Genomic DNA, 57,671 nt, shown 5'->3' with positions numbered 1-57,671 from the left:
TAGTCCTTTTATGCTTGTATTCTACTTAATTGGTGTTATTTCAACCGTGTTCCATTTTGCTAATGGTTTATGGTCATTTGGAGTTAGTTGGGGAATCACAGTTACTCCTCGCTCACAAGTAATCTCTACTTATGTCACGCTCGGTATCTTCTTAGCGTTATCATACGTGGGTGTTCGAGCAATCTTTGCATTCGTCTAATCCAGCAATAGCTATTAAAGGGAGTGGGCTTAATGAGTAAAAGTAAAATTATCGTTGTCGGAGGCGGTTTAGCTGGTTTAATGGCTACTATAAAAGCTGCTGAAGCCGGCGTTCAAGTAGATTTATTTTCATTAGTACCTGTTAAAAGATCGCACTCAGTGTGTGCACAGGGTGGGATTAACGGGGCTGTAAATACAAAAGGTGAAGGTGATTCACCTTGGGAGCATTTTGATGACACTGTTTATGGTGGGGATTTCTTAGCAAATCAACCACCTGTTAAAGCAATGGCTGAAGCAGCACCTGGAATTATACACTTATTAGACCGAATGGGTGTAATGTTCAACCGTACTCCAGAAGGATTACTAGATTTCAGACGTTTTGGTGGTACACAACACCACCGTACAGCTTTTGCTGGAGCAACGACTGGTCAACAGTTACTATATGCTTTAGATGAGCAAGTAAGACGTCATGAGGTAGCGGGTCTTGTAACGAAATATGAAGGATGGGAATTCTTGGGTGCGGTTATTGATGATGATCGAGTTTGTCGTGGGGTTACTGCACAAAACTTAACATCTATGCAAATTGAATCGTTCCGGGCAGATGCTGTGATTATGGCAACTGGTGGCCCAGGAATTATTTTCGGGAAATCAACTAACTCGGTTATCAACACTGGATCTGCAGCATCGATTGTTTATCAGCAAGGTGTTCATTATGCAAATGGAGAATTTATTCAAATTCACCCGACCGCAATTCCAGGAGATGATAAACTTCGCCTAATGAGTGAATCTGCTCGTGGGGAAGGTGGACGAGTTTGGACATATAAAGATGGGAAACCTTGGTACTTCCTTGAAGAAAAGTATCCAGCTTATGGAAACCTTGTACCTCGTGATATTGCAACACGTGAAATCTTTGATGTTTGCGTAGAGCAAAAGCTTGGAATCAATGGTGAAAACATGGTTTACCTTGATTTATCACACAAAGATCCAAAAGAACTTGATATTAAACTAGGTGGTATTATTGAAATCTATGAAAAATTCATGGGTGATGATCCACGTAAAGTTCCAATGAAAATCTTCCCTGCAGTTCATTATTCAATGGGTGGATTATGGGTTGATTATGACCAAATGACGAATATCCCAGGTTTATTTGCAGCAGGTGAGTGTGATTACTCTATGCACGGTGCAAACCGTCTTGGTGCAAACTCATTACTTTCTGCAATCTATGGTGGTATGGTAGCGGGTCCTAATGCTGTTAAGTACATTAATGGACTTGAGAAGAGTGCTGAAGATCTTTCTTCTAGTGTGTTTGAGAGTCATGTAAAACAGGAAGAAGATAAATGGAATAATATCATGAGCTTAGATGGTACTGAAAATGCTTATGTTCTTCATAAGGAATTAGGAGAATGGATGACAGATAACGTTACCGTTGTAAGACATAATGATAAGCTTCTAAAAACAGATGAGAAGATTCAGGAACTTATTGAACGTTTTGATAACATCAATATTAATGATACTGCTAAATGGAGTAACCAAGGTGCTGCGTTTACACGTCAGTTAAAGAATATGCTTCAGTTATCACGTGTTGTAACATTAGGTGCTTACAACCGTAATGAAAGTCGTGGAGCACATTATAAACCTGAATTCCCAGATCGAAATGACGAGGAATTCTTAAAAACAACGATGGCAACATATGCAGGTGACCGTACTGCCCCTAAATTCCACTATGAAGATGTGGATGTATCATTAATTAAACCACGTAAACGTGATTATTCTAAAAGTAAAAAGGGGGATAACTAATGAGTGAAAATAGAGTAGTTCAGTTTATTATTACCCGACAAGAATCACCAGAAGCAGCCCCTTATCAGGAAAAGTTCGAAATACCTTATCGCCCGAATATGAATGTTATATCGGCGTTAATGGAAATTCGACGTAATCCAGTAAATGTTGAGGGGAAACAAACAACGCCAATTAACTGGGATATGAACTGTTTAGAAGAAGTATGTGGTGCGTGTTCAATGGTGATCAATGGAAAGCCTCGACAATCTTGTACAGCTCTAGTTGATCAGCTTGAACAACCGATTAGACTTGAACCAATGCGTACGTTCCCGGTTGTTCGCGATTTACAGGTTGATCGTAAACGTATGTTTGACTCACTTAAAAAAGTTAAGGCTTGGATTCCGATTGATGGAACTTACGATTTAGGTCCTGGACCACGTATGCCAGAGAAAAAGCGTCAATGGGCTTATGAGCTATCAAAATGTATGACTTGTGGAGTATGCTTAGAAGCTTGCCCTAACGTGAATAGTAAATCAAACTTCATTGGTCCTGCTCCACTATCACAAGTTCGTTTATTCAATGCTCATCCTACTGGTGAAATGAATAAGTCTGAGCGTCTTGAAGCGATTATGGGAGACGGTGGATTAGCAAACTGTGGTAACTCACAAAACTGTGTGCAATCTTGTCCAAAGGGTATTCCTTTAACAACATCGATTGCGGCATTAAATCGTGATACAGCATTTCAATCATTCCGTAATTTCTTTGGTAGTGACCAAGGATAACAGTAAAAAGGGACTGACTTTCATGTCAGTTCCTTTTTTATTTATAGACAAATGAAAGGAAGAGAATGATGAAGAAAATACCGTATATAGAAAGCTTTGATTCAGCTTATAAAGAGAGCTTTAGCTTTTCACATCCAATAAAAATTCGATTTTCTGAAACAGATATGTTTGGACATATGAACAATACGGCTCCTTTTACATACTTTGAAGAAGGAAGGATAGAATTCTTCAAAAAAACTGGGATGATGCAGAAATGGTTACAAGCAAATGGCGAAAGTATTCCTGTTGTTGCAGATTTGCAATGTGATTTTTTACATCAAGCTTACTTTGATGACAAGATAAATCTTTTTGTCAAGATAAACCGTATAGGCACATCTTCGGTTGATTTGCATTACTTAGGAGTAAACGATCATAGGGAGAGTATTTTTGTAGGCCGAGGAACAATTGTACAGATCTCACAACGAACAGGAAAGAGTGTTCCATGGTCTGAAGAAGATAAAAAATGTTTAACAGCATATGAAACAATAAAGAATTAATAAAATGGACGCAGTTAAACATCTTTTCCGTTCTGAATCTGTCACAGTCCCCCTCGGTTACACATAGTATATGTTGACTAAATATATACCCATCCGTTAGATCAGCTCTCACCTTAGCAAGGAGGGTTACAATACTTGAAAGAGAAAGAGTTTCAATCAAAGCCACTACTCACGAAAAGAGAGAGAGAAGTATTCGAATTGTTAGTTCAAGATAAAACGACGAAAGAGATTGCTAGTGAGCTCTTTATAAGTGAAAAAACGGTTCGAAATCATATCTCAAATGCGATGCAAAAGCTTGGTGTTAAGGGACGCTCTCAAGCGGTTGTTGAGCTCCTTCGAATGGGTGAACTCGAGCTCTAACCAATACCGGCTATCCTTTTCATAAAGGGAGCCGGTTATTACTTTATACAGAATGATTTAAAATTTATATATAGAATTTGTTGAAAAATATGTAACTTGCAATTTATTAAAAAAACAGGGAAAATAACATTGATATAAAAAGATAACATTATAATGGTTTAGAGAGGGTTAAAGTTGAGCATAAATCAAGGAATTGATAAAACACAAACTGTATCTGATCTTGAAAAGGCACTTCGTCATATATCAGGAATTATTAAACAAAAAGGTCGGGAAATTTTAAATGACTATCATATAACACCACCTCAGTTTGTTGCCTTACAATGGTTATGGGAAAATGGTGACTTAACAATTGGAGAGCTTTCTAATAAAATGTTTTTAGCATGTAGTACGACAACCGATTTAGTGGATCGTATGGAAAAGAACCAATTGGTTATCAGAGTAAAAGATACTCATGACAGAAGAATTGTAAGAATACACTTATTAGCAGAGGGCGAGCGGATTATTGAGGAAGTTATTCAAAAAAGACAAAATTATTTAAGAGATATGCTGGTTAACTTTGAAGAAGAAGAATTAGTAATACTTGAAAAATCGTTAATAAAACTACAACAAGAAATGAGTTAAGAATGAGGCGATGATTTGAAAAGACCAATCGGTGTCATTGATTCTGGCGTAGGTGGGTTAACTGTCGCAAAAGAAATCATGAGACAATTACCAAAAGAAGAAATCATCTATTTAGGTGATACAGCACGTTGTCCATACGGACCAAGACCGGCTGAAGAAGTACGCAGGTTTACCTGGGAAATGACAAATTATCTGTTAGAAAACCACCATATAAAAATGCTGGTTATTGCTTGTAATACAGCAACAGCCATTGCTCTAGAGGAAATTCAAGAAAACGTGGATATTCCCGTAATAGGTGTTATTTTTCCAGGGGCAAGAACAGCTGTAAAAGTAACAAAAAATGATCATATCGGGGTTATCGGTACAATTAATACCATTCAAAGTGCTGCATATGAAACAGCATTAAAAACATTAAATAATCAGCTAATTGTTGAGAGTCTTGCTTGCCCTAAATTTGTTCCGTTAGTAGAAAGTGGAGAATTTGAAGGGGAAGAGGCTCAAAAAATTGTTAATGATTCTCTTTCAGCTTTTAAGGGTAGTGAAATCGATACGTTAATTTTAGGGTGTACACATTATCCCATTTTGCAATCGCAAATTGAAGAGTATATGGGACAAGCCGTGAAAATAATCTGTTCTGGAGATGAAACCGCCCGAGAGGTTAGTACAATATTATCATTCAATAAAACTCTCAATTTATTTTCAGGTAAAAAGAATCACCGTTTTTTAACAACAGGTCCAAAGCAGTTGTTCGAAAAAATTGCATCAAAATGGTTCGAGCAACCTGTTAAACATGTAGAATCAATTACATTAAATCAGATGAATCAGAAACATCGTACATTATAAAAACACAGTGATGCACTGTGTTTTTATTATATCTATTTATCTCTCAAAATCCTCATTCTGAAAAGTTTGTACAAAAAATGGTCTAAAATGAGAAATAGCTCGTATACATATTAGTACAAACTGCCTTTGGAGGGATTTTAATGTCTAAATACAACAAACAGATTGCAGTCACGGTTATTGCATCATCATTGCTACTTTCTGGTTGTGGTTTGTTCAATGCAGAAGAAGCTACTAAAGAAATTGATCCACCACAAGATGTGAATATTATGGAAGATGGTGCACAGGTAGAAACCGAAAATGGTGTGGAAGATGTAAAGAGTGATCAAGCAGAGGAATCAGTAACAAGTCAGCTCTACTTAATAGACAAAAGTGGATTTGTTGTTCCGTATGCTATGAATCTACCTAAAACTGACAGTGTTGCAAAACAATCATTAGAGTATTTAGTTGAAGGTGGTCCTGTCTCAAATATGCTACCGAATGGATTTAGAGCTGTACTTCCACAGGATACACAAGTATTGGGAGTAAATATAACAGAAGATGGTACTGCCATTGCCGATTTTTCAAAGGAATTTAATAATTATAAAAAAGAAGATGAAGCTAAAATTCTTCAATCCATTACGTGGACATTAACGCAATTTGATTCAGTTAAGAATGTGAAGATTTGGGTAAACGGTCATGAACAGAAAGAGATGCCTGTAAACGGTACTCCAATACAGGATGGTGTTAGCAGAGAAGATGGTATTAACCATGATTCAAGTGATGTAGTTGATATTACAGACAGCCACCCATTAACTGTTTATTATTTAGCAGAGTCAGATGGTAGTCAATATTATGTTCCTGTTACAAAGCGAATTAGCAATGAAGAAAAAGATCCAATTGTTGCAGCAGTAAATGAGCTTGCAGAAGGACCGTCTGCATCCACAGGTTTAATGAGTGATTTCCAAGAAGGTGTTGAACTTCTAAGTGCTCCTAAGTACGAAAATGGTAAAGTAACACTTGATTTCAATGAATCCATTTATGGAAGCCTTGATGAAGAACAAAAAATTATTTCTTCTCAAGTACTTGAAGCATTGGTTTTAACATTAACAGAGCAAGATGGTATTGAAAGTGTGGCTGTTACAGTTAATGGAAAATCAGAGCTAATCAATGAAAATGGAGAAAAGTTAACAGAGCCTGTAACAAGACCAACTAAAGTGAATACAGGTAGTTTTTAATATCAGGTTTTTGATATACTATATAATGGGTAAAGAGAGGTATGCTTATTTAAGCTACCTCTTATTTCTTGTTTACATAGCCTGTTTTTTTGGATACATCGTTGCTTTTGAATATAATTTTTTAAACTAAAGTGAAATGGAGCGGAAGACACTTGACTCCTGCGGGAGGTAGAGGAAAGGCCAAGACCCCGCAGGCAAAGCCGAGGAGGCTTGGCTTCCTCCCCGCGGAAAGCAAGTGTCTGGAATGCAATGGAACGTCGGTGTTGGCACGCTCGACTGAATTAAGACAACAAAGTATTAGAAAACAGACTTACAATTTTAATAAGCAGCTTTTCATTGGAGGGAAAAAATTGAGACATGACGGCCGAGAAAGAAATCAGATAAGAAAAGTAGAAATAGTTAAGGATTTTATCATTCACCCGGAAGGTTCTGTCTTAATAACTGTTGGTGACACAAAGGTAATTTGTAATGCAAGTATAGAAGATCGAGTACCACCCTTTATGAGGGGAGAAGGTAAAGGATGGATTACTGCAGAGTATTCAATGCTCCCTAGAGCAACAGAGCAGCGAACAATCAGAGAATCTTCTAAAGGAAAAATTACTGGACGAACAATGGAAATTCAACGCCTAATAGGAAGGGCGTTACGTGCTGTTGTTAATCTAAATGAGCTTGGAGAAAGAACAATCTGGGTTGACTGTGATGTTATTCAAGCAGATGGTGGTACACGAACTGCTTCCATTACTGGGGCATTTGTAGCAATGGTTATTGCTTTAGAAAAATTAATGAATAATGGCAAACTAAAAACATTACCGATTACAGATTTTCTAGCAGCTATATCTGTTGGAATAGATTCAGAGTATGGAGAAATTTTAGACTTGGACTACAAAGAGGATTCAAGTGCGTTAGTTGACATGAACGTTATTATGACATCAAGTGGTCATTTGGTTGAGGTACAAGGTACTGGAGAAGAAGCAACATTTACCAGACATGAATTAAATAGTATGCTTGATTTAGCTGAGATAGGAATTAAAGCGCTTATTGAAGAGCAAAAAGCAGTACTCGGAGATGTTTCACTCATAGTTGAAGAAAATGTAAAGAAACAGGGTGCAGAAAATTGAAACAAATCATTATTGCCACAAAAAATAAAGGAAAAGTTAGAGAATTTGAAGCAATATTAGCCCCGCTAGGTTATCAAGTTCAGTCTCTTTTAGATTTTCCAAATTCAGTTGATGTTGAAGAAACCGGTAAAACCTTTGAAGAAAATGCAATTCTTAAGGCTGAGGCTGTATCAGAACACTATAATATATTAACAATTGCAGATGATTCAGGATTAGCGGTCGATTATTTGAACGGAGAGCCAGGTGTTTATTCTGCGAGATATGCAGGTCCTGAAAAAGATGATAAAGCGAATATGATCAAGGTGCTTGAAAAATTAAAAAGTGTTCAAAGCGAGGAAGAACGCACAGCTAGGTTTATTTGTGCTTTAGCAGTGTCTATACCTGGACAGAAAACACAAACTGTTGTTGGGGAATGTGAAGGCTACATTGCGAAAGAGCCAAGTGGTGATGGCGGATTTGGCTATGACCCGATTTTTACGGTGAAAAATACTACAAAAACAATGGCGGAGTTGTCAAAAGAAGAAAAAAACCAAATCAGTCATCGTGCAGAAGCTTTACAAAAGATTCAAGGACTTATGAAATGAACAATAATCGAGGCGAATGAAAAAATGAAGGTACTTATTTTAAGTGATAGTCACGGATTGACTACGGAACTTTTAGAAATACAGAATAGACATAAAGATGAAGTAGATATGATGCTTCATTGTGGTGATTCTGAACTATCATCTAATAGCAAGGAATTAATTTCTTTTAAAGGTGTAAAAGGGAATTGTGATTTTGGGTCAGATCTTCCGAATGAAATCATTGAGGATCTTAGTGGCATTACTCTGTATATGACACACGGTCACCTGTATAATGTTAAAATGACACTTATGAGCTTAAAGTATAGGGCAATGGAGACTAGCGCAAAAATCGCATGCTATGGACATTCTCATATAGCAAACGCAGAAATGATTGATGATGTATTATTAATTAATCCTGGCAGCATAAGACTTCCTGTGATGCGAAAACAAAAAACGTATGCTATACTAGAGCTTGAAAATAGCATAGCAAATGTAACGTTTTATGAAGTAAATGGCCAGGAATTTCCGGAACTCTCTAAGAGCTTTACACTTAAATAAATGTTTGAGGGAGGTTAACTCCCTCTATCTAAAAAAAGTTATTTTTTATGTTGACATTTGTTGTGTCGGGAAATATAATAATATATGTCGCTGATGATTAATCGGCCCAGTAGCTCAGCAGGATAGAGCACGATTGATTATCCTCCAATGAATATGCTACAGCGTACCGATTGACCGCTCCTTGAATAAACTTTCTGAAATCGGGACGACATTACGACTTTAGAACAAGTAAACTTTACACTATTTTATATCTATGTCCCAGTAGCTCAGCAGGATAGAGCAACGGCCTTCTAAGCCGTCGGTCGGGAGTTCGAATCTCTCCTGGGACGCCATAACTAATACATACAACCTTTCATTAATTAGATAATGGAAGGTTTTTTAATGTTTTGTGATCCTATTTCTACTCATTAAAAAAAGTTTGTAAGATTAGCTAACGTGTTTGTTTTCTTCAATTAGGATCCATTGTAATATTTGATTAGAAGTAAAACAGAGATACTCATTCAAAACACCCCCAAAAAAGCATGCAATTATTTCCTTTATTCCAACTCCACATTTGCGGATTTTAAAAAAAGTTTTAAATTTTTTTAAAATAGCCTTTCCACTTATACCAACAATGTAAGCGTATACAAATTATTTAAGTAATCTAAATTATCAAATAATTCAAGAAACACTGTTGACACTTGGATTTATTGAGCGTAATATAAGTTCAAATAAAAGTTACACGAACATTTGAAAAAGTATAGAAAATTCGAATTTATTTATCATTTTTCCTTTACAAACATAATGTTCAGTGATCTAATTTTTGGACTTTTTAAAAGAAAGGCGTGCTCTTATGGGTGACCAGTGGATCTTTCTTAATGATGATTTTGTAAAGAAAGAAGATGCAAAAATATCAGTTTATGATCACGGATTTTTATATGGTGATGGAGTTTTTGAAGGAATACGAGTTTACAGTGGAAATATCTTTCGAATGAAAGAACATATGGATCGATTATACCAATCAGCAAAGTCTATTATGCTCACAATTCCTTATTCTCAAGAGGAACTAACTGAATTAGTCGTTGAGACTGTTAGTAAGAACGGTTTGAGCGATGCGTACATTCGATTAGTAGTCTCAAGAGGAACTGGTGACTTAGGACTTGATCCTTATAACTGTAAACGGGCTAATACGGTCATTATTGTTGAGCCGCTATCTATCTTTCCTAAACACTTATATGAAACAGGAATTGATATTGTAACGGTTGCCACAAGAAGAAACAGACCTGATGTATTAAGTCCAAAAGTCAAATCTCTTAATTATTTAAACAATGTTTTGGTAAAGATTGAAGCACATCTGGCCAATGTTAGTGAGGCGTTGATGTTAAATGATCAGGGCTATGTAGCAGAAGGTTCAGCTGATAATGTCTTTATCTTAAAAAATGGGAAATTATTAACTCCCCCTGGATATATTGGAGCTCTTGAGGGCATAACAAGAAATGCCATCATTGATATAGCTAATGAATTAGGCTATGAAGTTCGAGAGGAACCATTTACACGACATGATGTTTATACAGCTGATGAAGTTTTCTTAACTGGCACGGCTGCAGAAGTCATTGCCGTCGTAAAGGTTGATGGACGTACGATTGGTGAAGGCGTCCCTGGTGAAGAAACAAAAAAACTTTTGGAAGCTTTTAGAAGGAAAGTAGTTGAAGAAGGCGTAAAAGTGGAAAATATCCCACAAAGTCTTCATGTTAGCTAAACAAATGCATATAGTAAAAACGGTGAAGAGGAAAAGTAGTTTTTGGTAAGGTATCTACAGAGAACCGGGGTAGCTGGAAGCCGGTGATATTTCCAAAAATGAACTCGCCTCTGAGTGTTAATCTGAAATTTAGTAGGGTTAACCGAGTCCCATTCTTCGGTACTCGTTATCAAAGTGAACAGAATGCTGTTCGTAAGGTGGTTGATTTTTGACCATGAAGAAGGGTGGTACCGCGAAAAGTTTATTAACCTTTTTGCCCCTTTGGCACACAAAAGAATTGTGGAGTCTTATGAGGGGTGGGAAGGTTTTTTATATGCTGAATTTAGGGAATTTTCTTAAAAAAAACATGGCTGAAGGCCAGATAAGGGAGGAAAGAACATGAGTACAAATGTACAGTTGAACAACTCAACTGCCAAATGTACAAACACAATGTCGGGGTCTCAAATGCTTATTGAAGCTTTAAAGCAGGAGAAAGTTGAAGTTATTTTTGGTTATCCTGGCGGGGCAGTTTTACCGATATATGATAGTCTATATGATTCGGGTTTATTCCATGTTTTAACTCGTCATGAACAAGGTGGAATACATGCAGCAGAAGGGTATGCGCGTGTTTCTGGTAAGCCTGGAGTTGTCATTGCGACATCTGGTCCTGGTGCTACGAACTTAGTAACTGGTTTAGCTGACGCTATGATTGACTCATTACCATTAGTTGTTTTTACAGGTCAAGTTGCATCATCAGTTATTGGATCAGATGCCTTCCAAGAAGCGGATATACTAGGAATCACAACACCGATTACAAAGCATAATTACCAAGTTCGTGAAGTAAGCGAACTTCCAAGAATTATTAAAGAAGCATTTCATATTGCAACAACAGGTAGACCAGGCCCGGTATTAATTGATATTCCTAAGGATATTGCAATTGTAGAAGGTGAATTTAGCTATGATATGCCTGTAGATCTACCAGGATACCAGCCTACAAGTGAACCTAATTATTTACAGATTCGCAAATTAGTAGAAGCAGTTAGTAGAGCAAAAAAACCGGTTATTTTAGCTGGTGCAGGTGTTCTGCATGCTAAAGGATCTGAAGAGTTAAAAAAATATGCTGAACAACAACAAATCCCAGTTGCTAATACGTTACTAGGATTAGGAGGTTTCCCTGCTGATCATCCATTGTTTTTAGGGATGGCAGGAATGCATGGCACTTACACTGCAAATATGGCGATTTATGACTGTGACTTATTAATCAGTGTAGGAGCAAGATTTGATGACCGTGTAACAGGAAATTTAGAGCATTTTGCAAAACATGCAACGGTAGCTCATATTGATATTGATCCTGCTGAAATTGGGAAAAATGTGCCTACTCAAATTCCAATTGTAGGAGATGCAAAGCTAGTTCTAGAACAATTAATTAAGCAGGATGGTAAACAAGGTGATAACAATGAGTGGAATGAACAACTATCTTCTAATAAAGAAGAATATCCACTTATGTATAAAGATAGTGACTCTGACCTTAAGCCACAGAAAATTTTAGAACTTATTCACAAGTGGACGAACGGAGAGGCTATTGTCACAACAGATGTTGGTCAGCATCAAATGTGGGCTGCGCAGTATTATAATTTTCAAAATCCTAACAAATGGGTAACATCTGGTGGTCTTGGAACAATGGGCTTTGGTTTACCTTCAGCGATTGGTGCACAACTTGCTGATCGAGAATCAACAGTTGTTGCTGTACTTGGTGACGGTGGATTCCAAATGACTCTTCAAGAATTATCAGTTATCCATGAGTTAAACTTACCAATTAAAGTTGTAATCTTAAATAATGGTGCTTTAGGAATGGTAAGACAGTGGCAAGAAATTTTCTATGAAGAAAGATATTCTCATTCGAAATTCGTTTCTCAGCCTGATTTTGTAAAGCTTTCAGAGGCATATGGAATGAACGGTGTACGAATTGTTCAGGAAGATGGATGGGAAGAAAAATTAAAAGAGGCCATCTTGTCTGATGAACCAGTATTACTTGATATTCATGTTGCAAAAGATGAGAATGTGTACCCAATGGTTGCGCCTGGGAAAGGCTTGCATGAAATGGTAGGTGTTAAGCTATGAAAAGAATCCTCTCATTAACAGTATTAAACCAAACAGGGGTTTTAAATAGAATTACTGGATTATTTACAAAAAGGCATTACAACATTGAAAGTATCACGGTTGGTCATGCTGAAACCGAAGGGGTTTCCCGTATGACAGTTGTTGTAAATGCTCAAGAAGAAAAAGAAGTAGAACAAATTACAAAGCAACTAAATAAACAGATCGATGTTTTGAAAGTTGTTGATATCACATCTCAATCAATTGTATCTAGGGAGCTTGCCTTAATAAAAGTCATGTCAACTCCAGCGACTAGAATGGAGCTTCAAGGGTTAATTCAGCCATTCAGAGCAACTGTTATTGATGTTAGCCGTGAAAGTGTGGTTGTTCAAGTAACGGGTGAGCCTGAGAAAATTGAAGTGTTGATTGATTTGTTAAAACCATATGGAATTAAAGAAATTGCTAGAACTGGAACTACAGCTTTTACTCGTGGTACACAACGTACGACAAAAGAAGTTCCAATCTCAATTGTTTAAATCGTTTGTAATCTTGCCTGCAAGGTGCAGGTTAAAAAGATTCATATATAGCAATAGATCAAATTTATTCAAAAAATCATTTGAAGGAGAGATTATACATGACAACAGTATATTATAACGGAGACATTAACGAGGCAGTATTACAAGGGAAAAAGGTAGCTATCATCGGATATGGTTCACAAGGTCATGCACATGCATTGAACTTAAAAGAAAGCGGAGTTGACGTAGTAGTAGGTGTTCGTCAAGGTGGTTCTTTCAATAAAGCAGTTGAAGATGGACATCACGTAGTATCAGTTGCTGAAGCAGCACAATTAGGTGACTTAGTAATGGTATTACTTCCAGATGAGCAACAAGCGAAAGTATATGAAGAAGAAATTAAGCCAGGTTTAGAAGCAGGAAATTCTTTAGTATTTGCACACGGTTTTAACGTACACTTCAGCCAAATCGTACCACCTGCTGATGTTGATGTATTCTTAGTTGCACCAAAAGGTCCTGGTCACTTAGTAAGAAGAACTTATGAAGAAGGTGCTGGTGTTCCTGCATTATTCGCAATCTATCAAGATGTTTCTGGTTCAGCTAAAGAAAAAGCATTAGCTTATGCTAAAGGTGTTGGATCTGCTCGTGCGGGTGTATTAGAAACTACATTCAAAGAAGAAACAGAAACTGACTTATTCGGTGAGCAAGCTGTTTTATGTGGAGGTTTAACTTCTCTAGTAAAAGCTGGTTTTGAAACATTAGTAGAAGCGGGATATCAACCAGAAGTTGCATACTTTGAGTGCTTACACGAGCTTAAATTAATCGTAGACTTAATGTATGAAGATGGAATGGCTGGTATGAGATATTCAATTTCTGATACTGCTCAATGGGGTGACTTCGTTTCAGGACCACGTGTAGTTGATGGTCGTTCGAAAGAAGCAATGAAAGAAGTTCTTAAAGACATCCAAACTGGTAAATTTGCAAAAGAATGGATCTTAGAAAACCAAGCAAATCGCCCACAATTCAATGCTATTAATAATAATGAAAATGAACATCAAATCGAAGTTGTTGGTAAAAAGCTACGTGCAATGATGCCGTTTGTAAAATCTAAACAAAAACAGAAAGAAGCGGTGAGTGTGAGTGCGAAAAATTAACCTATTTGATACAACGCTCCGTGATGGTGAACAATCTCCTGGTGTAAATCTTAATGTAAAAGAAAAACTAGAGATTGCTAAACAGCTAGAAAAACTCGGAATGGACGTTATTGAGGCAGGTTTTCCTGCTACATCAAAAGGTGATTTATTAGCAGTTCAAGAAATTGCAAAAACAGTGAAGAACAGTTCAGTAACTGGCCTTGCTCGATCTGTAAAAGGGGATATTGATGCAGCATGGGAAGCATTAAAATATGCTGAAGAACCTAGACTACATGTTTTCTTAGCTACTTCTCCAATTCATAGAGAATTTAAGCTCAAGAAAACAAAAGAGCAGGTGATTCAAACAGCTGTTGAATCTGTACAATATGCTGCACAATTTTTCCCGATTATTCAATGGTCTGCAGAGGACGCTTGCCGCACTGAATTGCCGTACCTGGCTGAGATCGTTGAAAAGGTGATTGAAGCTGGTGCACAGGTTATTAACATTCCAGATACGGTTGGTTATATTACTCCAAAAGAATACGGAGGAATTTTCACTTACCTTCGTGAAAACGTTAAGGGGATTGACAATGTCATTCTATCAGCACACTGCCATGATGATTTAGGCATGGCAGTTGCTAATTCCTTATCAGCTATAGAACATGGTGCTGGTCAGATTGAAGGAACAGTAAATGGAATTGGGGAAAGAGCAGGAAATGCAGCACTAGAAGAAGTTGCTGTTGCCCTTCATATAAGAAGTGATTACTATAAAGCAAAAACAGGTTTATATTTGAAGGAAACAAAGCGTACGAGTGATTTAATAAGTAGCTTAACCGGTATGGTTGTTCCTGGAAACAAAGCGGTAGTAGGGAGAAATGCATTTGCTCACGAATCCGGTATTCACCAGGATGGTGTTCTTAAAGAAAAAACAACTTATGAGATTATCTCACCAGAACTGGTAGGTGTTTCTACTAATTCAATGGTATTAGGGAAACATTCAGGTCGTCATGCATTTAAAAACAGACTACAGGAACTAGGCTTTGAGATCTCAGATGAAGAAGTAAGTAAATTATTTGTTGCTTTTAAAGAGTTAACTGAGAAGAAGAAAGAAATCACTGATGATGATTTAAAAGCACTGCTTATTGAAGAAAAAGTGGCTAACAAGGAAGCAGCCTTTGAACTTAAATCTTTACAGGTTCAATATGGAACAGCTCAAATTCCTACGGCAACCATTACACTTCTAAACCAGGATAATGAGTTAATTCAAGAAGCGGCTACTGGAGCTGGTAGTGTTGAAGCAATTTATAACACGTTAGAAAGATGTGTCGGCCAGTCTATTACCCTAATTGACTACCGCATTCAATCTAATAGTGGTGGAAGAGACGCGCTAGCTCAAGTATATGTAAAAATAAGAGTTGGAGAATCTGAAGCTAGTGGAAGAGGAATGGCACACGATGTTTTAGAAGCATCGGCGAAAGCTTATATCAATGCTGTTAATCGCATTTCTCTGCTAGCGGAAATTCCTCAATTAGAAGCAAGTCTACTAAATTAAAACCTTAAAGAGAAGGGGGATAGTCATGAAGAAAACAATCGCATTATTACCTGGTGATGGAATAGGTAAAGAAGTTGTTGATGTAACAGTAGAAATTTTAAAAGCAATTGCAGAACATTTTAACCATCAATTTCAATTCAACTATGGATTAATCGGTGGTGACGCTATTGATCAAAAAGGCACTCCATTGCCTGAAGAAACAATTGAAGCTTGTAAGAATTCTGACGCCATTATTTTAGGGGCTGTTGGAGGACCTAAATGGGATCAAAATCCTGTAGAATTAAGACCGGAGCGTGGGCTGTTAGCTCTACGTAAGGCACTTGATTTATATGCGAATTTACGCCCTATCACTACGTTTGATAGTCTATTAGATTCTTCCCCTTTAAAGAAGGAGTATGTTAGTGGAGTAGACTTCGTTATCGTACGAGAGCTAACAGGTGGATTGTATTTTGGTAAACCAAGTGAGCGTATTGTTCGTGATGGTGAAGACGCTGTTGTTGATACGTTATTTTATAAACGTTCTGAAATCGAAAGAATTCTCGTTTCTGCATTTGAGATTGCACAGAAGCGTCGTAAGCACGTAACTTCTGTTGATAAAGCGAATGTACTTGAATCAAGTAGAGTTTGGAGAGAAGTGGCTGAAGAGGTGTCTGCAAGATATCCGGATGTGACGCTTGAGCATATGCTTGTTGATAACGCAGCTATGCAGATTATCAGATCACCTAGACAATTTGATGTTATTGTAACAGAAAATATGTTTGGTGATATTTTAAGTGATGAAGCATCAATGATTACAGGGTCACTTGGAATGTTATCTTCAGCAAGTTTATCATCATCAGGTTTACATTTATATGAACCTGTTCATGGTTCAGCACCTGACATTGCTGGCAAAGGCTTAGCAAATCCTGTCGCAACCATTCTTTCTGCTGCAATGCTGCTGCGTCAATCATTTGGATTAGAGGAAGAAGCAAAAGCAATCGAAAAGGCTGTTGATAATGTTTTAAATTCAGGTACTCGTACAGCAGATCTTGCAAATGGTGAAAAAGCTGTGTCAACAAAACAAATGGGTGAAGAAATCAAAAATGCTCTTGCAGATGACCATGCCATTTTAAACATAATGGAAGCTTATTCTTAATTAGCCATAATAACTTTTTATTCACTATATAGAGACCGATACAATGGGTATCGGATTGAGGGGTATGACACAATGGTTGATGTCAGCCCCTCATTTTCCATCTATTAAGGGAGGATTACGACCGTGAAGCCAAAAACGATTATTGAGAAGATATATGATGAACATGTGGTTCAACAAGAACAAGGGAAGCCAGATCTTCTATATATCGATTTACACTTAGTACATGAAGTAACATCGCCACAGGCTTTTGAGGGACTTCGAGAGAAAGATCGTAAAGTAAGAAGACCAGACAGAACGTTTGCTACGATGGATCACAATGTTCCAACAGTCAATCGTTTTGTGATCAGTGATGAAGTTGCCAAAAATCAAATCAGTGCACTTGAAAGAAACTGTAAAGAATTTGGTATTCGTTTAGCTGATCTTCAAAGTGAAGACCAAGGTATTGTACACGTAATTGGACCTGAGCTAGGATTAACTCTTCCAGGAAAAACAATTGTATGTGGAGATAGCCATACGTCAACACATGGAGCATTTGGTGCGATTGCATTTGGAATTGGGACGAGTGAAGTAGAACATGTTTTAGCTACACAAACACTATGGAGACAGCGTCCGAAGACGTTAAATATCCATGTATCTGGTAAGCTACAAAAAGGTGTAACATCTAAAGATGTTATTTTAGCCGTCATCGGTAAATATGGAGTGCGCTTTGGTACTGGCTATATACTTGAATTTACAGGTGAAGTAATCGAAAGCTTATCAATGGATGAGCGTATGACGATTTGTAATATGTCTATTGAAGCAGGTGCAAGAGCAGGCCTTATAGCACCAGATGAAACAACTTTCTCTTATATTAAGGGGAGAAAATACGCACCAAAAGGGGAAGAGTTTGATCGTGCTGTTGAGTACTGGAAAACGTTAAAAACGGATGAAGGAGCAGAGTACGATAAAGTTATCACATTGAATGGTGACGAAATTGCTCCGATGGTAACATGGGGAACAAATCCAGGTATGTCTGTAGGTGTTGATGAAAAAACACCTGATTTAAATGATTTTCATAATGAAGAAGCAGTTGATGAAGCTAAGCGTGCGTATAGCTATATGGGTTTACAGCCTAATACTAGAATTGAAGATATTACGATTGAACATGTTTTTATTGGATCTTGTACAAATTCCCGTTTAACAGACTTAAGACAGGCAGCTGAAGTTATAAGAAGCTTAAAAGGCAAGAGGGTTCCATCAGATGTACGTGCTATCGTTGTGCCCGGTTCTCAAAAGGTTAAAAAAGTAGCAGAAGAAGAAGGTCTAGATGTGATCTTTAAAGAAGCTGGATTTGAGTGGAGAGAATCAGGTTGCAGTATGTGTTTAAGTATGAATAGTGACGTTGTACCAGAAGGAGAGCGCTGTGCATCTACTTCAAACCGTAACTTTGAAGGAAGACAAGGTAAAGGTGCTAGAACACACTTGGTAAGTCCAGCTATGGCAGCAGCAGCGGCTTTACATGGACGATTTGTAGATGTTCGTCATATTCAAGAAAACGCAATGTCATTTTAATCTATAATCTATGGGATGGGAACTGTTTAGTTGTGAAAGTGTCGTTACATCCTTAGAAAAAGTTTTCATATTAGGAGGGACATCATGCAGCCATTTACTACACATAAAGGAAAAGTTGCTGTATTAAATAGAACAAATGTTGACACAGACCAAATTATTCCAAAGCAATTTTTAAAGAGAATCGAAAAAACAGGATATGGACGATTTGCATTCTTTGATTGGAGATATCTTCCTGATGGATCTGAAAATCCAGATTTTGAATTAAATCAAGAAAAAAGTAAAGGTGCGACAATTTTACTTGCAGGTGAAAACTTTGGCTGTGGATCTTCTCGTGAGCATGCTCCATGGGCGCTTTCAGATTATGGTTTTAAAGTTATTTTAGCACCTTCTTATGCAGATATTTTTCATCAAAACTGTCTGAAAAATGGCTTATTACCAATTACACTTGAGCAAACGGTTTTAGACCTTATCCGTGAAAAGTCAAATGCGGAAGGCTTTGAATTAACCGTTAATCTTGAAAAGCAAGAAATCACAGATCATAATGGTTTAGTGCAAACCTTTGATGTTGATCCATATTGGAAAGATATGCTTTTACACGGAAAAGATGAAATTGATCTAACATTACATTATGATAATCAAATTAAACATTACGAAGAAACTAGAAGAGCATCATTTTTATAATGATTGCTCTTTTTTTTATGTCCCAATCTAGCACTGCTTAAGCCTAGCTAAAATAGTTATTTAATACACTTTGAACTGAAGAATTCTACAAAAATCAGAAGTGCACAAGGCTTCGTACGACATCATTCAACAAAATTCAGGGAGTGCCAGACATCACCCCCCACTTGTTTTCCAAGACTTGGATTGATAAACTGTATGCAAAGTAAGGTTGCTGGAGTTGACCAACATATGAAACCGAAAAAATCAAATGTTGTTCCCTTTCCTAATTTGAAGGAGCGGTACTTAGATAAGGGAATGCTGTTATTAAAAGAAAAGAAGTATCACGAAGCACTTGATATGTTTGCTGAAGCAAAGAAGCTTAAGGAAGATCAAGCTGAAATATATCTCGGTATGGCAATTTGCCTTATGGAGCTTGGTGACTTAACAGAGGCTAAAGATATTTGCAAAAAAATGCTCTTAGAAGATATAGGTCATTATTTTACTGTATTACAGATTTATTTAACGATATTAATTCAACTACGTGAATATCAAGAAGTACAAACAACAATCGAAGCAGTATTAGAGGAAAATCAGCTGCCTGCTGAAAGTGCTGAACACTTTTATAAATTGTTGGAATTTAGTCGGAAAATGAATCAAAACGAAGTTGATATTCTTGATGATGTAGAAGACCAGGAAGAAGAACAACCATTATATTTAGAAGACCTTTTGCAAGATACAAATAAACAAATGGCCTACGTTCAGTCACTGCATGACCGTAACATTAGTAAACATTTTGCATCACTTAAAATTTTGTTAGAGAATGAACAAATTCATCCTACAATCAAATCAATGATTTTGCATTTAATGATTGAGCATGAAGTTGAAAAGGAAATGAAAGTAACGAAGTTCGGCGAAAGTCTTACGGTTGTACCTGCTAATCTGGAAGATCCTGCAGAATTTCCTTTTACTAAAAAAGTGTTAACTATATTAGATGATACGCTTGGTAATGAAAATCCTACATTATATGAAGCTGTTAAAGAATTATGGATAAGGCATCTGTATGTGTTATATCCTTTCTTACCACAGCCAACAGAAGCTAAGCTGTGGGCAGCTGCTTTGCATCTTGTTGGTTATTCGATGCATGGGATTTCAATTGAGCAAGAAGAAATAGAAGAGATCTATGATCAACCATTGCCAGATTTACAAGAAGCATGCAATAAAATCTATCAAATAGAAGAAATTTCTTATTTACAAATATGAGCTATATGTTGAAAGGAATTTATTCTGTGTTATAATAAAATGGTTGCAAAATAGTGATCATCGTATATAGGTCTTTTTTATTTTGGACAAAATGGACCTTATTTTTTATACTATTAGAAATGTTGATGGTATGGGAAAAACTTAAAGCTTTGCCATTTGTCTTGAAGAAAAGCCAAGTTTTTCTAATGCGAAATCCTATGCATGTTTAGTACTAGGTTACTTTTTACCGTACATAAAAACAGGTATATGTTCGTGGGGGATTGCCTAAAATGGGACAAGCGCCACAAATTACCTATCACTTATTCGCACAAATCATTATAGATCTTTGGAGGGACAACACATGTCAGTAAAATGGGAAAAATTAGAAGGGAACGATGGCGTTCTAACGGTTGAGGTTTCAGCAGAAGAGTTCACAACAGCTCTTGACGAAGCATTTAAAAAGGTTGTAAAACAAGTTTCTATTCCTGGATTCCGTAAAGGGAAAATTCCACGTGGAATGTTTGAACAACGTTTTGGTGTAGAATCACTATATCAAGACGCTTTAGACATCATCCTACCAACTGCATATCCTAATGCGGTTGATGAAGCTGGAATCGAACCTGTAGATCGTCCTGAAATCGATGTTGAACAAATCGAAAAAGGAAAAAGCTTAATCTTCACTGCTAAAGTTACAGTAAAGCCTGAAGTGAAATTAGGTGAATATAAAGGTCTAGAAGTTGAAAAATTAGACGATACTGTATCTGATGAAGATGTTGATAACGAATTAAAACAATTACAAGAGCGTCATGCTGAGCTAGTAGTAAAAGAAGAAGGCGCGATTGAAAACGGTGATACTGCAGTTATCGATTTTGATGGATATGTTGATGGAGAAGCATTCGAAGGTGGAGCTGCTGAAAACTATTCATTAGAAATTGGTTCTGGATCTTTCATTCCAGGATTTGAAGAACAATTAGTTGGTTTAGAAGCGGGTGCAGAGAAGGATGTAGAAGTAACATTCCCAGAAGAATACCACGCTGAAAACCTTGCGGGTAAACCAGCAGTATTCAAAGTGAAAATTCACGAAATCAAAACAAAAGAACTTCCAGCTCTTGATGATGAGTTTGCAAAAGATGTTAACGAAGAAGTTGAAACTCTTGATGAGTTAAAAGCTCAAACAAGAACTCGCCTTGAAGAAGCGAAAAAATCTGAAGCAGAAAACCAACTACGTGATTCACTAGTTGATAAAGCTGCTGAAGGTGTAGAAGTTGATATTCCAAATGCATTAATTGAAAATGAAATTTCACGTATGATGCAGGAATTTGAGCAACGTCTACAAATGCAAGGTATGAATCTTGATTTATACTTCCAATTCTCAGGTCAAGATGAAGAAGCGTTAAAAGCTCAAATGAAAGACGATGCTGAAAAACGCGTTAAATATAACTTAACACTTGAAGCAATTGCTAAAGCTGAGAACATTGAAGTTTCTGACGAAGATGTTGAAGCAGAATTAGCGAAAATGGCTGAAATGTACAACATGCCTATTGAAAACATTAAACAAGCACTTGGTGGAAACGCTGAAGGCTTAAAAGAAGATTTAAAAGTTCGCAAAGCGATCGATTTTCTTGTAGAAAATAGCAAAGTTGTTGCATAATATAATAAAAGGAACAAGGCGCGAGCACATCGTGCCTTGTTTTATACAATCATGTTTTATTTATATTCCTTTGGGAATGATATAAGAAAGCTAATACATACATAAACATTAGGTAAGAGAATATTAAGATCATCAACATTTTTGGGAAGAGCCCTCAGGTTGAAAGCTTTTTCAATGCCGAGTGGTTTCATTACCTGTCAATGCTTCTCTTATGGTAAAATGCAGTACATACCGTTTTTATTTGTTTTAATTAGGGACATCTACCTGCTGACCTGAATAGTTGAAAGAATTAGTAGGGGTAAGGTGGAAATGTTTTGATTTAGATAAAGATACAAGGGGTGAAACAATGTTTAAATTTAACGACGAAAAAGGACAATTAAAATGTTCATTTTGCGGAAAAACACAAGATCAGGTACGTAAGCTAGTAGCTGGACCTGGAGTATATATATGTGATGAATGTATTGAACTTTGTACAGAGATTGTTGAGGAAGAGCTTGGTACAGAAGAAGAAGTTGAATTTAAAGATGTTCCAAAACCTAAAGAAATTCATGAAATATTAGATGAATATGTTATTGGCCAGGATAATGCCAAAAAATCATTAGCTGTTGCCGTTTATAATCATTACAAACGTATTAATTCAAACAGCAAGATTGATGATGTTGAGTTATCAAAAAGTAATATTTCTATGATTGGGCCTACAGGTAGTGGTAAAACGTTATTAGCCCAAACATTAGCAAGAATTTTAAATGTCCCTTTTGCTATTGCTGATGCTACTTCTTTAACAGAAGCTGGATACGTAGGTGAAGACGTTGAGAATATCTTACTAAAGTTAATTCAAGCTGCTGATTATGATGTAGAAAAAGCTGAAAAAGGTATTATTTATATCGATGAAATTGATAAAGTGGCACGTAAATCAGAAAACCCGTCAATCACTCGTGACGTTTCTGGTGAAGGTGTACAGCAAGCATTACTTAAAATTCTTGAAGGAACTGTGGCTAGTGTTCCTCCTCAAGGTGGAAGAAAGCATCCTCATCAAGAATTTATTCAAATTGATACAACAAACATTCTCTTCATTTGTGGAGGAGCATTTGATGGAATCGAACAAATTATTAAACGTCGTCTAGGACGAAAAGTAATTGGATTTGGTTCAGATAATAAAAATGCTGATCTTGATAAAAAAGCTCTTCTTTCACAGGTTTTACCTGAAGATTTATTGAAGTTTGGATTGATTCCAGAGTTTATCGGTCGTTTGCCTGTCATTGCAAGCTTAGAGCCGTTAGATGAAGAAGCATTAGTTGAGATCTTAACAAAACCTAAAAATGCTCTTGTTAAACAATATCAAAAAATGCTTGATTTAGATGGTGTTGAACTTGAGTTTGAAGATGGAGCTCTTCTTGAAATTGCTAAAAAAGCAATTGAAAGAAAAACTGGTGCACGTGGTCTTCGTTCCATAATCGAGGGCATCATGCTTGATATGATGTTCGATTTACCATCTCGTGAGGACATCGTTAAAGCCATTATTACTGCTGAAACAGTTTTAGGGGAAACACCACCTAAACTTGTACTTAGCGATGGTACAGTTATTCAAGAGGATAAAAAAACATCTGCATAACATAATCTTTTAAAAGGAAGTTGGTTTAACCAGCTTCCTTTTTTTGATGCCTTTTCCAATCCACCTCCTGTAAATACTTGTATTGAAATCATGTTTATTCCTGCTAAAGCTAGGAGATACTAGCTATAAATAACCGCTTCTTACAAGGTTTATCCATTTTAATTTTGCCTTTCCTAGGCAAAAACGAAAGTCGCCTTTTGTCCCTTTAGATTAACGAACATTTCATACATAGATGTGGAAATCTTTTTATGGGGCAAAACAAGCTTTTACTAACCTCTCGAAGAGTTACTTTTAACAAAGTATTATGCTTCGTTTACTTTTCACCGTAGCGGTAACAAGACATCTTTGCAGGAGGGACGCCAATGAGTTGGACGAGTATCGCGCTGTTTATTCAGCTGTTTTTTGGGATTATTATTGGAATGTATTTTTGGAATTTATTAAAGAGTCAACGTACTCAAAAGATATCAATTGACAGAGAATCAAAGAAAGAAATGGAACAATTAAGAAAAATGAGAGCTATTCGGTTAACCGAACCTCTTGCAGAAAAGGTACGCCCAAAAAGTTTTAATGATATAGTAGGACAAGAGGATGGTATTCGTTCGTTACGTGCTGCGCTATGCGGTTCAAACCCTCAACATGTCATTGTATATGGACCACCAGGTGTAGGGAAGACAGCGGCTGCTAGACTCGTTTTAGAAGAAGCTAAGAGAAATAAAAGATCACCATTTAAAGAAAATGCTGTATTTGTAGAATTAGATGCTACAACAGCAAGATTTGATGAAAGAGGGATTGCTGATCCTCTCATTGGATCTGTTCATGATCCAATTTATCAAGGTGCTGGAGCAATGGGGCAAGCTGGAATTCCTCAGCCTAAGCAAGGAGCTGTATCTCATGCTCATGGGGGCGTTTTATTTATCGATGAAATCGGTGAACTTCACCCTATTCAGATGAATAAGTTATTAAAAGTACTTGAAGATCGTAAAGTATTTTTAGAAAGCGCTTATTATAATGAAGAAAATACACAAATACCAACACATATCCATGATATTTTTAAAAATGGTCTACCAGCTGATTTTAGGTTAATAGGAGCTACAACAAGAACACCTAATGAAATACCACCAGCCATTCGTTCTAGATGTCTTGAAGTATTTTTTAGAGATTTGGAACAGGAAGAACTGGCAGTTGTGGCGAAAAAAGCAGCAGATAAAGTAGAAATGGAAGTAAGCGACAAGGGAATTGATCTCTTAACTTCCTATGTTAGAAATGGCCGTGAAGTTGTAAATCTTATGCAAATTGCTACAGGTATGGCAATGTCAGAAGACAGGAAAGAAATTACTGTTGAAGATATCGAATGGGTTATTAATTCAAGTCAGTTAAGCCCAAGATTTGAAAAGAAAATTGAAGATAACTCAAGAGTCGGTTTAGTAAATGGGCTTGCCGTTCATGGTCCTAATACAGGGGCATTGTTAGAAATTGAAGTCACCGTCATTCCTTCTCAAAAAGATAAGGGCACCATTAATATAACAGGAATTGTGGAAGAGGAAAGTATTGGTGATCGATCTAAATCCATTCGTAGAAAAAGTATGGCAAAAGGCTCGATCGAGAATGTTATTACTGTTCTACGTTCTATGGGCATACAAGCAGATGATTATGATATTCATGTGAATTTTCCAGGTGGTACACCAATTGATGGCCCATCAGCAGGAATTGCAATGGCCACAGGAATTTTCTCAGCTATTCATAAGATTGCCATTAGCAATAAAGTGGCCATGACTGGAGAAATTAGCATTCATGGAAATGTAAAGCCTATAGGCGGAGTTATTCCGAAAATAAAGGCGGCAAAAAAGGCTGGTGCAGATATAGTCATTATTCCAAAAGAAAACATGCAATCCATTCTAAAAGAAATTGATGGGATAACGATTATACCGGTAACAAATCTTCAAGAAGTCTTTGATATAGCACTTGTTGATCCACCAACTGAAAAGCCATTGCAACACGAAGATTCAACTTCATTTCCACATCAAGAATCTGTATAAAAGAGTTAATCTTAAAGAGATCTCCTTTACAATAAAGAAGATCTCTTTCCTTTTTTAAGCTTCGGTCAACTCTTGTCATTTCCAATTTTATCTTAATGAGAATTCCGGAATTTCCTTTTTCAACTTATCGTATTGGGGTATACTACCTATTGACTAAAGTAGTTTAATTAGACACTTGAAAAAGAATAAGATAGAATTGAACAAGAATGAATTATCATGTCATGGAGGTGTAAACGCATGGCGAAATCAAATAATCAAATTGTCCCCCTCCTACCACTAAGAGGTTTGTTAGTATATCCAACAATGGTACTGCACCTTGATGTAGGAAGAGAAAAATCTGTTCAGGCGTTAGAAAAGGCTATGATGGAAGATCATATTATCTTTTTAACGACACAAAAAGAGATTTCGATAGATGAGCCAGACAAAGAAGATATTTATGAAATAGGAACATTGACTAAAATTAAACAAATGTTGAAATTACCAAACGGTACAATCCGCGTCCTCGTTGAAGGAATAGAGCGAGGTAAGATTCAACGTTTTGTTGATGAGGATGAATACTATTCTGTTGAAGTTTCTATTTATAAAGACCCTGAAGAGAAAAGTGTAGAAGAAGAAGCTTTAATGCGAACAATGTTAGAATATTTTGAGCAATACATAAAGCTTTCTAAAAAAGTGTCTGCTGAAACATATGCAACTGTTTCTGACATTAATGAGCCAGGACGAATGGCTGATATTATTGCTTCGCATCTTCCTTTAAAATTAAAGGAAAAACAAGAGATATTGGAAACCCTTGATGTGACAGAACGATTGAACAAAGTGATTTCCATTATCCACAATGAAAAAGAAGTACTTCAGCTGGAGAAAAAGATTGGCCAACGAGTTAAAAAGTCCATGGAGCGTACGCAAAAAGAATATTATTTACGCGAACAGATGAAAGCCATCCAAAAAGAGCTTGGTGAAAAAGAAGGCAAGCTTGGAGAGGTTTCAACGATGAAGGAACGAATTGAAGAAGTGGGAATGCCAGAACATATAAAAGCAGTGGCTTTAAAAGAACTGGACCGCTATGAAAAAGTTCCTTCAAGTTCAGCCGAGAGTGGCGTTATTCGAAATTACATTGAGTGGCTCCTGTCTCTACCATGGTCAAAAGCAACTGACGATCGTTTAGATGTGAATGTTGCTGAGGAAATCTTAGACGAAGAACACTATGGCCTTGAAAAGGTTAAAGAGCGTGTAATTGAGTATTTAGCGGTACAACAATTGACCAATTCATTAAAAGGGCCAATTTTATGCCTTGCAGGACCTCCGGGAGTTGGGAAAACATCATTAGCTCGTTCAGTAGCTAAATCGTTAAATCGAAATTTCGTTAGAATATCACTTGGTGGAGTAAGAGACGAATCCGAAATTCGTGGACATCGACGTACATATGTTGGTGCAATGCCTGGAAGAATTATTCAAGGTATGAAGAAGGCCGGAACAATTAATCCTGTGTTCCTTTTAGATGAAATCGATAAAATGTCCAGTGATTTTAGAGGAGATCCTTCTGCAGCTTTACTGGAAGTGTTAGATCCTGAGCAAAATCATAACTTTAGTGATCACTATATTGAAGAAACATATGATTTATCGAAAGTTATGTTTATTGCAACAGCTAATAACCTTGCTACAATTCCAGGACCATTGCGCGATCGTATGGAAATTATTAATATAGCTGGTTACACGGAACTGGAGAAAATTCATATTGCTAAAGATCATCTACTACCAAAGCAATTACAAGAACATGGACTTAAAAAATCACATCTGCAAATCCGTGAAGATGGAATTCAAAGCATCATTCGCTATTATACAAGAGAAGCCGGGGTTCGTGGGCTAGAGCGCCAGTTAGCAGGAGTGTGTCGTAAAGCTGCTAAAATGATTGTAAAAGAAGAGCGGAAGAAGATCATTATTACGGACAAAAATATTGAAGAATTTCTTGGGAAAAAACGCTTTAGATATGGACAAGCGGAACTTGAGGATCAGATTGGTGTTGCAACTGGTTTAGCTTATACAACAGTTGGCGGCGATACCCTATCGATTGAAGTATCAGTAACGCCTGGTAAAGGAAAGCTGATTTTAACCGGGAAGCTTGGCGATGTTATGAAAGAATCTGCTCAGGCGGCATTTAGCTATATTCGCTCGCGTGCTGAAGAGCTGAACATTGAACGTGATTTTCATGAAAAGAATGATATTCATATCCATGTTCCTGAAGGTGCTGTACCTAAAGATGGTCCATCAGCAGGTATAACAATGGCTACAGCGTTAATTTCAGCATTAACAGGTAGAGCCGTAAGAAAAGAAGTTGGAATGACAGGAGAAATCACTTTACGTGGTAGAGTACTTCCAATTGGTGGCTTGAAAGAGAAAACATTGAGTGCTCATCGTGCTGGTTTGACTAAGATTATTGCACCAAAAGACAATGAAAAGGATTTGGATGATATTCCAGATAGTGTTCGAAATGAACTTACGTTTGTCTTAGTTTCACATTTAGATGAAGTGTTAAAACATGCGTTAACAGAGGAGAAATAATGAAAGTAACAAGTTCAGAAATCGTTATAAGCGCAGTTAAGCCTGCTCAATATCCAGAAGGAGATTTACCGGAAGTAGCATTAGCAGGTCGTTCTAATGTTGGTAAATCATCCTTTATTAATAAATTGCTAGGTAGAAAAGGATTAGCCCGAATTTCATCAAAACCAGGGAAAACACAAACATTAAATTTTTATATCATTAATGAAATGCTACACTTTGTTGATGTGCCTGGATATGGATATGCCAAGGTTAGTAAAAAGGAGCGTGAAGCATGGGGGAAAATGATTGAAACCTATATCACTTCTCGTGAACAGTTGCGTGCTGTTATCCTTTTAATTGATCTTAGACATCCTCCAACAAGTGATGATGTGCTGATGTATAACTTCCTAAAGCATTATGACATCCCAACAATCGTTGTGACGACCAAAGCAGATAAAATTCCTAAGGGTAAGTGGCAAAAGCATGCTAAGGTGATAAAAGATGCCCTAGAAATTGAAAAAACCGACCCATTAGTTATTTTTTCATCGGAAACCGGCTTAGGTAAAGATGAAGCTTGGAAAACGATCCTTCATTATACGTCATAAAGTTTGGTTTATATTTATGTATAGTGCATAAAAGTGAGTCACGTGGAAAAATTACCAGGTTCGGTTTTGAAGTACAAATTCCGGATTAACATTGTTTTTGGTATAGAAACTCGCACTAGGATTAAAAGCAATTTACAAGTAAATCAGCAAAGAAAAATGCTTGGAGGCATATTATGCTCCAAGCATTTTTCATATCACCCATTATCTTCAAGAATTGGCAGCAATTAAGCGGAGAAATTCCTTTTAATGAGGAAATAGCACGCGAAATAGATTAAATAAACGGAAAGTTTCCGTCTAATTAATCAAAAAAGCTGGAAATGGGCCATTTTACTTTACTTAACCGGAAAAACTCCGTTTATATCCCTTAACTGAGTTCCATTCTTCAGTATAACCGGAAAAGCTCCGTGTATTTAAATGATCTGTTACTCAATTAATGGTAGTTAAAGATCATTTATAGCACAACAATTGGAATAACAATGAGCTTGCGAATTTTCATGTTCACACAAATTATGTCATTATGTTAAAAGGGTTTGGAAATTCAAGGCGTATTTTACCGTTCATTCCATTTCATTAAACTTCATATATATCAACAAAAAAGAAGCAGTCTTATTCACTTGCGAATAAGACTGCGAATTGGTGCGCTTTTTTAGTTATTGTATGCCAAAACCGAACCGGTTATGGAAATATACCAGAGTCTTTTGGTGTTATCAACATCGACATATTTCAACAAAATGTGAGAAGTGACAGGCACCCTATCTCCTTCTCCGCAGCACTAACAATAAAGCACCAATAACAATAAAAAGTAGTGGCCAGTAAGTTTCAATAAAGTCTACACCGTTTTCGATGATCGTTAGGGATTGAATAATTTTATGGAAAAAGTGTAGAAATAAGCCTATAGCTAATATAATAAGACCTTGCTGATAACCGGTTTTAGTTTTTGTAGCAGTTAAAATCATCCCAAGAGACAAGATGAATAAAAAAGCAGCAGGATAATCAGGCCAAGAAGCAATCTTGCTAGCAAAGTGAAAATGGATACCAAGGCCTGCTAAAATGATTCCTGGTAAAATGGCTGACGCATCTTGTTCAAAATGACCACTAACTAAAAACGTAAGTCCAAGTAATATTAATAAAAAAGGCCAACTGTTTTGTCCTTCAAATAAATGAATATTTAATTTTTGGATAGAATAAAAAATGCCAATTCCTAATAGTAGCATTGTTGGTAATAATGTAATTTTTTTCATTGTCCACCTCTTGCATGAATAGTATATAAGGAAAACCTGTCCGTTGTGGTCGGAGAATTTAATTGATATGTTTCCTTGTCCAAATCAATAGCTTGATTAACTTCGTGATTTTTGTTATTGTACAGAGTGAATAGTATGAGAATGATGTCAGAGAATGTAGAATTTCTTATAGAAAAAACAGTGTTTTTTGTGAACAAATACACACGACCATTAATAAGTTGAAAATGGTGTGAATCAGTGAAATAATAAACATATTTTATCATAACATATAGTTTCAAAGACTGTTCACATTTTTTAGAAGAGAAAAAAATCAATCGTGATATACTAGAAGTAGAGATCCTTGTACATGGGGGTGTATAAGAAAATGCATATACTTGTTGTCGGCTTAAATTATAAAACAGCCCCTGTTGAAATTCGCGAAAAGCTCTCGTTTCAACCTCAAGAGCTAACAGATGCGATGAAACAGTTAAAAGAACAAAAAAGCATACTTGAAAATGTCATTGTATCTACCTGCAACCGTACAGAAATATATGCTGTAGTAGATCAACTTCATACCGGACGTTATTATATTAAAGCATTCTTGGCAGATTGGTTCGGACTAGAGAAAGAAGAGATTTCACCGTATTTAACTATTTTTGAACAAGATGGTGCATTAGAGCATTTATGTAGAGTAGCATGCGGATTGGATTCTATGATTTTGGGTGAAACTCAAATTCTGGGACAGGTTCGTACTAGCTTTTTACATGCCCAGGAAAACAACACAACAGGAACAGTATTCAATCAGCTGTTTAAGCAAGTAATCTCATTGGCTAAACGTTCACATTCAGAAACTGATATTGGAGCAAATGCTGTTTCAGTTAGTTATGCAGCAGTTGAACTTGCTAAGAAAATCTTTGGTGACCTTCGTTCTAAGCACGTACTCATTTTAGGTGCGGGTAAGATGGGGGAATTAGCTGTGCAAAATCTGCATGGCAGTGGTGTAGGTAAAGTTACTGTTATGAATAGAACGTTGCAGAAGGCTGAAGAGCTTGCTAATCGTTTTAATGGAAAGGCAAAAGGAATAAACGAACTTCAGTGTGGATTAGTGGAAGCGGATATTCTTATTAGTTCAACTGGTGCTAAAGATTTTGTTATTACTAAAGAAATGATGACACATGTGGAAAAAATGAGAAAAGGTCGCCCATTATTTATGGTCGATATTGCTGTGCCACGTGATTTAGATCCTAAGCTTGCGGATTTAGATAGTGTATTTCTTTATGATATTGATGATTTACAAGGGATTGTTGAAGCAAACTTACAAGAGCGTAAAGTTGCAGCGGAAAAGATTGAACTGATGATCGAAGCGGAGATTGTTCAATTTAAACAATGGATTAATACGCTTGGGGTTGTACCTGTTATTTCAGCACTTCGTCAAAAAGCTTTAAATATTCAAGCTGAAACGATGGAAAGTATCGAGCGAAAAATGCCTAACTTAACTGAACGTGAAAGAAAAGTTTTAAGTAAGCATACAAAAAGCATTATTAATCAATTGCTTAAAGATCCGATTGTAAAGGTAAAAGAGTTATCTGCAGAGGCTAATGCACAGGAATCATTGGATTTATTTATGAAAATCTTTAATATCGAAGAAGCTGTTGAAGAGCAAATGAAAATGGATAAATCAGATAAACAAACTGTTCATGCAAACGATCCGATTTATCGTGCTTCACTTCAATCGTAAGTGAAAGGACCTTTCATTATGGAGATGAGCTTAAGCAGAATTAATGAATTAACCATAATACTTTATGCTATTTGTGTACTCTTATATTTTATAGATTTTCTTAATAATAACCGGAAGGCGAATCGAGCTGCCTTCTGGTTACTTTCTATTGTTTGGCTATTACAAACAATTTTTTTATTTGTTCGTATGTTTGAAACAGGTAGATTTCCTGTTTTAAATGTGTTTGAAGGGCTTTATTTTTATACATGGGTGTTAGTCACATTGTCACTTGTTTTAAACCGTTTCCTTAAAGCGGAATTTATTATTTTTTTCACAAACGTAATAGGCTTTATCATGATGGCCATACATACTTTTGCCCCAGCTCAATACGAGTCGGCTGCTGTATCAAGTCAGCTTGTCTCGGAACTGCTATTAATTCATATTACGATGGCTATACTTTCTTATGGGGCGTTTTCACTATCGTTTGTGTTTTCGATCCTTTATACCATTCAATATAATTTACTCAAAAAGAAAAAGTGGGGAAAGCGCCTTCTTCGATTAGAAGATCTTTCAAAACTCGACCATATGTCATATGTATTAAATGTTATCGGCGTACCTATGCTGTTATTAAGTTTAATTTTAGGGGTTATTTGGGCCTATATTAAAGTAGCTCATTTTCAATGGTATGATGCGAAAGTGCTAGGGTCATTTATGGTGTTAGTGACGTATGGGATCTATCTTTATATAAGAATTGTGAAAGAATTACAGGGCAGGTCTGTTGCTCTTTTAAACATAGCATCGTTTTTAGTTTTATTAATTAACTTTTTCTTGTTTGGTAGTCTATCAAGGTTTCATTTTTGGGATTCATGATTGGTTGCTTTTAGACATAGTAGGAGGAGCATATGCGAAAAATAGTTGTTGGATCTAGACGTAGTAAATTAGCATTAACACAAACAAATTGGGTAATTAATCAGTTAAAATCTTTTGGTTTACCGTTTGAATTTGAAATCAAGGAAATTGTGACAAAAGGTGATCAAATTTTAGATGTAACTTTATCAAAAGTTGGAGGAAAAGGCTTGTTCGTAAAAGAAATCGAGCAAGCAATGATGAACGGTGAAATTGATATGGCTGTTCATAGTATGAAGGATATGCCTGGGATTTTACCGGAGGGTTTAACGATAGGATGCATTCCAAACCGTGAGGATCACCGAGATGTTCTTATCTCTAAAGACCATAAAAAGCTTTCAGATTTACCAAGTGGAGCAATTGTCGGAACAAGCAGCTTGAGACGAAGTGCGCAGCTTTTAATTGAAAGACCTGACCTCGAAATTAAATGGATTAGAGGAAACATAGATACTCGCTTAGAGAAGCTGAAAACAGAGGATTATGATGCAATTATTCTAGCTGCAGCAGGCTTGGCACGCATGGGCTGGAGTCAAGAAGTTGTTACTGAATTCTTAGAACCGGAAATTTGCCTACCAGCAGTAGGGCAAGGTGCTTTAGCAATTGAATGTCGCGCGGATGATCTAGAATTGTTAGATCTTTTTACAAAATTCACTGATTTGTCTACGAAATTAGCTGTTACTGCTGAGAGGACCTTCCTTACTAAAATGGAGGGTGGATGCCAAGTACCTATTGCTGGATTTGCAACAGTAAATGAAAAGGAAGAAATTGAATTTACAGGTCTTATTGCCTCACCTGACGGGAAAGAAGTGTATAAACAAACGGTTACAGGAACAGATCCAGTAGCATTAGGGAGTAAAGTCGCAGAAACATTAACAAATCAAGGAGCTAAAGCCCTAATCGACCGGGTAAAAGAGGAGTTAGATCAATAATGGGGGAGATCCGTCCTTTACAAGGGAAACGGGTTTTAATAACTAGAGCAAAGTCTCAAGTAGAAGAATTTATTCAAAAAATTGAAGAAGAAGGCGGAGTCGGGATATCCGCTCCGCTTCTAGAAATAAGACCTAAAAAATCAAATGAATCTATTATTCAACAAACGCTTACAAGATTACATGAATTTGATTGCATTGTGTTTACGAGTGCAAATGGTGTTATTTACTTTAAAGAGTTCTTAGATCGATTTGGAATTCCTTATGAAGCATTACAGCATATGATTGCCGCTTCTGTTGGAAGAAAAACGAGTAAGCAAATGGAGAAACTAAATCTCAATGTTTCTGTTATACCTGAAGAATTTGTGGCTGAAAAGCTGGCAGAAAGCATAGGGGAAAACCTTTCTAAATCTTCAAAAATCCTTGTGATTAGAGGAAATCTATCAAGACCAGTTTTGATAACAGAATTAAAAAAACAAGGTTTTAACACAGAAGATTTAATTGTCTATGAAACAATACATAATAAAAGAGAAGCTGCTAAGCTTATTTCATATCTCAAAGAAGATCAGCTAGATTACATAACCTTTACAAGCTCATCTACTGTTGACAGCTTTATGAAAGTACTACATAAATCAGAACTCATGGAGCATTTGAGTAAAGTTACCTTCATATGTATCGGCCCAATTACGAATAAAACGTTAAAAGAATATGGATTTATAGGTGTTATGCCTGTTTCCTATACAATTGATGACATGGTGAAGTTAATGGTTGAATTAGAACAAAACCGGGAGGATAATCAATGAATATTCAATTTACAAGACACCGCCGTTTACGTAACAGCAATAACCTAAGAGCAATGGTGAGGGAAACACATCTTCGCCCAGAGGACTTTATTTATCCAATTTTCGTTGTAGAAGGGGATAATAAGAAAAACGAAGTTCCATCAATGCCAGGTGTTTATCACTTGTCTTTAGATCTTTTGAATCAAGAAATTGAAGAGGTTGTTTCGTTAGGGGTTAAGTCTGTTATCTTATTTGGTGTTCCTGATGAAAAGGACGATGTAGGAACTCAAGCTTATCATGATAATGGCATTGTTCAACGTGCAACTAGACAGGTAAAAGAATCCTTCCCTGAATTAGTTGTTGTTGCGGATACATGTCTATGTCAATATACAGATCATGGACATTGTGGAATTGTTGAAAATGGACAAGTATTAAACGACCCTACCCTTGATTTGCTTGCACGTACCGCTATCAGTCAAGCAAAAGCAGGTGCCGATATTATCGCTCCTTCAAACATGATGGATGGCTTTGTAGCTGCAATCAGACATGGGTTAGATGAAGCTGGCTTTGAACATATTCCGGTTATGTCTTATGCAGTTAAATATGCAAGTGCTTTTTACGGGCCGTTCCGTGATGCTGCACACAGCACACCACAATTTGGTGATCGAAAAACATATCAAATGGATCCTGCTAATCGTGATGAAGCATTAAGAGAAGCTCAGTCCGATTTAGAAGAGGGTGCGGACTTTTTAATTGTAAAACCGGCATTATCTTATTTAGATATTATCCGTGATGTGAAAAATCAATTCAACGTTCCTATTGTTGCTTATAATGTTAGCGGTGAGTATTCTATGATTAAAGCAGCTGCACAAAATGGATGGGTTGATGAAAAAGCATTGGTGATGGAAATGTTAGTCGGAATGAAACGTGCAGGTGTTGATTTAATTATTACATACTTTGCAAAAGACGCAGCACGGTGGATAAGGGAAGATCAATAAGGGAAAGCCTTTTACTTTACAAGAGGAAGGAAGAGGAATGAAAATGAATAGCTATCAAAAAAGCGAAAGTGCATTTCAAGAAGCTCAATCATTAATGCCCGGTGGTGTTAATAGTCCTGTAAGAGCATTTAAATCTGTTGGAATGAATCCTATATTCATGGAACGAGGAAAAGGCTCAAAAATCTATGATATCGATGGAAATGAATATATTGACTATGTTCTTTCTTGGGGACCGCTTATTCATGGTCATTCGAACGATACTGTAGTTGAAGCCATTAAAAAAGTTGTTGAGTCAGGTACAAGCTTTGGTGCTCCTACCCTGATTGAAAACGAACTTGCAAAGCTTGTAATAGATCGTGTACCTTCGATTGAAATCGTCCGTATGGTAAGCTCAGGGACAGAAGCAACGATGAGTGCATTACGATTAGCAAGGGGCTATACTGGACGAAATAAAATCATTAAGTTTGAGGGCTGCTACCATGGTCATGGTGATTCTTTACTAATTAAAGCAGGATCAGGAGTTGCAACGTTAGGATTACCAGATAGTCCTGGTGTACCTGAAGGAATTGCGAAAAATACGATTACTGTTCCATACAATGATTTAGAAAGCATTCAATATGCATTTGAACAATTTGGAGAAGACATTGCAGGGATCATTGTAGAACCTGTAGCAGGGAACATGGGAGTTGTTCCACCTCAACCAGGTTTCCTTGAGGGGTTACGAGCAATGACAGAACAATATGGTGCCTTATTAATCTTTGATGAGGTTATGACAGGGTTCCGTGTAGATTATGGCTGTGCTCAAGACTATTACGGTGTTACACCTGATTTAACATGCCTTGGCAAGGTAATTGGTGGAGGTTTACCTGTAGGAGCTTATGGTGGTAAAGCGGAAATTATGAAGCAAATTGCTCCAAGTGGACCAATTTATCAAGCAGGAACTTTATCAGGAAACCCACTCGCGATGACAGCGGGATATGAAACATTAAAACAGTTAACAAGAGATTCTTATGAGGAATTTAAGCGTAAAGCAGATCGTCTTGAGGAAGGTCTGTCAGCTGCTGCTAATGAGTATGAAATTCCGCATACAATCAATCGTGCCGGCTCTATGATTGGCTTCTTCTTCACTAATGAAAATGTAACAAATTACGAAAAAGCGAAAACGTCAAATCTTGATTTCTTTGCAAGCTACTATCGAAGCATGGCAAATCAAGGAGTATTCCTTCCTCCATCACAATTTGAAGGCTTATTCCTATCAACAGCACACACAGACGCGGACATTGATCATACAATAGATGCTGCAAAGAAGGCATTTGCAGATTTGAAAAAATAATTTTGATTAAATTAAATCCATCACAAGTTGTGGTGGATTTTTTATGTTTTTTAAAATATCATCATAATTTCCTTCTTTCACACATACATCTGTAATGTCATAGTTATTTTGCTAGGCTATTTGAAAGGAGGAAATATTTTTGTCACAACAACAACTACGTTTCTCAGTAGAAGAATCTGTTTGGTTTCAAAAAGGACAGGAAGTATCTGAACTTTTATCTATTTCTTTAGATCCGGATATTGCAATTCATGAACATGATCAGTACATTTCCATTCGTGGTGCCCTGCAGCTTACTGGGGAATATAAAATAGAAACGGAAAGTTCTGAAGAGGAAACGTTCGAATACGCAAATGTACGTTATGTAAATGAGGTCGATACACGTGAAGATGGTGTGAGCGTCTTAAATCATCGTTTTCCTGTTGATATTACGATTCCTAGAAATCGAATTCAACAGCTAGACGAGGTGTATGTTTCGATCGAATCCTTTGATTATGATTTACCTGAACATGCTTGCTTAAAATTAATAGCTGATTTATCTATAAGCGGAATTTCGAATGGAGAGACAGTGGAAGAAGAAGAGAGACCTACAGAAGAACCTAAGGAAGAAGCATTTGAAGCTCTTTTCCGTGAAGAACAAAACACTGCTGAACATAATAATCCCGAGCCTGTTTCAAGCATAGAGCCTACACCTTCACCTTTTTCTTCTTTCTATGAGGAAAGAAAGTTAGATGAAGAAGACGTGGACAAATTATCACCTTCCTTCTCTGTCACGAAAGAACAGGAAGTAGTTGAAGAGCGTGAGGAGGAAGTAGAAGAAGAAGTGGTTGAAGCGTCTCCTGTTGAATATGAAAAAGAAATTGTAGAGCCTGAACCGGCTGTTGATGAAGAAGTTAATGTTGAGCCGCAAGGACAAACTGAAGAAGAGGTTTACGATCCATTTGTTGTGGAAGTAAGAAGAGAAGAACCAACTCCTGAACCTCAAGAAGTACAATACTCCTTTTTCTCTAAAACCGAAGAAGAGCCGACAAATGTAGATGAAGATTTACAAAAGAAAGATGAAGTTGGTCGTGAAGAGGGAGAAACAAAGGATGCCCATTACTTAACAAGTTTATTTGCAAGAGACGAAGAAGAAGATTTCTCCAGAGTGAAAATGTGTATTGTTCAACAAGGAGATACACTTGAACTAATTAGTGAGAAATATGAAATTTCCATTCAACAAATTTTACGTGTAAATGAGTTTCATGCAGATCAAGATGTATATGAAGGACAAATTCTTTATATCCCTGCATACTCAACAAGTAAATAAAATCTATTATTTATTTGAAAGACAAAGAACAGCATGGGGCATCTTTTTCCTCGGCTGTTTTTTTCAATTTTCTTTCTAAGGAGTAGAGGTGATAGGATCTATGTCGATGCAGCTAAGCGAACTAAGGCTTTTGCTACAAAATTACGATTTATACCCGGAATATACAGAGGAAATCACCAAGAAAACAATTAAGGTATATACAGATACCGGTCCTTATGTATTAAAGAAATTATCAAGTGAATTTAATCCATATTTTGTTGATTCTATTCGAATCTTAAATGAACAAAAATATTCGAATTATGTTCCACTTTTAAGAAATAAACAGCAGCAGCTTATTTCTCAATATAATGGGGAGTACTATTACTTAATGCCATGGCTTGTGAATGAACAAGAAGAAGAACGTGATGCTCGTCATCAACTTCTATTTAAAGAGGTAGCAAACCTTCACAAACGAACAGAAAAGAAAATATCTCTTGATGGTCAAGAGGCAACAAATCATTATGAAAAACTAACGAATAAATTGGATGAAGAAAAAGCACGTATTGAAACCTTTGTTGAAGAATGTGAGAAAAAGATTTATTTATCTCCATTTGAGTTGCAAGCCGTTACTTACTATACTGAGGTGTCAAGAGCTATTGAATTTTCCCGTAAAAAGCTTGATGAGTGGTATGAGAAAATGACAGATCAAAAGTCTTCAAGAGTAGTGTTAACGCATGGAAAAGTATCTGCGCGCCACTTCTTATATGATGATGATGGAAATGGTTATTTATCAAACTTTGAGAAATCGTCATATTCAAGTCCAATTGATGATTTTTTATTATTTTTGAATCGAACGGCGAAAACTTATCCAATTCAAAGTGATGATGTTGTGAATTGGTTTTATTCCTATCAAAAAGACTACCCATTTACAGAAGAGGAAATGCTTTTATTTATTGGTTATTTGGCTTATCCAGAGCGACTATGTCGTTTCATTAAAAACTATTCAAAAAAGGGGAAAAAGAGCTCTGAGTTAGAAGCAAATAAACAGCTTGTAAGAGCTTATTGGCAATTTAAAAATATTGAGTACTTTGTCATGAAGGTTTCCGAAATAGAAAACAGAAAGAAAATGGAAGCAGAAGCAGCAGAGGCACAAACTGAATCTTAGAAATGAAAAGGAATCGGACAATTCCGATTCCTTTTTTACTGTTAAATCCAATCATAACGGAGTGCAATAGCTAAGCCAATTAAAATACCGAGCAAAAGAACATCAAATGTTGTAGGAAAGAAAACAGTTCGAATGCCCTGGAAGATGGTTAAAGGAATGATAATCTGTACGCCGACCGCCCGAATTTGTCTAAGCCATGGCGGGAGTGTGTAAGGGCTATACCGCCTCTTCATATGACAACTCCTCCTCGTTTAAGCTTTTCTATAAAACTACTCACAATTTCAGAAATAGCTCATATTATGTGTTTAAAAATAAAGAATTGTTCGTGCAAAGGACCACTTAATGTAAAATATGCCAAGATTCTGTGATAGGTGCCTGTATGAAAGGGAAGAAATATGGGGAAAATATTGACGAAAAAAAGGATTGTTTAGTAATATAGAATAAGTTGTTAAAGAAAAAGTACATATGATGAAACGTTGAATGGGAAGAGTACAATCGTCATCACTTTACAGAGAGAGAAATCATTGCTGGAAGATTTCTTAAGTAGAGGCATTGGAAGGTCGCCCAGGAGTTGCTTCTTTGAAAAAATATAGTAGGAGAAGCCGGTTGAAAGCCGTTAAGTTGATGAGTGTGTAGACTGTTTAGTAAATATTTTTATACTGTCTATAAAAAAAGGTGGTACCGCGAAATATTCTCCTTTCGTCCTTTTATGGATGGAAGGAGTTTTTTATTTTTAAAACTGGAAAATATGTGAAATGGTACCAAGTAATCTTTCACATGTACATAAAAAATGTAAAAAGAAAACTTAGGAGGAAATCTAATGGAAAACAATGAACAACAAGTTTCATTACCAACAAAATATGATCCAAATGCAATTGAAAAAAACCGCTATTCTTTTTGGCTTGAAGGAAAGTACTTTGAGGCAACTGGTGACGAAAAGAAACAACCTTATACAATTGTGATCCCACCACCTAACGTAACAGGAAAGCTGCACCTAGGTCATGCTTGGGATACAACATTGCAAGACATTGTAACGCGTATGAAAAGAATGCAAGGCTTTGATGTGTTATGGCTTCCAGGTATGGACCACGCTGGGATTGCTACACAAGCAAAGGTAGAAGCAAAGTTAAAAGAAGAAGGAAAGTCCAGATATGATTTAGGAAGAGAAAAGTTCATTGAAGAAACTTGGAAATGGAAAGAAGAATATGCTGGTCATATTCGTGAGCAGTGGGCAAAAGTAGGTCTTGGTCTTGATTATAGTCGTGAACGATTTACTCTTGATGAAGGACTTTCAAAAGCAGTTCGTGAAGTATTCGTTACTCTTTATAATAAAGGCTTAATTTATCGTGGAGAGTATATTATTAACTGGGATCCACAAACAAAAACAGCATTATCTGATATTGAAGTTATTTATAAGGATGTTCAAGGTGCCTTCTACCATATGCGTTACCCATTAGCAGACGGTTCAGGCTCAATTGAAATCGCAACAACTCGCCCGGAAACAATGCTAGGAGATACAGCTGTTGCTGTTCATCCGGAAGATGAAAGATATAAACATTTAATTGGCAAAAATGTTGTACTACCAATCGTAGGGCGTGAAATTCCAATCGTAGGCGATGATTATGTTGATATGGAATTCGGTTCTGGTGCAGTAAAAATTACACCAGCACATGATCCTAATGATTTTGAAATTGGAAATCGTCATAACCTTGAACGTATTTTAGTTATGAATGAAGATGGCACAATGAATGACAAGGCAGGCGCTTATAAAGGCTTAGACCGTTTTGCATGCAGAAAGAAAATTGTAAAAGATCTACAAGATTCAGGTGTACTTTTCAAAATTGAAGAGCATATGCATTCAGTTGGTCATAGTGAGCGAAGTGGTGCGGTTGTCGAGCCTTACCTTTCTACTCAATGGTTTGTTAAAATGCAGCCACTTGCTGATGAAGCAATTAAGCTTCAAGAAGATGATGAAAAGGTAAACTTTGTTCCAGATCGTTTTGAGAAAACGTACTTACGTTGGATGGAAAATATTCGTGATTGGTGTATCTCTCGTCAGCTTTGGTGGGGACATAGAATACCTGCTTGGTACCATAAAGAAACTGGAGAGGTTTATGTAAACCAGGAGCCACCAGCTGATATTGAAAACTGGGAGCAAGACAATGATGTTCTTGATACATGGTTTAGCTCAGCGCTATGGCCGTTTTCAACAATGGGTTGGCCGGATACCGAGTCAGCTGACTTTAAACGTTACTATCCAACTGATGTACTTGTAACAGGTTATGACATTATCTTCTTCTGGGTATCTCGTATGATTTTCCAAGGCCTTGAATTTACAGGTAAACGTCCATTCAAGGATGTGTTAATCCATGGTCTTGTGCGTGATGAGCAGGGACGTAAAATGAGTAAATCACTTGGTAATGGTGTTGATCCGATGGAAGTTATTGATCAATACGGTGCTGATTCATTACGTTTCTTCTTATCAACAGGAAGTTCACCGGGTCAGGATTTACGTTTTAGCTATGAAAAAGTTGAATCTACTTGGAATTTTGCCAATAAAATTTGGAACGCATCACGATTTGCGTTGATGAATATGGACGGCTTAACATATGAAGAAATTGATCTAACTGGTGAAAAATCTGTTGCTGATAAATGGATTTTAACTCGTTTAAATGAAACGATTGAAAATGTAACAAAGCTTGCTGATAAATATGAATTTGGTGAAGTTGGACGTCTTCTTTACAATTTCATTTGGGATGATTTCTGTGATTGGTATATTGAAATGGCGAAGCTTCCTCTATACGGAGAAGACGAAGCAGCGAAGAAAACAACTCGTTCTATTCTTGCGTATGTACTTGATCACACAATGAGATTGTTGCATCCATTTATGCCATTTATTACAGAAGAAATATGGCAATCACTTCCTCATAAAGGTGAATCCATTACAGTTGCAGCTTGGCCGACTGTTAATGAACAATTAACAGACCGCGCGGCAGCAACAGAAATGAAGTTATTAGTTGAAGTGATACGTGCTGTTCGTAACATTCGTGCAGAAGTTAACACACCAATGAGCAAGCAAATACCAATGAGAATAAAAGCAAAAGATCAAGATGTATTAAAACAGCTTGAAAACAACCGTGCTTATATTGAAAGATTCTGTAATACAAGTTCTCTAAGCATCTCAACAGAAGTTGATTCAACAGAAAAATCTATGAGTGCTGTTGTTACAGGTGCTGAAATTATTTTACCAATTGAAGGGTTAATTAATATTGAAGAAGAAATCAAACGTCTTGAAAAAGAACGTGAAAAGCTTGATAAAGAAGTAGAACGCGTTCAAAAGAAATTAGGCAATGAAGGCTTCTTAAAGAAAGCACCTGAGAAAGTTATTGAAGAGGAAAAAGCAAAAGAAAACGATTATCGAGAAAAACGTGATATTGTATTAGCCAGAATTCAAGAACTAAAGGGCTAAGAGATGAACTCGGGTGGTGCTAATTTTAGTTCCCCCGAGTTTTTAAATGGTTTTTATAGGGAGGATACCAATGTTTAACCGTTATGAGGATGCTGTGGATTGGATACATGGTCGATTAAAATTTGGAGTTAAACCTGGATTAAAAAGGATGGAATGGCTTTTAAAAGAACTAGGACATCCTGAAAAGAACATTCCTACCATTCATGTTGCCGGTACAAATGGGAAGGGATCAACAATCTCTTATATGCTACACATGCTAAAGGAAGCGAATTATAATGTGGGTACTTTTACATCACCTTATATTGAAACTTTTAATGAGCGGATTAGTGTAAATGGAGAGCCAATATCTGATGAAGATATGTTAAATCTCGTGAATGAAATAAAACCATACGTTGAGAAAATTGAACAAACAGAGCTCGGTGGACCAACTGAATTTGAAATTATTACAACAATGATGTTCCTATACTTCGGCAAGGTGAATCAACCTGATATTCTGCTACTGGAAACAGGCTTAGGAGGCCGATTGGACTCGACCAATATTATTAACCCGTTATTATCCATTATAACGAATGTAGGCTATGATCACATGAATATATTGGGTGATACGATTACTGAGATTGCTGCTGAAAAAGCAGGAATTATTAAACAAAATGTGCCAATCTTAACAGCAGTAGAAAAAGATGAAGCACTTCAGGTAATAAAGAATAGAGCAAAGCAATTAAATGCTGAGGTGTTAAGTGTTGGTTCTGAAATTAACATTCTCGAACATTCCGCCTATGAGCGAGGTGAAATGTTTACAGTTGAAACAGAAGGCTATTCATTGGAAAACCTTAAAATTCAGATGAGGGGACAGCATCAAACAAAAAACGCAGCATTAGCTGTTTCAGCCCTACATTATTTACGGGAACGTAACAAACTAACAGTATCAGACGATCAAATTTATAAAGGGCTTTTAAAGGCGATGTGGAAGGGAAGGTTTGAACAGGTTAATAATAATCCCGTTATTATTGTTGATGGGGCTCATAATAATGAAGGAATTGAGAGTCTAATTGAAACGGTAACTAGACATTACCACGATAAACAGGTTCATATTTTATTTAGTGCATTAAAAGATAAAGAGTATAAAGAGATGATTGATCGTCTAAGCAGTATTGCTGCTACCATGCATTTTACGACTTTTGATTTTCCGAGAGCTGAAGCATCGGAGAAACTTTACTCAGTGTGTAAACATCAGAAGAAGAGTTATTCGGAATCTTGGCAGGAAATATTGGAAAAATTGCTCCAATTATACCAAGGGAAAAAGGATGATATCATTATCATAACGGGTTCATTATATTTTATTTCAGAGGTTCGTAACTATTTGGTTAGATAAACTTGTATGTTAAAGGTCTATAATTATTAAAGTAAAGATAAAATTTTTTTTGGGAATATTCTATAAATTTAGTATAATATAGGAAGATATACTTATTTTGTAAAGGAGGCGAGAGGATGAATAGGAAGGGACAACTCTTATTATGGGTTATATGGATTATTACTTTTCCTTTTTTATTATGGATTTCCTATCAAATGTCGCCTCCGACCATAACAGGTCTGGAATTCGATCTTATTTCTTTTCTCTTATTAATGTGTCTGGTTGCTTTCTGGCCGATCATTATTAATGATACACCAGTGTTCTATATTCAAGGTGTTTCATTAGCAGTTTTTCTTTATTTTGGATTGTTTGTTGAGATTATTTTTACTCAAGTTGCTTTGATTGCACTTTTAAGTAAGCTGCGAATAAGTAGAAAAGATCTGTACCGAATACCTCTTAACTCCTTACTCTTTATTTCTATATCAATAATAGGTGCGATCGTATTCAATTTAGTTGGCGGAACTCATGGAGGAACTGAATACAGTGCTCATTTTCTATCAGCAATTATTGCTTACGAAGCAGCGATCTTTCTTTCAAACCAATTATTATTAAATGCAATTAAATCACTTCTGTTTAAAGAAAGGTTTGAAATTCTTACAAGAAGTTTTTTATGGGAATTCCTTACTTCCATCATCGTGTTTCCAATTGGAGTAGCTTTATATTTTCTTTATTTAGAAGTCGGAATTGCATCGATTCTTTTTATAGGTATACCACTTTTAACATTATCTATTATTCTGACTCTTTACTATAAAAGCAATCAAATCAATCATTACTTGCAGCAAGCTAGTGAAATTGGTCATCAGCTAACTGAAAGGTTAGAGAAAATGAAAGTACTTGATATCTTCATTGAGAAAATTACGAAAATGATTCCGGTTGAAGCAGCTTATATTATCGATGTGTACGATCAAGATAAGCTGAAAATTGTGAGAGAATTTGAAAATGGCATGATACATCTAAAACCAGGAACCAATAAATCATCAAAAAAAGGAATATCTGGATATGTGTATGGTATTAGAGAAAGTGTTCTTTTTCATTCACGAAAGCAATGGAAGAATATTGAGTATTCACAGCTTCCGGAGTCTGTTGAAAGTGTTATAGGAGTACCTGTAAAGAGAAATCAAGATTTGGTTGGAATCGTTATTTTAGCAAGCAACAAAAAGAGGGCATTTGATCGAACTCAGCTAATGTTAATTGACTTACTTTCAACATATCTCGGTGTTGCTATAGAAAATGCTAGAAATTATGAGATTACAAAAAAACAAAGTGAGCACTGCCCTCTTACTGGGTTATATAATTATCGATTTATAGAAAATGAACTTCAGAAAGAATTCGAATTAATTAGCAGTCAGGAAGATAAGTCCCTTTCTATTATTTTATTAGACCTAGATCATTTTAAATCAGTAAATGATACATATGGACATCATGCGGGAAATGAGGTCTTAATAGAATTGGCAAATAGAATTGTGAAGACTGTTGGGGGAAGAGGAACAGTTGCTAGGTATGGTGGCGAGGAATTTGTTGTTCTGCTTCCGAGTTATAAAAATGAAGACACCTTGCTATTAGCAGAAGAGCTAAGACAAAATATAGCTGATACACCATTTACTATTGAAACCACACTACAAAATGTAAATCAAACATATTCTCTTCTGGTAACAGCAAGCTTTGGAGTAGCTACAGCTCCAAATGATGCAGATGACCCATTATCTTTAATACGTCATGCAGACCGTGCTATGTATATAGGTGCAAAACGAGCTGGACGAAATAGAGTGGCAGGTTATGTTAGCTAGACCTGATTACTCACTAAAAAACAAGGGAATATTTCCTGCGCAATAAAAGTCTAATATTGTAGTATTTATGTAAATTTTATATGAGACTATTATATTGGACTAATTTCTCTGGTATAATTGAACTATATACCTATTCTAATGCTTTTGGATTAGAAAATGTCGTGGGAGGTTTAGTACGCATGTACAAGAATTTTACAGCCATATTTATAGTGCTCCTGTTAGTTATTCAATCATTTGTATCTATTAATCAAGCGTCGGCTGCAGAAGGCCTCTCAATTAACGCGACAGTAGGTGGACAGCAATTACTGGAAATTGAAAATGGTCATTCAGTAACATCGAATGTTATCTTTGATTTATTACCTAGGGGAACAGCATCGTTAAATGAGCGGAATTCCATGGATGTTGTTATTGTTTTTGATAAATCGGGTTCAATGGCTGATCCTGTAAGCAGGAATAATACTAAACTATCACTAGCACAGGATGCTGTTGAAGAAGGTGTTGAAATCTTTTTTGATTCGAAAAAAGACTTTGATGATCGTTATGGCATAGTGGCTTTCGATACATATGTAAATAATGTCTCTACGATTAATGGACTTCATTCAAATCCTAATATAGTAGCTAACAAAGCAAGACAAACATCTGCTGAAGGTGGAACAAACTATACAGATGCATTGAAAGCAGCTAAAGATATGTTAATTCATGCAAAAGATAATGGGAAATACAGTGGTCAAAGGGATCAATATATCATTTTTATGACCGATGGAAAACCAACGAACTCTTCTAAATATGGAAATGTTCATGGGTATTATCATCAATTAATACAGCATAATGATTACGAAAGAATATATGGTTATAGTAAATACAAAGATAAAATGTTAGACGGAAAGTTTGTATTTTATAATGATGACTGGTATGTTATCTCTGACAATAGGAACTTTTTAAGTGGAAACTATAACTTGCTTTATGATTCAAATTCTAACATAAACAGTATCGTTATTGATTCTCAATACGGACCGTATCTATATTCTCATAATAACCCGAGTGTCCCGGATAAGATTAAAGAACATGGTCGTGAACAAGCTCGGATTCTTGCAGATAATGAGATTACGATGCTATCAATTGGGTTCGGTGATCAGAATCAATTAGATATGAGTTATTTATCTGAGCTCTCAGCTATGTCAAATGGAAAAGCAGTAAGAGCCTCTTCCAATGATATTATTGAAATATTCAAAGATATTTCTGCGAGTATTTCAGCAGAATATCCATCGCTGTCTAATGGATTTATAAGATTTAATTTGCCAGAAGGTGTAACTGTTCAAGAAAATGATTCAGTAAGCGTAACTGATAATGAAGTTATCATGAGTTTAAGAGATATACTCTATAATCCAAATCCTCCTAGTGAGGGAGATTCTTCTCTACATTATGAACTACCGCTTACATTTCGTTCAGCTGGTATTTATAACTTCTCGTTTGATGTTCTTTATAACTCTGGAAAAGTAGCTAAGACCGGTATACCTTATCAAGTGGAAGTTAGGATCCCTTTAAGGAGTATTGAATTTTCTCCTAAGGAGAAAACAATATATATTGGTGAAAGATTTAAAGTGGAAGATTATCTTCGTTTTAATCCTTCAGATGCAACTAATAAAGAGATTAAAGAGGTTATTTCCTCAGATACAATATCGACAACACTTCAAATTTTAAAGAAGAGTGACGGATGGTATGTAACAGGTAAGTCTGCTGGGTATACTGATATTACAGCTACTTCCAGTGAAAATTCGAATATAAAAGATTCAATGACCGTTATTGTCAAAAAAAATAGTAATTCGGGAGAAGAGGATCAAGATCCTAGTGACAGGGGAGACAGTCAGGATCCTGATGGTAGTGACAACATAGATTCTTTTGGTAAATGGTAAAAAAGAGGGAGCTAATTTTTGGCTCCCTCTTTTGATAAATACTGATTATAATGTTAATCAGAAACATTTATAATAATTGGCTCATTTAAGTAGATTTGATAGCTATTAGTCTTAGGCAAGGAGTCTATTTGGTCAGTTAATACAGTTAAATCTTGTAATACCTGAAATCTGGATTTTTGATCTGATCTTCTTTGATAAGCAACAGAGTCAATACTTTGATTAAGATCTATTTTATTATCTTTGTCAGATTCCTTATTTATTTCATTTTGCCGAATGGCATTGACAGTAAGGTGCTCCTTTGCGAATAATCCACCTTTTATTAAAAATAATGATCCAACCCCATAAAGCTCAGCCCTTTTTTGAGTATAGAAGTATGCGTCAAGTATACCTAGCCCTTTTGTTTCTTTTAAATCATCTAGTTTCTCCACTTCAATAAGCTCTTCTGGTAAATTTTTAAATTCATTTATACGATTAATTTGAAGATCACCTTTGGAAATTAGAACAAGTTGTTTATCGTTTAATCCTTTAATATTTGTATTGGTAATTTCAGTTTCACCAAGGACATAGATAGTCGAATTAACCTCTATATTATCATCTTCTGACTTGTTCCATTCGTCATCATTACCTTCAATATACAAATTACCTGTTACGATAATATTGCCATCTAATTCTATCGTACGATTTTGGGGAATAATAAATAAATCCCCGTGAACGATGAGCCAGCTATCCTCATGCATGTTAAGACTACCTTCTTTAATATAAAGTGGACGGTAGTTAGAGGTAGATGGTTCTTCTAATTGGGAATTACCTATAGCATTTGCATAAACATAAGTTCTAGGTATTTTCGAACTTGATTTGATTTTGTTGTCCAAAATGTCAAAGTAATCATTACCTTTATCTAAATCAAAGTAGAGAAGATCTATTTCGTTTGAGCAAGTTCCTGATATTGTTGGCTCAATATCAATATTAGGTGTTCGGATTCGATTAGCACATTTTCTAAGAAAACTTTCTAATGATGAATGAACATCAGCTTTAGATTCAAACATTGTGTCAGTAAAACCATAAGACAGTTTGTTAAATAGTTGGGCCATTGTGTTTTCAAAGTCTACTTCAATGAATTCTGATGTGTCTTTTGTAATAGTCAAATTGGATTTCTCATCAAATACTTCTTTCAATTGGTCAATTGTGGTTGGGAAGCTGTCTGAACCATTAAAGGTATTCTTTAGATAAATATTGCCATAAATTCTTGGGTATAATGTATCTTTTTCTTTAAGTATTCCATTAACATCCACAAACGTTGTTATATTTTTGGTGTTTAAGCTACCTGAAAAGAGATCACCATCTATTTCAGATGCGCCCAATAAATCAATTGTGCCATCCGGTCCAGACCCGATGGCATATTTTAAAAAGCTAGGTGTTGGGGATAAGAACACTTTTCGAGTGATTTGTTTAGCAAATGCTGCGTCATCATTTTTACTAAGATAACTAAACTCAAAGATTCGTGTGAAATATTTAGTTGTTTGAATTTTATATTCCTCGCTCTTTGAAATATCTTTAACATTAATGTGTTGCTCAGCTAATTTTTCGATTATTGAATCGAAGTTATTAGAATCAAAAGTACCAGAGTACAGTTCATGATCTTTTAACTCAATTTTACTAGCCACTCGAATAAATTCAGCAATCCCCTCATTTAACTTTTTGTTTGCCTCAGCTGTTAGCTCAATATCCTCAATTCTAACGTTTGTTCTTTGGTTACTATTTATAGACGCAGCAACAATCGTTAAACCTAGTACGGTGAAAATTAAAGAAACCATTAGAACAGTAATTAGTGTTTGTCCTTTTTCGCTATTCATTGATTTACCTCGCTTAAAATCCAAATTCACTTTCAAATTTAATTGGGTCAACAGTAATAAAATTATCCTCTGTGAAATTTTTGTGCTGTAACTCAAGAACAATTTGGATGATTCCCTGATTGCAAGGAGAATCAGGTATTGTTTTCTCTGTCTGGCAGTGAACATTAATCTTAGATTTTACATCTTCTAAGATATTGTCACTATTTATTTTTTTTAAAAAAAGTAATGAATGTTTATCGTTGAGTAAATTTCTGTTATAAATTTCTTTTTCTAGATTTCCAGTTTCTTTGATTTTGGAAATATTAACATTGTTTTTTTCTAATTTAATTGTAATGGTTTCGGATTCAATATTGTATTTCTTCTGAATAAGTGTTGGGAATTTACTATCTAATTGATATGATTTATTGTGTGTAATTTCAAGGCAATTTTCTTCATCCTTACATTTACTAACTGAATCAATAGGTGTATCGTAAAGTTCTTGCAAAATAGAAGAAACAATAAAATCAGCTTCATCTCGTAATTGAGCCTCAACTCCAACGCGTTCATACGTCTTAATTCCCATAATAAAGACATTATAGACTACAACTAAAATTATTGAGGATATTAAAAGAGTAGTCATAACTTCTATAAGGGATATACCTTTTTCATTATGAATATCTTTAACGAAGTTTTTCATTTGTAATAAACCCCTCTAGTGTCGATTCGTTGTCTTTATCCCATTGAACAAATACCTTAATAGGTATTAATAAATCTTGAAGTGATTGATCATCATGCTTTTTTAGTTCAACAGAAACATTAATTTCTCGATTGTTTATGGTTGGATTGAAAGCTAAATCACATAGTTCGTATCCATCACTTTCCATGTCTTTATACCAATCCTCACAAATGCCTTTATTCAAAATAGTAATAGACCCTTCCCCTCTAGATTTTAAATGATCTATATAAATTTTTTTAATTTCCTCAAAGCTCTGTTGTTCCATAAAGTTCAACATATTCCTTGCTGCGTATACTCCTAAAGTATCATTTTCACTTTTTTGAGTGTAGGTCATGGCCTGTGAAAAAAGTGCTAGCATACCTAGAGTTAAAATACTAAAAATAACAATAGACAATAGTACTTCAATTAATGTAAACCCTTTGTTATAGGTGAAAAGTTTTGCCAATTTGAATTTCATTCCAATACCTTCTTTCAAATAGGTCGACTTTATTATACAATAAGTTATAGTCGATTTTTGTCTTTTTTTAGTTAAATACATGGATAAATGATAGAAATATAGGAAAAATTACTTAATCACTAAATGGGGTGATATTTTGAAGATATTTTTAATGTTAGTTATTGGTTTTATCCTTTTGGTGCCAATTCTGTTTTTTATTCCGTTCGGGTTACATAAAGCCGGTAAGATGGTATTAGCAGGTGTAGCTTTACTATGTGCTGCGCTTTTTTCCTTCACCATTCAATTAATGCCCATATGGCAAGCAGCCCCAGCTATCTTAGTTCTTCTAATGGCAGTAGGTTATTTATTGAATAAAAGGGATGCTCTTTTTCAATTGGAACAGGGGGAAAACATAGATGAATTTAGTCATGATGATTCATTTGATTCTAGGGAAGAAAAGGTAGATCTTCCAGAAGAAAGTGATGAATCCCCACCTAAGAGCATAACTGAGGAGGAGATAGAAGCTCCACCTTCTGATAGTGAATTAGAACCAAACAATGAGCTTGTAGAATTTGAACCGGAAACATCAGAAAATGAAAGTGAACAAGATTTTCTAGAGGAATTTTTTGATCAATTAGATGCTAGTCAAAACGATGAACAACCTGAATCTAAGACACTAGAAGAGGTTGCTGTTTCTAAAGAAAATGATAAGCAAGAAGAAACTTCTAAAGATAAGGTGAAAACTGATTTAGGGGATGACTTTTTACTTGAGCTTTTTGAGGGTCGAGATGTGGTCGATCTAGAAAATGATGACGATAAAATCAGTGGAATTCAACATGACGACAACAAAGAAACGGAAGATGAGCAGAAGGACACAGAGCCATACTCCGAAATGAACGAGTTGTTTGAAACGTTAATGAATGATGAAGAGAGAGTATCGGCTTCAGAAATGAAAGAAGAAGATGGGCTTTATACTGAGGACCAGGAAATGATTGAAGACACCGAAGGGTTAGAAAAAGAAGATTCTGCTGCGCAGCATGATGTTGAAGAAGAGAATTTGATAGATGACATCTTTGAACAAGATCATCTGCCTGAAGAAGAAGCTGATGATCAGGAACTTCCTTCTGAGGTAGAAGAACCGGAGAACCTCCACCAATTATCAAATAACGTTTTAAATATGTTGCTAGAACAGCTTCATTACTATAAGAGCAACCTTTCTAATCTTGAATATGAAGCGGTTCTTCAAAAAGCTGTTTCTGAGGCATCAAGTGAAAAAGATTATTTCTTATTTGCCAAAGAGCTTTTACAGCATTATTTCGAAGTAAATAAAGAAACTGAATATCATGTATTACTTGAAGATATGAAGCAAAAATTATACCAATACCCTGTTCTACTTGAACAGTTAACCTGGATAAGTTCTTTAAATAAATAGTAAAAATAGAGAATAGGTGTGTGACACAGATGAAAAAAAGTAGTGAAATTGTAGGTTTACCAATTATTAGTATTACAGCGGGGTTAGAGCTAGGAAATGTAAAATCACTTGTGGTGAATCCTGAAAAAGGGACGGTTGATTTTTTAACAGTTGAACACGATGACTGGCAGGTTAGTGTTAAGGCTATTCCATTTAGAAAAGTGATTGGAATTGGTGAGTTTGCCGTTACAATCGATTCAGATAATGCCATTATTGACTTAAATGAAATTCCAATCGCTAATCAGCTTGTTAATAAACGAATTAAAATCACTGATACTCGTGTGATTACTCGAAAAGGTCAATTACTTGGAGAAGCGAAAGAATATTACCTAAATGAAGAAACAGGTGTTATTATTGGCCTTCACTTGTTTGTAAACAATAAGGATGTATATGTAAAGTCAGAGCATGTACTAACATTTGGAAAAGATATATTAGTTGTAAGTGAAGATGCTGCCGCAGCATTACTGGAGTCTGCAAAACAGCTTGTTGAAGAGGACGTTTCAACAGAAAACCAAAATAGTACGGTAGAAGAATTATTAGAAGATCTATTACCAGTAGAAAAGAAAGATCAATTTGAGGATCTTGACAATGAACAGATTGATGTAATTAAGGAAAAACAAATACAGTTATTAGAAGGAAAAAGAGTCATTAAAGATATTTATGGATCTGATCAGCAATTACTTATTGAAAAAGGTACTGTCTTGTCAAATGATGATATAAAAAAGGCCCAAAATGATGGACCAAGTACTTTTGTTGAACTGTCTATGAATACTGAAATGTAAAAAGGAGCAACCAATTTTGAACTTAAACAGAGGGTTGAAAATATATCTAGTATTGCTTATTTCCACTGTTTATTTGGTTAGTTTTTCACAAATGGGTGTGAAGGCTTATGATGCATTTCTGTCAAAAGGAACTTTTGAGCCAGGAACACTAATTGGTTCTGTCAATATAGAAAATATGACAAAAGAGCAGGCTATAAATGAGTTGAATCAAGAAGTAGCAGCATGGTTTAAAGGTCAATATTTGCAGCTGTCTATTAATGAAGAAAATACAGTAATCGGACAGGACTTTTTTACCTTTGATTTTCCAGCAACAGTTGACTCGATCACTAATGGAGCGAGTAATGAGTTGATAGTATCAGTTAATCAAACTGTTTATGAAGAACAACTAAAATCCCTGCTTAATGAGCGGTACGATACGATTGATCATGAGCAACTTCAAGCTGTAATTGAAGTTGCTGTGAAAAAGATGGTTCCTGAAAATCAATTTTTCTCAATTGGAGCATATGTAAAAAGCGACTTAAATACAGTAGCAGCAGAAAATTTTGTTTCAACATCATTTGATTATAACTTGGTTCAAAGGGTGGTTGACTCAATTGGCACAATCACCGTACCAGCTCAATCACAAGTTTCTATGCTAGAACTTATAGAGAAATCAGACAATCTTCCACAGGAAGGGTTAAATGTTGTTTCATCAGCCCTTTATAAAACATTTCTAACAACTAATTTTGTCATTGTTGAACGCCATACAGGTCATGAGTTGCCAGAAACAATTGAACTTGGATATGAGGCAAATATTATAAAGGATAAGTCTGATTTAAAATGGTATAACCCGAATCAATCGGAATATACGATTTCTTTAAAGTTAACGAATGCTGGGCTACTTGTAAGAATAAATGGGGCACCTTTTTTATACAGCTATAAGGTAAATTTAGAGGAAAAAACATCTTTTAAACCAAAATCAATTATTCGATATACTAGTTTACTAGAAGAGGGTCAAGAAAAGGTCATTCAGAAAGGTAAGGATGGTTTATCTGTTAAGATCACTCGTGAGGTATTTGATTTAGAGGGAGCCTTTGTTGAGTCCGAGGAAATTGCCGAAGATTTTTATCCTCCTACTCATAAAATAATTGAAACTGGTTTCATTAATAGATTGCTAAATAATCAATCTACTAACGACATCAGTGAAGAGACTGAAAGTACGAAGCAGGAAACAATAGAAAACGACGAATCATCTGAAGAAGACAACAAAGATAGCAATACATCTGGGAATGAAGAGAAATCTAACAGTGAAGATATTTGGGAAACTCCTTCAAAAAATGCAATTGAAAAATAACCTTAATTAAAGAAGGGATTATGGATGAACGATACTAGAAAAAGATTGGGAGACTTATTACTAGATTCAGGACTTATAACAGCAGAACAACTACAATCGGCTCTAGCAGAAAAACAAAAGGGGCAGCGATTAGGGGATGCCTTACTTGAAAGAGGGTTTATTACAGAGCAGCAATTAATTGAGGTTCTAGAATTTCAGTTAGGAATTCCACATGTAAGCTTGTATCGTTTTCCGTTTGATCAAAAATTAATTAAGCTTGTTTCAAAAGAAATGGCTAAGCGTAATTTATTAATTCCAATCAAAATTGAGGGAGACAAGCTTTTTGTTGCGATGGCAGACCCGATGGATTTCTATGCCATTGATGATCTCCGTCTAGCAACAGGGTTTCAAATTGAAACAGCCATTGCCTCAAAAGATGATATTTTAAGAGCCATTAATAAGTACTATGAAATTGATGACAGCATGTCAGATATTATGAACCAATTAACGGTTCAAGATGAGGTTCAGGAAGAGAAAATCACAAGTGATGACTCACCTGTTGTTAGACTTGTTAATCAAATACTTCAAAACGCTGTTCAACAAAAAGCCAGTGATATTCATATTGATCCTCAGGAAACAAAAGTGTTAATTCGCTTTCGTGTTGACGGTGTCCTAAAAAATGAACGAACATTTCCAAAGCATATGCAAAGCGTTTTAGTTGCCCGTCTGAAAATCATGGCAAATTTAGATATTACCGAACACCGAGTTCCGCAGGATGGTCGAATTAAAATGCATATCGAATTTCATCCAATTGATCTTCGTGTTTCAACACTTCCGACGATCTACGGTGAGAAGATTGTTATGCGTATTTTGGATCTGGGCAGTACCTTAAATGATTTAAACAAGCTTGGTTTTAATAGCTTAAATTTAAAAAGATTCAAAACATTAATAGAAAATCCTACAGGAATTATGTTGATTACAGGTCCAACAGGCTCAGGGAAATCTTCCACTTTGTATGCAGCGTTAAACCACTTAAATTCAGAGGAAGTAAATATCATTACGATTGAAGATCCAGTTGAATATCAGCTTGAAGGAATCAATCAAATTCAAGTCAATGCAAATGTTGGAATGACATTTGCAAAAGGGCTGCGATCCATTCTTCGTCAAGATCCTAATATTATTATGGTCGGGGAAATTCGTGACCGTGAAACAGCTGATGTTGCAGTACGTGCATCGTTAACAGGACATTTAGTGTTAAGCACGCTTCATACAAATGATTCATTGGGTACCATTACACGTTTGGTTGATATGGGAGTAGAACCGTTTTTAGTGGCCTCTTCTTTAACTGGTGTTGTGGCTCAACGACTTGTTCGGAAAGTATGCCGTGATTGTGCTTCAGAACAAGCCCCTACACAACGAGAAATAGAGATTTTTGCTAAAAGAGGGTTGTCGATTGATAAAGTTGTAAGAGGCAGAGGCTGTGGAACTTGTAATATGACAGGCTATAAAGGAAGATTAGCCATCCATGAGCTTCTCATGTTGAGTGACGAAATGAAACGAGTGATCATGAATAATGAACCATTTTCAAGGCTTCGTGATCTGGCGATAAAAAATAAAACAATCTTTTTAATTGATGATGGTCTACTAAAGGTAAAGCAAGGCTTAACAACAACAGAAGAAATTTTACGTGTGACTGTAGCGGAGTAGGTGAAAACATTGAAAGCAAAAATTGACTCTATATTAAAGCTTGCTTATGAAAAGCAAGCTTCAGACATTCATTTGTCAGTTGGTGTGCCTCCCGTTATACGAATTAACGGCGAGTTAGTTCGAATTGGCGAAAACATGTTAATGCCTGCTGATACAGAAGAAATGGCAAAGGGAATGATTTCTTCAGCAAAATGGTCATTGTTTGAAGAAAAAGGAGAGCTTGATTTTTCTTACGGAATTCCAGGTGTATCTCGCTTTCGTGTTAATGCATTTCGTCAGCGCTCTTGTATCTCTCTAGCTGTACGAATTGTTCCAAGAAATATTCCATCAATTGACGATTTGCAGTTGCCATCGATTTTAAAATCAATTGTGGAAAAGCCCCATGGACTTATCTTAGTAACTGGACCAACCGGCAGTGGAAAATCAACAACACTTGCGTCGATGATTTCCTTTATGAATCAAACGATGAAGCGCCATGTTATTACACTTGAGGATCCGATTGAATATTTGCATAAACATCAAAAATGTATTGTTGATCAACGTGAAGTTGGTTTTGATACAGGTAGCTTTGCATCAGGTTTAAAAGCAGCACTAAGACAGGATCCAGATGTGATTTTAGTTGGAGAGCTTCGCGATTTAGAAACAATTCACACAGCAATAACTGCAGCAGAAACAGGACATCTTGTTCTTGGTACACTTCACACGTCGTCTGCTGCATCAACAGTTGATAGGATCATCGATGTGTTTCCGGCTAATCAGCAGCCACAAATCCGACTTCAGCTTGCTTCCGTGTTAGTAGGGGTTATATCACAAAGGCTTTTCCCGACAGTTGATAAATCAGGGCGCCGTGCTGTAACTGAAATTTTATTAAATAACTCGGCAGTTGCCAGCTTAATACGAAATGAAAAAACATACCAAATTCCGAGCGTGATTCAAACAAGTCGAGCACAAGGAATGCAAACCTTTGAAAGCTCTCTTTCAGAGTATGTAAAAGCAGGCATTATTTCTTCTGAAGCAGCTTTACCTTACAAACAAGGGACGACAGACTAATGGCAAAATTTAAATATGAAGGTCGTGACCGTACAGGTAAAAAGTCAGGGAAAGTAACTGCCAATTCAAGGCGTGAAGCGGTGTTAAAACTAAGTGAACTCGGAATACGAATTACCAATATTGAAGAAATACCAGAAACACTGTTAACAAAGGATATAGCAATTGGTAATCCTGTAAAGCTTCAGGAATTTGTTATTTATCTTAGGCAATTTTCCACGTTGTTACGAGCAGGAGTGACAATAGTAGATGCAACAAATATCTTAGCTAAGCAAACTAGCAGTAAACCGCTACGAAAAGCATTAGAGCAAATGGAGGATGATTTAAAATCCGGACAAGCCTTATCTGTTGCAGCAGCAAAGCATAAACGGATCTTTTCATCGATGTTCGTGAATATGATTAAAGCTGGTGAAGCAAGCGGTAGTATGGAAGAAACACTGGACAGGCTTGCTGTTCAATATGAAAAACAGCATCGGACTAAGCAAAAGATTCAATCTGCGTTGGCTTATCCTATGGCTGTTGCGATTGTCGCTGTTGTTGTTGTTATCTTCTTACTAGTTTCTGTTGTTCCTACCTTCGTTTCCATGTTTGAAGGATTTGGAGCACAATTACCGGCTATTACACTGTTTGTCTTAAACTCTAGTATTTTTATGCAAGAGTATTGGTATATTGTTATCCTGTTTTTTGTTGCTGTTTTTTCTACCTTTTACGGGTTACGGAAAAATAAGCAGACAAAGTATTATTTAGATGTTGTTGCCCTTCGTATGCCGATCTTTGGAAGTATGATTCAAAAAGCTGTATTAGCACGAATGACAAGAACACTTAGTTC

At 36.1% G+C, this 57,671-nt stretch carries 48 protein-coding genes, 1 tRNA gene and 2 other annotated features (2 of these 51 running past the window's edge); of the genes, 44 read left to right on the top strand and 5 right to left on the bottom strand.

The genetic code is table 11. From position 1 onward, the window contains the following. From D9842_RS13675 to yihA, 26 genes are all read left to right on the top strand, one after another. Positions 1–199, top strand: the 3' portion of a protein-coding gene (locus D9842_RS13675) for a succinate dehydrogenase cytochrome b558 subunit (protein WP_098795882.1). It extends 410 nt beyond the left edge of the window; the window shows 199 of its 609 coding nt (coding positions 411–609); its start codon lies beyond the left edge, outside the window; its stop codon occupies positions 197–199. A 32-nt stretch (positions 200–231) separates the two neighbouring features. After that, positions 232–1,995, top strand: coding sequence for a succinate dehydrogenase flavoprotein subunit (sdhA, locus tag D9842_RS13670; protein WP_121663015.1), 1,764 nt, complete (start codon positions 232–234; stop codon positions 1,993–1,995). Further along, positions 1,995–2,756, top strand: coding sequence for a succinate dehydrogenase iron-sulfur subunit (gene sdhB / locus D9842_RS13665; RefSeq protein ID WP_098795884.1), 762 nt, complete (start codon positions 1,995–1,997; stop codon positions 2,754–2,756). The genes sdhA and sdhB overlap by 1 nt, the downstream gene beginning before the upstream one ends. Positions 2,757–2,824: 68 nt before the next feature. Next, positions 2,825–3,292: an acyl-CoA thioesterase gene (locus D9842_RS13660; RefSeq protein WP_121663014.1), complete on the top strand. Its 468-nt coding sequence runs from the start codon at positions 2,825–2,827 to the stop codon at positions 3,290–3,292. Between the two features lie 135 nt (positions 3,293–3,427). Further along, a complete protein-coding gene (gene gerE / locus D9842_RS13655; RefSeq protein WP_003184172.1) occupies positions 3,428–3,652 on the top strand; it encodes a spore germination transcription factor GerE in 225 nt (74 codons plus the stop codon). A 180-nt stretch (positions 3,653–3,832) separates the two neighbouring features. Next, the gene (locus tag D9842_RS13650) at positions 3,833–4,273 is read left to right on the top strand and encodes a MarR family winged helix-turn-helix transcriptional regulator (RefSeq protein WP_232273900.1); all 441 of its coding nucleotides are present in this window, start codon (positions 3,833–3,835) and stop codon (positions 4,271–4,273) included. A 15-nt stretch (positions 4,274–4,288) separates the two neighbouring features. Beyond that, the gene (gene racE, locus D9842_RS13645) at positions 4,289–5,116 is read left to right on the top strand and encodes a glutamate racemase (RefSeq protein WP_121663013.1); all 828 of its coding nucleotides are present in this window, start codon (positions 4,289–4,291) and stop codon (positions 5,114–5,116) included. A gap of 140 nt (positions 5,117–5,256) precedes the next feature. Next, positions 5,257–6,330, top strand: a complete 1,074-nt coding sequence (locus D9842_RS13640) for a GerMN domain-containing protein (protein WP_121663012.1) — start codon at positions 5,257–5,259, stop codon at positions 6,328–6,330. Positions 6,331–6,680: 350 nt separating this feature from the next. Beyond that, positions 6,681–7,448, top strand: a complete 768-nt coding sequence (gene rph, locus D9842_RS13635) for a ribonuclease PH (RefSeq protein WP_121663011.1) — start codon at positions 6,681–6,683, stop codon at positions 7,446–7,448. Beyond that, the gene (locus tag D9842_RS13630) at positions 7,445–8,032 is read left to right on the top strand and encodes an XTP/dITP diphosphatase (RefSeq protein WP_121663010.1); all 588 of its coding nucleotides are present in this window, start codon (positions 7,445–7,447) and stop codon (positions 8,030–8,032) included. The genes rph and D9842_RS13630 overlap by 4 nt, the downstream gene beginning before the upstream one ends. A 24-nt stretch (positions 8,033–8,056) precedes the next feature. Continuing rightward, complete coding sequence (locus D9842_RS13625) at positions 8,057–8,569, top strand: metallophosphoesterase family protein (protein WP_121663009.1); 513 nt, start codon at positions 8,057–8,059, stop codon at positions 8,567–8,569. A 255-nt stretch (positions 8,570–8,824) separates the two neighbouring features. Then, positions 8,825–8,901: transfer RNA gene (locus tag D9842_RS13620), tRNA-Arg, on the top strand. A gap of 500 nt (positions 8,902–9,401) precedes the next feature. Then, a complete protein-coding gene (gene ilvE / locus D9842_RS13615; RefSeq protein ID WP_121663008.1) occupies positions 9,402–10,307 on the top strand; it encodes a branched-chain-amino-acid transaminase in 906 nt (301 codons plus the stop codon). 13 nt (positions 10,308–10,320) lie between these two features. Continuing rightward, positions 10,321–10,571 (top strand) — a binding site (T-box leader). 114 nt (positions 10,572–10,685) lie between these two features. Further along, positions 10,686–12,407, top strand: a complete 1,722-nt coding sequence (gene ilvB, locus D9842_RS13610; RefSeq protein ID WP_098795892.1) for an acetolactate synthase large subunit — start codon at positions 10,686–10,688, stop codon at positions 12,405–12,407. Beyond that, complete coding sequence (gene ilvN / locus D9842_RS13605; protein ID WP_098795893.1) at positions 12,404–12,919, top strand: acetolactate synthase small subunit; 516 nt, start codon at positions 12,404–12,406, stop codon at positions 12,917–12,919. The genes ilvB and ilvN overlap by 4 nt, the downstream gene beginning before the upstream one ends. Before the next feature lie 98 nt (positions 12,920–13,017). Then, positions 13,018–14,049 carry a ketol-acid reductoisomerase gene (gene ilvC, locus D9842_RS13600; RefSeq protein WP_121663007.1) on the top strand — a complete coding sequence of 344 codons (1,032 nt, stop codon included), beginning with the start codon at positions 13,018–13,020 and terminating at the stop codon, positions 14,047–14,049. Continuing rightward, the gene (locus D9842_RS13595) at positions 14,036–15,580 is read left to right on the top strand and encodes a 2-isopropylmalate synthase (RefSeq protein ID WP_121663006.1); all 1,545 of its coding nucleotides are present in this window, start codon (positions 14,036–14,038) and stop codon (positions 15,578–15,580) included. Before ilvC ends, D9842_RS13595 begins: the two co-directional genes overlap by 14 nt. A gap of 25 nt (positions 15,581–15,605) precedes the next feature. Next, positions 15,606–16,715, top strand: coding sequence for a 3-isopropylmalate dehydrogenase (gene leuB / locus D9842_RS13590; RefSeq protein ID WP_121663005.1), 1,110 nt, complete (start codon positions 15,606–15,608; stop codon positions 16,713–16,715). Between the two features lie 123 nt (positions 16,716–16,838). Continuing rightward, complete coding sequence (gene leuC / locus D9842_RS13585; protein WP_121663004.1) at positions 16,839–18,266, top strand: 3-isopropylmalate dehydratase large subunit; 1,428 nt, start codon at positions 16,839–16,841, stop codon at positions 18,264–18,266. An 84-nt stretch (positions 18,267–18,350) separates the two neighbouring features. Continuing rightward, positions 18,351–18,947, top strand: a complete 597-nt coding sequence (gene leuD / locus D9842_RS13580; protein WP_121663003.1) for a 3-isopropylmalate dehydratase small subunit — start codon at positions 18,351–18,353, stop codon at positions 18,945–18,947. A 228-nt stretch (positions 18,948–19,175) separates the two neighbouring features. Continuing rightward, positions 19,176–20,186 carry a tetratricopeptide repeat protein gene (locus D9842_RS13575; RefSeq protein WP_121665067.1) on the top strand — a complete coding sequence of 337 codons (1,011 nt, stop codon included), beginning with the start codon at positions 19,176–19,178 and terminating at the stop codon, positions 20,184–20,186. A gap of 340 nt (positions 20,187–20,526) precedes the next feature. Further along, positions 20,527–21,816 carry a trigger factor gene (gene tig / locus D9842_RS13570; RefSeq protein ID WP_121663002.1) on the top strand — a complete coding sequence of 430 codons (1,290 nt, stop codon included), beginning with the start codon at positions 20,527–20,529 and terminating at the stop codon, positions 21,814–21,816. A 346-nt stretch (positions 21,817–22,162) separates the two neighbouring features. Next, entirely contained in the window at positions 22,163–23,428 is a 1,266-nt protein-coding gene (gene clpX, locus D9842_RS13565; protein WP_121663001.1) for an ATP-dependent protease ATP-binding subunit ClpX, read from the top strand. A 362-nt stretch (positions 23,429–23,790) separates the two neighbouring features. Next, a complete protein-coding gene (gene lonB, locus D9842_RS13560; RefSeq protein ID WP_121663000.1) occupies positions 23,791–25,464 on the top strand; it encodes an ATP-dependent protease LonB in 1,674 nt (557 codons plus the stop codon). Positions 25,465–25,701: 237 nt separating this feature from the next. Then, positions 25,702–28,023: an endopeptidase La gene (gene lon / locus D9842_RS13555; RefSeq protein ID WP_121662999.1), complete on the top strand. Its 2,322-nt coding sequence runs from the start codon at positions 25,702–25,704 to the stop codon at positions 28,021–28,023. After that, positions 28,023–28,607, top strand: coding sequence for a ribosome biogenesis GTP-binding protein YihA/YsxC (gene yihA, locus D9842_RS13550; protein WP_121662998.1), 585 nt, complete (start codon positions 28,023–28,025; stop codon positions 28,605–28,607). Before lon ends, yihA begins: the two co-directional genes overlap by 1 nt. Before the next feature lie 752 nt (positions 28,608–29,359). On the opposite strand, the gene D9842_RS13545 is transcribed toward yihA, so the two are convergent. Then, the gene (locus D9842_RS13545; protein WP_121662997.1) at positions 29,360–29,848 is read right to left on the bottom strand and encodes a LiaF transmembrane domain-containing protein; all 489 of its coding nucleotides are present in this window, start codon (positions 29,846–29,848) and stop codon (positions 29,360–29,362) included. 364 nt (positions 29,849–30,212) lie between these two features. Here D9842_RS13545 and hemA point away from each other — a divergent pair, with 364 nt between their 5' ends. The 8 genes from hemA (at position 30,213) to ysxE (ending at position 38,939) form a co-directional block, all read left to right on the top strand. After that, on the top strand, positions 30,213–31,565 hold the full coding sequence (gene hemA / locus D9842_RS13540) for a glutamyl-tRNA reductase (RefSeq protein WP_121662996.1): 1,353 nt from the start codon (positions 30,213–30,215) through the stop codon (positions 31,563–31,565). Positions 31,566–31,583: 18 nt separating this feature from the next. Beyond that, positions 31,584–32,414 (top strand): cytochrome C assembly family protein, encoded by an 831-nt coding sequence (locus tag D9842_RS13535; RefSeq protein ID WP_373995074.1) that lies wholly within the window; start codon positions 31,584–31,586, stop codon positions 32,412–32,414. A gap of 32 nt (positions 32,415–32,446) precedes the next feature. Then, the gene (hemC, locus tag D9842_RS13530; protein ID WP_121662995.1) at positions 32,447–33,379 is read left to right on the top strand and encodes a hydroxymethylbilane synthase; all 933 of its coding nucleotides are present in this window, start codon (positions 32,447–32,449) and stop codon (positions 33,377–33,379) included. Further along, a complete protein-coding gene (locus D9842_RS13525; protein WP_121662994.1) occupies positions 33,379–34,179 on the top strand; it encodes a uroporphyrinogen-III synthase in 801 nt (266 codons plus the stop codon). The genes hemC and D9842_RS13525 overlap by 1 nt, the downstream gene beginning before the upstream one ends. Continuing rightward, positions 34,176–35,156: a porphobilinogen synthase gene (gene hemB / locus D9842_RS13520; RefSeq protein WP_098795908.1), complete on the top strand. Its 981-nt coding sequence runs from the start codon at positions 34,176–34,178 to the stop codon at positions 35,154–35,156. The genes D9842_RS13525 and hemB overlap by 4 nt, the downstream gene beginning before the upstream one ends. Positions 35,157–35,199: 43 nt before the next feature. After that, positions 35,200–36,489: a glutamate-1-semialdehyde 2,1-aminomutase gene (hemL, locus tag D9842_RS13515; protein WP_098795909.1), complete on the top strand. Its 1,290-nt coding sequence runs from the start codon at positions 35,200–35,202 to the stop codon at positions 36,487–36,489. A 139-nt stretch (positions 36,490–36,628) separates the two neighbouring features. Next, positions 36,629–37,795 (top strand): stage VI sporulation protein D, encoded by a 1,167-nt coding sequence (spoVID, locus tag D9842_RS13510; protein ID WP_098795910.1) that lies wholly within the window; start codon positions 36,629–36,631, stop codon positions 37,793–37,795. 100 nt (positions 37,796–37,895) lie between these two features. After that, on the top strand, positions 37,896–38,939 hold the full coding sequence (gene ysxE / locus D9842_RS13505; protein WP_098795911.1) for a spore coat protein YsxE: 1,044 nt from the start codon (positions 37,896–37,898) through the stop codon (positions 38,937–38,939). Between the two features lie 41 nt (positions 38,940–38,980). Here the strand turns inward: ysxE and D9842_RS13500 are convergent, their stop codons facing one another. Continuing rightward, complete coding sequence (locus tag D9842_RS13500) at positions 38,981–39,172, bottom strand: hypothetical protein (RefSeq protein ID WP_098795912.1); 192 nt, start codon at positions 39,170–39,172, stop codon at positions 38,981–38,983. A 234-nt stretch (positions 39,173–39,406) separates the two neighbouring features. Continuing rightward, positions 39,407–39,649 (top strand) — a binding site (T-box leader). A gap of 110 nt (positions 39,650–39,759) precedes the next feature. Between D9842_RS13500 and D9842_RS13495 the strand changes: the two genes are divergently transcribed. From D9842_RS13495 to D9842_RS13480, 4 genes are all read left to right on the top strand, one after another. Continuing rightward, positions 39,760–42,408, top strand: a complete 2,649-nt coding sequence (locus D9842_RS13495) for a valine--tRNA ligase (RefSeq protein WP_121662993.1) — start codon at positions 39,760–39,762, stop codon at positions 42,406–42,408. Between the two features lie 70 nt (positions 42,409–42,478). Continuing rightward, positions 42,479–43,780, top strand: coding sequence for a bifunctional folylpolyglutamate synthase/dihydrofolate synthase (locus D9842_RS13490; RefSeq protein WP_121662992.1), 1,302 nt, complete (start codon positions 42,479–42,481; stop codon positions 43,778–43,780). Between the two features lie 116 nt (positions 43,781–43,896). Beyond that, the gene (locus tag D9842_RS13485) at positions 43,897–45,606 is read left to right on the top strand and encodes a sensor domain-containing diguanylate cyclase (RefSeq protein ID WP_121662991.1); all 1,710 of its coding nucleotides are present in this window, start codon (positions 43,897–43,899) and stop codon (positions 45,604–45,606) included. A 179-nt stretch (positions 45,607–45,785) separates the two neighbouring features. Beyond that, the gene (locus D9842_RS13480; protein ID WP_162987432.1) at positions 45,786–47,519 is read left to right on the top strand and encodes a VWA domain-containing protein; all 1,734 of its coding nucleotides are present in this window, start codon (positions 45,786–45,788) and stop codon (positions 47,517–47,519) included. Between the two features lie 53 nt (positions 47,520–47,572). On the opposite strand, the gene D9842_RS13475 is transcribed toward D9842_RS13480, so the two are convergent. The 3 genes from D9842_RS13475 to D9842_RS13465 are packed head-to-tail and all read right to left on the bottom strand — an operon-like array spanning position 47,573 to position 50,544. Then, entirely contained in the window at positions 47,573–49,372 is a 1,800-nt protein-coding gene (locus tag D9842_RS13475; RefSeq protein WP_162987431.1) for a hypothetical protein, read from the bottom strand. 13 nt (positions 49,373–49,385) lie between these two features. Continuing rightward, positions 49,386–50,048, bottom strand: a complete 663-nt coding sequence (locus tag D9842_RS13470; protein WP_121662988.1) for a PilW family protein — start codon at positions 50,046–50,048, stop codon at positions 49,386–49,388. Continuing rightward, complete coding sequence (locus D9842_RS13465) at positions 50,032–50,544, bottom strand: type IV pilus modification PilV family protein (protein ID WP_162987430.1); 513 nt, start codon at positions 50,542–50,544, stop codon at positions 50,032–50,034. The genes D9842_RS13470 and D9842_RS13465 overlap by 17 nt, the downstream gene beginning before the upstream one ends. A gap of 136 nt (positions 50,545–50,680) precedes the next feature. Between D9842_RS13465 and D9842_RS13460 the strand changes: the two genes are divergently transcribed. The 6 genes in view from D9842_RS13460 to D9842_RS13435 are tightly spaced (at most 29 nt apart) and all read left to right on the top strand, a layout consistent with a single transcriptional unit that may run on beyond the window. After that, entirely contained in the window at positions 50,681–51,955 is a 1,275-nt protein-coding gene (locus D9842_RS13460) for a hypothetical protein (RefSeq protein WP_121662986.1), read from the top strand. Between the two features lie 29 nt (positions 51,956–51,984). Then, complete coding sequence (locus D9842_RS13455; RefSeq protein ID WP_121662985.1) at positions 51,985–52,776, top strand: PRC-barrel domain-containing protein; 792 nt, start codon at positions 51,985–51,987, stop codon at positions 52,774–52,776. A 16-nt stretch (positions 52,777–52,792) separates the two neighbouring features. After that, positions 52,793–54,109: a VanW family protein gene (locus D9842_RS13450; protein WP_121662984.1), complete on the top strand. Its 1,317-nt coding sequence runs from the start codon at positions 52,793–52,795 to the stop codon at positions 54,107–54,109. A gap of 24 nt (positions 54,110–54,133) precedes the next feature. Further along, a complete protein-coding gene (locus D9842_RS13445) occupies positions 54,134–55,795 on the top strand; it encodes a GspE/PulE family protein (protein ID WP_121662983.1) in 1,662 nt (553 codons plus the stop codon). Between the two features lie 9 nt (positions 55,796–55,804). Further along, positions 55,805–56,845, top strand: coding sequence for a type IV pilus twitching motility protein PilT (locus tag D9842_RS13440; RefSeq protein WP_121662982.1), 1,041 nt, complete (start codon positions 55,805–55,807; stop codon positions 56,843–56,845). After that, a protein-coding gene (locus D9842_RS13435) for a type II secretion system F family protein (protein ID WP_121662981.1) crosses the window boundary here: on the top strand, positions 56,845–57,671 show its 5' portion. Its footprint extends 382 nt past the window's final position; only the first 827 of its 1,209 coding nucleotides appear in the window; its start codon is at positions 56,845–56,847; its stop codon lies off the right edge, out of view. Before D9842_RS13440 ends, D9842_RS13435 begins: the two co-directional genes overlap by 1 nt.

The organism is Metabacillus litoralis, assembly GCF_003667825.1.
In the GTDB taxonomy this organism is placed as follows: Bacteria; Bacillota; Bacilli; order Bacillales; family Bacillaceae; genus Metabacillus; species Metabacillus litoralis_B.
Note: the sequence above shows the minus strand (reverse complement) of the source record. Positions and strands in the feature narration are given on the sequence as shown.

Coding starts and splice junctions, on each gene's coding strand:
- sdhA (WP_121663015.1), top strand. CDS start 232: ATGAGTAAAAGTAAAATTATCGTTGTCGGAGGCGGTTTAGCTGGTTTA.
- sdhB (WP_098795884.1), top strand. CDS start 1,995: ATGAGTGAAAATAGAGTAGTTCAGTTTATTATTACCCGACAAGAATCA.
- D9842_RS13660 (WP_121663014.1), top strand. CDS start 2,825: ATGAAGAAAATACCGTATATAGAAAGCTTTGATTCAGCTTATAAAGAG.
- D9842_RS13640 (WP_121663012.1), top strand. CDS start 5,257: ATGTCTAAATACAACAAACAGATTGCAGTCACGGTTATTGCATCATCA.
- D9842_RS13625 (WP_121663009.1), top strand. CDS start 8,057: ATGAAGGTACTTATTTTAAGTGATAGTCACGGATTGACTACGGAACTT.
- ilvE (WP_121663008.1), top strand. CDS start 9,402: ATGGGTGACCAGTGGATCTTTCTTAATGATGATTTTGTAAAGAAAGAA.
- ilvB (WP_098795892.1), top strand. CDS start 10,686: ATGAGTACAAATGTACAGTTGAACAACTCAACTGCCAAATGTACAAAC.
- ilvN (WP_098795893.1), top strand. CDS start 12,404: ATGAAAAGAATCCTCTCATTAACAGTATTAAACCAAACAGGGGTTTTA.
- ilvC (WP_121663007.1), top strand. CDS start 13,018: ATGACAACAGTATATTATAACGGAGACATTAACGAGGCAGTATTACAA.
- leuB (WP_121663005.1), top strand. CDS start 15,606: ATGAAGAAAACAATCGCATTATTACCTGGTGATGGAATAGGTAAAGAA.
- leuD (WP_121663003.1), top strand. CDS start 18,351: ATGCAGCCATTTACTACACATAAAGGAAAAGTTGCTGTATTAAATAGA.
- D9842_RS13575 (WP_121665067.1), top strand. CDS start 19,176: ATGAAACCGAAAAAATCAAATGTTGTTCCCTTTCCTAATTTGAAGGAG.
- tig (WP_121663002.1), top strand. CDS start 20,527: ATGTCAGTAAAATGGGAAAAATTAGAAGGGAACGATGGCGTTCTAACG.
- clpX (WP_121663001.1), top strand. CDS start 22,163: ATGTTTAAATTTAACGACGAAAAAGGACAATTAAAATGTTCATTTTGC.
- lonB (WP_121663000.1), top strand. CDS start 23,791: ATGAGTTGGACGAGTATCGCGCTGTTTATTCAGCTGTTTTTTGGGATT.
- lon (WP_121662999.1), top strand. CDS start 25,702: ATGGCGAAATCAAATAATCAAATTGTCCCCCTCCTACCACTAAGAGGT.
- yihA (WP_121662998.1), top strand. CDS start 28,023: ATGAAAGTAACAAGTTCAGAAATCGTTATAAGCGCAGTTAAGCCTGCT.
- D9842_RS13545 (WP_121662997.1), bottom strand. CDS start 29,848: ATGAAAAAAATTACATTATTACCAACAATGCTACTATTAGGAATTGGC.
- hemA (WP_121662996.1), top strand. CDS start 30,213: ATGCATATACTTGTTGTCGGCTTAAATTATAAAACAGCCCCTGTTGAA.
- D9842_RS13535 (WP_373995074.1), top strand. CDS start 31,584: ATGGAGATGAGCTTAAGCAGAATTAATGAATTAACCATAATACTTTAT.
- hemC (WP_121662995.1), top strand. CDS start 32,447: ATGCGAAAAATAGTTGTTGGATCTAGACGTAGTAAATTAGCATTAACA.
- D9842_RS13525 (WP_121662994.1), top strand. CDS start 33,379: ATGGGGGAGATCCGTCCTTTACAAGGGAAACGGGTTTTAATAACTAGA.
- hemB (WP_098795908.1), top strand. CDS start 34,176: ATGAATATTCAATTTACAAGACACCGCCGTTTACGTAACAGCAATAAC.
- hemL (WP_098795909.1), top strand. CDS start 35,200: ATGAATAGCTATCAAAAAAGCGAAAGTGCATTTCAAGAAGCTCAATCA.
- ysxE (WP_098795911.1), top strand. CDS start 37,896: ATGTCGATGCAGCTAAGCGAACTAAGGCTTTTGCTACAAAATTACGAT.
- D9842_RS13500 (WP_098795912.1), bottom strand. CDS start 39,172: ATGAAGAGGCGGTATAGCCCTTACACACTCCCGCCATGGCTTAGACAA.
- D9842_RS13495 (WP_121662993.1), top strand. CDS start 39,760: ATGGAAAACAATGAACAACAAGTTTCATTACCAACAAAATATGATCCA.
- D9842_RS13490 (WP_121662992.1), top strand. CDS start 42,479: ATGTTTAACCGTTATGAGGATGCTGTGGATTGGATACATGGTCGATTA.
- D9842_RS13485 (WP_121662991.1), top strand. CDS start 43,897: ATGAATAGGAAGGGACAACTCTTATTATGGGTTATATGGATTATTACT.
- D9842_RS13480 (WP_162987432.1), top strand. CDS start 45,786: ATGTACAAGAATTTTACAGCCATATTTATAGTGCTCCTGTTAGTTATT.
- D9842_RS13475 (WP_162987431.1), bottom strand. CDS start 49,372: ATGAATAGCGAAAAAGGACAAACACTAATTACTGTTCTAATGGTTTCT.
- D9842_RS13470 (WP_121662988.1), bottom strand. CDS start 50,048: ATGAAAAACTTCGTTAAAGATATTCATAATGAAAAAGGTATATCCCTT.
- D9842_RS13465 (WP_162987430.1), bottom strand. CDS start 50,544: ATGAAATTCAAATTGGCAAAACTTTTCACCTATAACAAAGGGTTTACA.
- D9842_RS13455 (WP_121662985.1), top strand. CDS start 51,985: ATGAAAAAAAGTAGTGAAATTGTAGGTTTACCAATTATTAGTATTACA.
- D9842_RS13445 (WP_121662983.1), top strand. CDS start 54,134: ATGAACGATACTAGAAAAAGATTGGGAGACTTATTACTAGATTCAGGA.